The following is a 57,671-nucleotide window of genomic DNA, read 5'->3' on the forward strand; positions in this document are numbered from 1 at the left end:
TCACCGACCGCGGTGCTTGCCGAGGTCGACGCGCACGAGGTGCCCGTCGGGCGGCGTCGTCTCGTCAGCAGGCAGCGCGTTCGTCGTGGCGAGCAGGCCCCTGCCGTCCCACTCGAGCCCTGCGGGCAGCGGGACCTCGACGACCGTGCTCGGGCCGCGCTTGCCGACCTGCGAGATCCTGCCGCCGAAGAGCTCGGCCACGTAGACGGTGCCCTTGTCCGTCACGGCGAGGTTCGTCGCGCCCACGAACCCGGTCCCGACCTGGCGCACCTTCCCCTTCCACGGGTCCACCGTGTAGACGGCGCCGCGTGCGCCGAGGCTCGCGTCCTCGGGCCCGCCGGGGAGCGTCGTCACGTAGAGCACGCCGCGCGGGCCCACCTCGACGTCCGTGGGGACGGGCTCGAACCAGTAGGTCTCGCCGACGACGCAGTCGGGCCACCCGATGGCGGCCGCGGCCTCCGCGGTGACCACCGCGGGCTGGGCCGGCAGGACGGCCACGGTGCGGATCGTGCCGCGGTCGCTGATCGACAGGATCGCGTTCGCGCCCGCGTCGGCGACGTAGGTCGTGCCGCGCGACGTGGTCGTCGCGTACGGGTGGGAGTCGGCGATGCCCGTGTAGAGGCCCGGGACCGGCACCGGAGGTACCTGGGCGACGCACGCCGGGTCGGTCTCGCGCAGGCCGTACGTCACGCCTGCGTCGGGGTTCTTCGCCTGCTCGTACGCGAACGTGTCCGCGAGGACACGGGGCGTGCCCGTCGGGTTCCCCCAGCGGTCCGTGCGCAGCGTCGAGACCTCCGACGCGACCGGCCCCTCCTCGCCGAGCTGCGTCTCGGTGAACGTGATCCGACGGTCCGCGTAGGAGACGCCGCCCACCTCACCGCCGTCGGGCGACACGTAGAGCACGCTCGGCGTGCCGTCGCGCCCGACGGCCGTGAGCAGGCCGGGGAAGTTCTGGGTGACGTAGGTCGTGCCGCGCGGACCGACCGCGAGGCTGAGCGGGGTGACGAGCCCGGTCGCGACGTCGGTGACGGTGGGCGGGCGCGGGTCGTGCCTGCCGCCGTGCGCGACGGCGGGGCTCGCGACGAGGACGAGGGCGGCGGTCGCTGCGGCGACGCCTGCGGGCAGGGCGGTACGGAGTCTTCTCATGGGTGCTCCAGGTCCGGCGGTCCCGGGGCGCGGCGGGGGTGTCGTCGCCGTGCTGCGGGGCAGCACGCGTGCGCGTCGCGCCGGGGACGTGGGTGAGGTGGTCGTCGGGCCGGACGACGTGGCGCGCCACGGGTGTGCCGGGGGCGTGCCGTGCGACCGGCGAGGCGCCGGCCGGGAGTCTGCTGTGCGTCGGCGGTGAGCACAGACCTCCGAGTGTGCACCCGACGGCGTGCCGGGTCCAGGACCGTCGCCCCGGGCGACGAGCGCCCGGGGCGACGGCGGGACGGGGTCAGCCGCGGACGGCCAGGTCCACCCAGACGAGCCGGTGGTCGCTGCTCGGGAACGGGAAGACTCCGGTGAGGCGCGACAGCGGGTCCGCCTGGACCGGCCAGAACACCCCGGCGTCGCGCACGCGCAGGTCGCGCGACGGCAGCACGTAGTCCGCGCGCAGGTTGCCGGGCGCGGTGTCCGCGAAGTCGGCGGTGTCGAGCGCGGGGTCGCCCCGGTGGGTCGCGTTCGCGCCGCCCTGGAGCGCGGCGGCCTCGGTGCCGCCGGACGAGCGGGGTGCCGGGTCCTGGACGCGCCGGTGGTCGAGGAGCTGGTCGATCGCGGCGTCGACCGAGTCGCCGTCGAGCGGGTCGGCGTTCTGGTCGCCCAGGACGACGAAGCTCTCGCCGGGGTGCAGGCCGCCGCGGCGGCCGGCGTCGTCGTACACGTACCGCGACGCCTTGCCGGGCGTCACGTAGTCCGCCCAGAACCGGATCTCGTCGTGGTTGCGCCGCCCGTTGCGGTCCTCGGGGCCGTCGAACGTGGGCGGCGTGGGGTGGGACGCGAGCACGTGGACCGTCTGGCGACCGACCCGCACGGGAACGTCCCAGTGCGACTTGCTGGACAGCCGCACGACCTCGAGCTCCTCGGGCGTGAACCAGTCCGCGGGTGCGGCGGTCGCGGGGTCGTCGGGGAGCAGAGCGCCGGGCATGTCCTTCCACAGGAAGTGCTGGAACGTGCGGACGCCGCGCCTGTCGATCGGGTACCGCGACAGCACGACCATGCCGTACTGGCCCTCGAACACCCCGAAGCCGAACGCGTCGTCGCCCCCGCCGACCGTGCCGTCGTTGTTGAGGTCGAACCCGCTGGGCACGCCCGTGTTCGACGGCGCGACGTACGCGTAGCGGTACTCGATCGGCGTCGCGCCGCCCTGGGCGACCTCGAGGTAGTTGTCGCGGAACAGGTCGACGGCGCGCTGGTCGGGCACGTGGTCGAACTCGTTGAGCAGCACGACGTCGGGCCGGGTGCGCTGGAGCACCTCGGCGATCGTCGCCGCCTGCGGGTCGTCGAGGGTAGAGAGGTCGGCCTCGAGCTCTCCCGCCGCGGCGCGGTTGAGGCTCGCGTTGTACGTCGCGACGCGCAGCGTCCCGCGGTCGTGGCCGTTCCCGTGGCCGTGCCCGTGGCCGCCGTGCGCGACGGCGGGGCTCGCGGCAGCGCCGGCGACTCCCCCGCTGAGAGTGACGGCCAGCGCGACGGGTACGGCGAGGGCGGCGGCCAGGACGGTGCGTGCGGTGCGGGGCTCGGCCGGGTGAACAGGTCTCGTGGACACGGTGGCTCCTCGTCGTCGGGGACGGTGGTCGTCGAGAGGTTCCCCGCCACCGTACGCACGCCGGTCCCCGCGCGGAAGGGCGGCGAGGTGACCGGCGGATGAACGCCGGCCGGCCCTGCCGACGTGGGCGGCCGGTGGGACCCTGGAGCATGGACACCTCGCAGTCCCGACCCGTCCGCACCTACCCGCACGGCGTGCCGTGCTGGGTGGACACCGAGCAGCCCGACGTCGACGCCGCGCTCGCGTTCTACGGCGCCCTCTTCGGGTGGGAGTTCGAGGACAGGCTGCCGCCCGGCACGGGGGAGCGCTACGTCGTCGCCTCGCTCGGCGGGCTGGACGTCGCGGCGGTCGCGTCGGGGACCGGTGTGCCCGAGTGGATCACGTACGTCGCGGTCGACGACGTGGACGCGTCCTCCCGGGGCGTCCCCGACCTCGGCGGGGAGGTCCTCGACGGCCCGACGACGATCGGGCCGCCCGGTCGCATGACGTCCGTCCGCGACCCGCAGGGCGCGACGTTCCGGCTCTGGCAGCCCGGGACCCGGGTCGGCGCGCAGCGCGTCAACGAGCCCGGCACGTGGAACTTCAGCGTCCTGCACACGCCCGACGTCGCGCGGGCGCTGCACTTCTACGGCCCCCTCCTCGGGTGGGAGGTGGACCCGGAGCTCGGCGCGGGCATGGCGCGCGTCCAGGGCTACGGCGACCATCTCGCCCGGACCGTCTACCCGGAGATCGACGCGAACCAGGAGGGCGCGCCGCCCGGCTTCCGGGACGTCGTGGCCGGCGTGGTCGAGGACGGCGGGCCGGCCCACCACGCCGTGGTGTTCTCGGTCGCCGACCGGGACGCCGCCGCCGAGGCCGCCGAGCGCGCGGGGGCCACGGTCCTGTCCGCGGAGGTCGGGGAGTGGACCCGCGAGGTCACGGTCCGCGACCCGCAGGGTGCCGTCCTCACGCTGTCGCAGTTCACCCCGCCCGAGGGCTTCTGACGGCGGGGCCGCCGCCGGGTCGCGTGCGCGGCATGGTCGGGCTGCCCCTCCGGCCGCCCGCGTGCGGCATCATGACGCCGTGAACGTCGTCACCCGTGCCCCGCACGACCAGGTCGTCGCCCGTCTGCGCGCCGCGGACCTCGAGTACGGGCGCGTCGGCCCGACGGACGAGCGCGGCTGGACGTTCGCCGAGGTCGACACGGAGGTCGACGCCGCGGCCGGCCGCGAGCCCGGCGCGCCCGCGGCGGTCGCGGAGGCGCTCGCGCGGGTCGACGAGCTGGTCCCGGCGCCGTGGGTCGTGCAGCTCGACGCCGGGTCGGACCTGCTGCCCGACGGCGTGAGCGCGATCCTCGCGGCCCGCACCGACCCGGTGGCCCCGCCGGAGGTCGTCACGTGGGCGCCCCTCGACCCGTCCGGGACGAGCACCGACCACGCGATGCGCCTCGACGGCGACGCGGGCCCCGTGCTCGCCGCCGTCGCCGCGCTGGTCGGGCTGCGGGACGCGGCGACCGCGCCGGACCGCCTGCGCGATCTCGAGCACCCCGACGACCTGCTCGACGCGTTCACCGCGGTCGCCGACCTGCCGGCGACCGACTCGGCGGCGCCCGACGCCGTCGTCCAGCTCGTGCGCGCCGACGCCGCGTTCGTCCGCGCCGCGGTGCGCCGTGCGGGGGCGGCGTGGGTGCGCGCGACGGACGAGCGCACCGCCGTGTGGACGGTCGAGCGGCCCCCGTCCCCGGTCCCGGGTGCGCCCGACGACGACGTGCAGGAGGCGTTCACGGCGGCCCTCGCCGGGGAGTTCCGCGCACGGTCGACGATCGAGCGCGGCCTGCGTCCGGGCGAGGCGATGATCAGCCTCGAGCGCGCGGGGACCGGGGTGTCGTGGACGCTCACGACGCCCGGGCGGCCATGGGTCTTCGGGAGCTGGAACGACACGTGGACGGACCTGTCCACCTCCGGGACCGAGGGCGCGTACGACGCGCTCGTCGACACCTTCGGCGAGCCGCGCGACCCGAACCGGTTGCGCGCGCTGCTCGCCGCGTCGACGTGGCCCGGCGACCCGGTCGCCGACCTCGCCTACCTCCTCGGCCTGCCGTCGGCGGTCGTCGAGGCGGTCGGCGACCCGGCGCGGTTCCGGCACGGCGCCGAGCGGGTCCAGCCCCTCGGCCCGACGGCGCCGCTCACCCCGGCCGAGAAGGCGGCGCTCGAGGCACGCGCGCCCCGGCGCGGGACGGGGAAGACCGTGCGGGACGTCGTCCTGCTCGTTCTGGGCGTCGTGCTGCTCGGCCTCGGGGCGGCGATGCTCGCGACCGACGGCGCCGTCGTCGGGTCGGACGGCCCGCCCGGGTGGGACGTCGTCGTCTGGGTCGCGGGCGGTGTGCTCGCCCTCGCCGGATGGGCCGGCCTCGGCTCGGCCCGCTCCGACCGGCGCCGCTTCCTCGCCGACACGTGAGCGGGCCGTCCCCGGTCGCAGCACGACCGGGGACGGGCCGCTCCCGCGGCGCTCGGGAGAGCGGCCGTGTCAGCGGCCGGCGAGGTGGTCGAGCTCCTCGAGCAGGCGCTCGCGCGTCGCCGCGTCGTCGACGAACTTCTCGAGGGTCCGCCGCACCGACTCCCAGCGCCCCGCCTCGATCGCGGAGAGCGCGCCCACGAGCTGGCCGGGCGGGAGGTCGAGCACCGCGACGCGGGCGCGCAGACCCTCGGGCGTGACCGTGACGACGACGGTGCGCTCCGCCGTCGCCTCGCCGCCCGCGCCCCGGGCCGTCGCGGAGACGGTGTGCTCGCCGAGCGCGAGGTCGGCGGCGACGATCGCCGCGCCGTTCTCGACCGGCTCGTCGTCGAGCGAGACGACGACCTCGTCCGCGTCCGTGGCGCTCGCGGCGACGACGAGCGTGCCGCCGCGCTCGACACCCTCGGCCGGGCTCACGACCTCGATCGTCGGCGCGGCGGGGGCGGGCGCCTCCTGCTCGCGCGCCTGCTTCCAGCCGATGAACGCGCCCGCACGGTCGGTGATGACGCCGTCGACGCCGATCTCGGTGAGCCGGGCCCAGTCGGCCGCGGAGTTCACGGTGTACGGCATCACGGCGATGCCGGCCTCGTTGAGGTCGGCGACGACGCCCGGGCGTGCGAGCAGCGCGGTCGCGGACGGGTTGTACATGACGGCCCCGAGCTCCTGCGCCACGGCGACGGGGTCGGCGTCGAGGGAGCCGCGCAGGAGGCCGCGCGGGATCTGCGGTGCGTGCTCGCGCGCGGACCGCAGCGCGGCGACGTCGAACGACTGGAGGACCACGCGGTCCTCGAGCCCGGCCTCGACGACCATGTCCACGACACGCTCGACCTCGGCGGACGTCTCCGGGCCCTTGATCTCCAGCAGGAGGGTCGACGAGCCGGTCTCCAGCAGGTCCAGCACCTGCGCGAACGTCGGCAGGTGCTGGCCGGCGAACGCGGGGGAGAACCACGACCCGGCGTCGAGCGCGGCGACCTGCGCGCCGGGCAGCACGGCGACGTCGCCGGAGCCCTCCGTCGTGCGGTCCACGGTCTGGTCGTGGAGCACGACAGGGAGCCCGTCCGCCGTGGTGTGCACGTCGATCTCGACGTACTCGGCGCCCGTGCGCATGCCCGCCGTCACGGCGGCGAGCGTGTTCTCCGGCGCGACCGACGAGTACCCGCGGTGCGCGACCGTGACGGGGAGCTCGCCGTCGTCGCCGACGTAGGACGCGGGCTCGATCTCGGTGACCGTGACGTCGTCGACGCTCACGGTCGCCCCGGCGGTGACGAAGCCGAGCGCGCCGTCGCGCGACCGGTCGATCCGCCCCTCCAGGAGCGTCCTGCCGTCGAGCGCGTAGGTGACCGCGGCGCCCTGCACCTCGACCGACAGGCGCACGTCGCGGCCCGTCGCCGCGTCCGCCGGGGCCGACGCCGTGTAGGGGACGTTCCACGCGTTCGCGGGCGTCCGCTGCGCGATCTCGACGCCGTTGTGCGCGGTCGTCGAGCTGCGCAGGACCGCCTGCCACCACGGGGCCGCGCCCTCGGGCGCGACGTCGAGGATCGCGCCGGCCCAGCGCGAGGCGTTGTCCACGCTCTCGAAGCGCAGCGTCGCCTCGAGGCGGTAGTTCTCCGCCGACTGCCCGAAGACGATGCGCGCGGGCGACGACCCGTCCGGCGCGTCACCGACGAGCCGTCCGTCCCGCACCTGCCAGTCGCCGAGGACGGGCGTCCAGCCCTCGGGGAGGGCGTCGCCGTCGAACGACTCGGTGAGCAGCACGTCGCCGGGCTCGGCGGCGGCCGGGGCGGCGAACGGGACGGTCGCGGTCGTGGTCGCCGCCACGGCGAGCGTGCTCGCGAGCAGGGTGCCCGCCAGCGCGGCGGCGGTACCGCGCACGGCGCGGCGTCGGGTGGTCGTCATCGGGTCCTCCGAACGTCGGGACGGTTGCCCCGGCGACGCTACGAATGCCGCGTGACGGTGCGGTGGACGCCGGGCGACGCCGGAAGGGCGGCCAGGTGACGGGACACGAGTCCCCGGCGTCCACCCCCAGGCTCGCCCCCGAGCGTCACCCGGGCTTCACCCGGGCGGACCCGGCACGCGCGTCAGCAGTCGCGCGACGTCGTGCCCGGCCTCCAGCAGCGCGAGGGTGCGGCGCGCGATCGCGTGGAGCCGCGCGTCGAGTGCGGCGAGCGCGTCTGCGACGTCGGCCGGACCGGTGGCCCCGCGGAGCGCGTCGATCGCGTGCCGGACCTCCGGGACCCGGTACCCGGCCGCGCGCAGGGCCGCGACGACCCGGGCCTCGCGCACGGCCGCGGGCGGATAGCGGCGTGCCGACACCGTGCCCGAGCGCGACGCGACGCGCTCCGGCGCGAGCAGCCCCTCGTGCTCCCAGAACCGCAGCGTCGACGCCCGGACGCCCAGCGCGGCGGCGAGCCCCGTGATCGTGAGGACGGACCCGTCGGTCGCGGCCGCCTCCGGGGCCGGGTTGTCGGCAGAGCCGGCCACGCCGTCGCCCTCCGAGCGGATCGCGAGGAGCACCCGCCGCGCGACGACCGGCCCGACGGCGGACGCGACGCCGCGGTACGCGCGCAGGGCCAGGACGTGCTCGTCGCCGAACGCGCGGTACCCGTTCGCAGAACGGCCGGCGGGCGGCAGGACGCCCAGGGCCTCCAGGTCGCGCACCTGCTGGACCGAGCACCCGGCCGCGCGCGCGACGTCGGCCGTCCGCAGCGGCCGCGCCGTCCCGCCGGCTGTCGCCCCGCGCCCCGAGATCGTCACGCCAACCCTCCACAAGCACTTCAAGAGCACACTCGAACCATGAGTATGGAGCAGATCCTCGGAACGGTCCGGTCGCTCGACGGCGTCCTCGTGCTCTCTCCGGGACCCGGCAGCGAGTTCCCCGAGCTCGCGTGGGGCGACCACTTCTTCTACTTCGCCCCCGACGGCGAGATCCCGCACGGGCAGCCGTACGGCACGATCGTCACCAAGGACTACCCCGACGACGTGGCCTCGCGCCTCGACGAGGAGGGCCGCTGGAGGGTCAACGTGCACGTAGGGCGCGGCCGGTTCCGCGACCTGGTCGGCACCGATCCCCGCGACGGGGCGGCGTCGGAGGCGGTGGAGACCGACGTCGTCGTGCCGCACCCGGTCTACGGCGCGCTCGGCTGGGTGTGCGTCGTCAACCCGGGCGAGCGCACGACGGGGCTCGTCCTCGACCTGCTGCGCGCCGCCCACGACGACGCCCGCGCCCGCGCCGCCCGCCGCACCGCGCGGTAGCGACGGCGCGGGGAGCGGCCTCAGGCCGGGACCGCGGCGCTCGCGGGCGCGGGGCGCGCGGCGACGTGGCCGTGCCCGGCGACGTCGACGCCGACCGCGAGGACGCGCGGGACGCCGTCGGTCACCTCGACGGTGGAGACCGAGGCGTTCGGGAGGGCGACGAGCCCGGACGGGTCGAGCGTCGCGAGCCAGGCGCCGAGCGTGAGCCCGTGCCCGACGACGAGCACGTGGCGGTCGAGCACCGCACCGGGGCGGGAGGCGTCGTCGTGCGCCGCGACGACGCGTGTGAAGACGGCCCGCACGCGCGCCATGAAGTCCTTGCCGGCCTCGCCGCCGCCCACGCCGGGGTGGGCGCCGGCCAGCATGCGCGGCACGAGCTCGGCCCACGGCTCGATCGCGTCGAGGTGCGACTCCGGGCGCCGCTCGTACGAGCCGAACGAGAGCTCGCGCAGGTCGTGGTCGACCGTGAGCGGGAGGTCGGGGTGGTGGCGCAGGAGCTCCATCGCGGTGAGGACCGCGCGGCCCTGCGGGGAGGAGTACGCGGCCGCGAAGTCGTGCCGCGCGAGGTGCTGCGCGGTGACGCGCACGCCCGCGCGCCCCGTGCGGGTCAGGGGGGAGTCGCACGACCCCTGGAGGTGTCGTCGTGCGTTGAGGTAGGTCTGCCCGTGTCGTACGAGCGTGATCGTCAGGGTCATCGTCGCTGTGCCCTCTCCGGTCGTCCCGGTCTGCTGGTCACGGCCGACGCTAGGTGGTCCCGGTGTCGTGGCGACGACGTCCCGGTGACGAACGCGTGGCAACCAACGGAACGTCGTGGGCCGGACGCGCAGCGGCAGAGCGGCCCTGAGGGGCGGCGGCCCGAACGACCAGCGGTCTGCCGCCCGGGACCCGTCACACGGCCGCGCGGACCTCGTCGCGCTCGGCGCTCGCCGCCCGCTCACGGTCGGAGCGGTCCGAGCCGTCCGAGCCGTCCGAGCGCTGGGCCGCGTCTGCGGGCCGCGTCGTCGACCCGTCCGCCTCCGTCGGGGCACCCGGCTCGCCCTGGTCGACGGTCGTCTCCGCGGCGGGTGCGGGCCACGGGTCCTCGGCGTCCCCGGCGGCGTCCGGGACCGGTCCGGCCGCCCGGTGCACGACGACCGCCAGCGGCGCGACGAGGACCCCGCACACCAGGCCCCACGCGAGACCGGCCTGGAGCACCGGGAGCGCGCGTCCGACGTCGGGCAGGACGCCGCCGGCGGTGACGGTCGAGACGACGACGGGCACCGCCGCGGCGACGGCCGCGCCGGCGACGCACGCGAACCAGGTGGCGAGCAGGAGCGCCCAGCGGCCCTCCGCCGGGGGCAGCCGGCGCGCGGCGAGCGCGGTGAGCAGCCCTACGGCCAGCCCGACCCCGAGCGGCAGCGCGAGGTGCACCGGGTCGGCCAGGAGCGCGTCCCGGTCGACGGCGAGCCGTGCGGAGGGCAGCAGCACCACGTCCCGTGCGACGCCCCACGGCGACTGCGGGTCGACCGCACCGGGGAGCACGGTCCTCCCGACGCCCGCCGCCGCCCAGAGCGCGCCCGTCGCCGCGCCCGCCGCGAGGGCCGCCGGCCAGGCGCGCACCGTGGCGGGGGCGCGGGTGTGCCGCGTGCCCGCCGGGTCGTCGCGCCGGTCGGTCAGCGCGCGCGTCACGACGACGGCGAGCCCGACGAGCAGGCCGTTCACGAGCCCCCACCAGCCGCCGAGCGCGGTGGCGACGAGCTCGGTGATCGTGTCGGCGCGCCACGGCAGCGTGACCCCCGCGAACCACGCGGCCGTCGCGGCGGTCGCGGACGCCGCGACGGCCGAGAACCAGACGGCGAGGAACGTCGCCCACCGGCCGGTGCCGGCGGGCAGGCGCCGCACGGCGAGCTGGGTGCCGGCCGCGACCAGCGCCCCGGCGAGCGCGGCGGTGAGGAGCGTGCTGCCGGAGACGGGCGCCCCCGCCGCGACGGGCGCGGTCGGGTGGGGGAGCAGCGCGCGGACGACGGCACCCGGCACCGCGAGGGACATCCCGGACGACCAGTCCCCGAGGCGGCCCGTCACCATCCAGAGGACCGCGGTGAGCGTTCCGGCGACGACGACGGCGGGGACGGTCCTCGATGACGGCATCCTGCGAGGGTAGTGGCAGCCCCGCGCGGGTCGCGACGACGAGCGATGAGTTCCGGGGACGGTCGTCGTCAGAACGCTCGGGAGCCCCGGTGCACGACCGCGGGCACGACGACACGGAGGTTGCCATGAGCGAGCGCAAGACCTACACCCTGGACGTTCCCGGTGCGGTGATCGCCTACGACGTCTGGACGCCGGACGTGGCGGGGGACCGGCCGCCGGTCGTCGTCATGGGATCGCCCATGGCGGCGTCCGGGTTCGAGCAGCTCGTCGGGCTGCTCGACGACCGGGTGGTCGTCACGTACGACCCGCGCGGCACCGAGCGCAGCACGCTCGCGCCGGACGGCGAGGTCTCGGTCGAGGCGCACGCCGACGACCTGCACGCGGTCGTGACCGCGCTCGGGCTGGGCCCGGTGGACGTGTTCGGGTCGAGCGGGGGCGGCGTCGTCGGGCTGTCGTGGATCGAGCGCCACCCGGGCGACGTGCGGACCTTCGTGTCGCACGAGCCGCCGATCACGCCGCTGCTCGAGGACGCCGCGCTCGCGACGACCGTGCAGGCGGACATCGTCGACACGTACCGCCGCGAGGGCTTCGGCCCGGCCATGGCGAAGTTCGTCGCGCTCGTGAGCCACGTGGGCCCGCTGCCCGCGGACTACCTCGACCGCCCGGCCCCGGACCCCGCGATGTTCGGCTTCCCGACCGAGGACGACGGGTCGCGCGACGACCTCCTCCTCGGCAAGAACCTCGCGACGATGCCCGGCTGGGCCCCGGACGGCGCGGTGCTGCGGGCGTCGGGGACGCGGGTCGTGCCCGCGGTCAGCGCGCAGGGCGAGGGCACGCTCGCCTGGCGCGGCGGTGCGGCGCTCGCTGGGCTGCTCGGGGTGGAGGCGGTGACCTTCCCCGGCGACCACGGGGGTTTCATGGTCAACGAGTGGTCGCCGGACAACGACCCCGCGGCGTTCGCCGCGGCCCTGCGCGAGGTGCTGGACGCCTGACCGGAGCGCGTCGCACGCGCCGAACGACCCCGAGCACGGGGTGGTCGACCGCACCCCGCGGGGCTCGGTCGATCGCCTCGTGCTCGACGTGTCTCCGGCCGAGGAGAGAGAGAAGTGTCGGTTGACCGGGGACTTTTGCTTGTTGTCGACACAACTTTCGTCCAACGGTTGACATCGCCTCCTGACTGCGGTGTCATAAACCTCGTTGCCCCTGGAACCGACCAGGGGACCGGACGTCGGGCAGGGGAGCGCGGCGTCCGGACCGACAGCCGACGGCGCGCACCGACGCGTGCCCCGGCGGGACCACGGCGGTCCCGGACCTCGCCCCACGGTCGGTCTCCCACCGGTCGAGGGTCGAGCCCCGCACGACCGAGCACCTGTCTCGACCCTCTGCGACGCGGGACACCCCCGCACGACCCAGTCCTGCCCACAGTGCACCCCCACAGCACCACCCGGGGAACCTCCGCGCGCCCACGTGGCGCCGGTCAGCGTGACGGCGAGCGCCGGCGCGCCGGTCCGGCGCGCCCGCGGGCCGCCCGGACGACCCCGTACGCCCGGAAGGAGTCCCCATGCCCGACCCGACGACCGAGACCCAGACGCCCGCGAGGCCGCTCTCGCGACGGGCGCTTCTCGCGGGGGCAGGCGTCGTCGCCGCGAGCCCTGCGGCCGCTCTGCTGCTGGGCGCCGGCGGCAGCGTCGCCGCCGCACCCCCGGCCGCCGCCGCGACGACGACCGGTGCGGCCACCGGTGCCGTGGCCACCGCCGCGGGCGACGTCCGCAAGATCACGATGTACGCCGAACGGATCTCGGACACGCTCGTCGGCTACGGCCTCGAGCGCGGCAAGGCCACGGTTCCCGGCCCGATCCTCGAGATGTGGGAGGGCGAGACCCTCGAGATCACGCTCGTCAACACGACGGACAAGCGCCTGTCGATCCACCCGCACGGCGTGAACTACGACGTCAACAGCGACGGGAGCGCCTTCAACAACTCGTTCAACGAGCCGGGCGAGACGCGGACGTACACCTGGTCGACCGTGAAGATGGCGCGCGACCGCGGCATCTGGATGCCGGGCAGCGCGGGCTACTGGCACTACCACGACCACGCGTGGGGCGACCACGGCACGCAGGGCCTCGCCGCCGGGCTCTACGGCGCGCTCGTCGTGCGCCGGGTCGGGGACGTGCTGCCGCAGAAGCAGTTCACGATGGTCTTCAACGACATGACGATCAACAACAAGGTCGCCCCCGACACCCCGATGTTCGAGGCGAAGCTCGGCGAGCGCGTCGAGTTCATCTGCATCGGGCACGGGAACCAGCTCCACACCTTCCACCTGCACGCCCACCGCTGGGCGAACAACCGGACCGGCCTGCTCGCGGACCAGTACGACCCGAGCCAGGTCGTGGACAACCGGGACCTCAACCCGGGCGACGCGTTCGGGTTCCAGGTCGTCGCCGGTCTGGGCGTCGGGCCGGGGGCGTGGATGTACCACTGCCACGTCCAGTTCCACTCCGACGGGGGCATGGCCGGCATCTTCCTCGTGCGCAACGCCGACGGCTCCATGCCTCCGGGTGCGCAGGACTCCATCGACCGGTTCCAGGGTCACGCCAGCCACACCATGTCGGCGCCCTCCGGCGCGACCGGCGGCGCCGCGGCCACCACCGGTGGTGCCGCGGCCGGAGGGACCGGGCCGGCCGTCGTCGACCTCACGGGGCACGCCGGCCACTGAGCTGTCGGCTGATCCAGCACCGACGGGCCGCGGGCTCCGCCCCGCACCAGCACCACCCGCACCAGCACGAACCGCTCCCGGCCCGCCCGGGGGCGCCGCACCGATGACGAAGGAGTTGGAGAGTGCTGTCCAGACGATCGACATCCCCCACGAGGGGACGCTCCCGACCAGGAGCACTACTGGCCATGACCGTGGGCCTCACGAGCGCTGCGCTCGTCGCGAGCGCCGCCGTGATCCCGGCGTCGGCCCAGCCCGTCGACACGGCCGCGAGCAGCGCGGTCGCCTCGAGCGGGGCGCTCGCCACGGCTCCTGTCGCCACCGCCGCGGCCACGACGGCCGTGCGCGTGCTCGTGTTCCACGGCGCGCCCGGCGAGCAGGCCGACCCCGTCGTCGAGGCGACGGCGGCGCTCACCGAGCTCGGGTCCGCCAACGGCTTCGAGGTCGAGGCGACGTCCGACCCGGAGATGATCAGCGCGGCGACGCTCGGCGAGTACCGCGGCGTCGTCATGCTCTCCTCGGAGGGCATCGAGCTGAGCGGCGAGCAGGAGGCCGCGCTCCAGGCGTACATCAACGGCGGCGGCGGCTTCCTCGGCGTGCGCGACGCCGCGCGCTCGCAGGAGGCGTCGAAGTGGTTCGAGGGCCTCGTCGGCGCCCGGATCAAGGGCGCGACGATGACGGCGGAGAAGGTCGCCGAGGCGACCGGCACCGGCCGCAGCCCGGCCGCGGAGACCCCGGCCAAGGCCGTCGACGGCGACCCCGGCACCAAGTGGCTGACGTTCGCCCGCACGGGTCAGCTCACGCTGCGCATGGAGCAGCCCGTCGCGGTCGTGAAGTACGGCATCACGTCGGCGAACGACTCCGCGGGCCGCGACCCGAAGAACTGGAAGCTCCAGGGCTCGACCGACGGGCAGACATGGGTCGACCTCGACACGCGCACCGACGAGGACTTCCCGCAGCGCTTCCAGCCGCGCACGTTCGACGTCGCGAACGAGACCGAGTACGGCTGGTACCGGCTGGACGTCACCGCGAACTCCGGCGACGCCGAGGTCCAGCTCGCGGAGCTCTCGATCTTCGGCCCCGACTCCGTCGAGCAGCCCGACCCGGAGATCCCGCTCGAGGAGCGCACGGTCGACCTGGTCGACCGCCAGCACCCCGCGACGGCGGACCTCCCGCTCACGTGGGACCGCGAGGACCGGTGGCTCGACTGGGCCGACGACCCGACCGGTGACGTGCACACGGTCGCGACGCTCGAGCCCGGCCCCGACGCCGGCCCGACGACCAACCCGTTCCAGCCCCTCTCGTGGTGCCGCGACTACGACGGCGGCCGCTCGTTCTTCACCGGCATGGGCGGCACGCCCGAGAGCTGGGCGGACGAGACGTTCCGCGAGCACCTGCTCGGTGCGCTCCAGTGGACGACGGGCGTCGTGCGCGGCGACTGCCAGGCCACCATCGCGTCGAACTACAAGGCCGAGCGCCTGTCGAAGGTGAACACGGCCGGCACGCTCGACCAGAACGGCGAGCAGCACGGCCTGACGGTCGCGCCCGACGGCACGGTCTTCTACATCGGCCGCGGCGCCTGCGCGACCGGTCCGATCGTCCCGTGGAGCGACCCGAACGTGGGCCTCGGCTGCGGCACGATCCACCAGTGGGACCCGGAGACGGGTGAGGCGAAGCTCCTCACGACGCTCGACGTCATGGGCAACCGCGGAAGCGGCGACGAGCTCGTGAAGAACGAGGAGGGCCTGCTCGGCATCGTGCCCGACCCCGACTTCGCGACCAACCACTGGCTCTACGTGTACTGGATGCCGCACGAGAACATCGACCGTGAGCGTCGTGTCGGTTACCGCACGGTGTCGCGGTTCACCTACGACCCGGCGACCCCGACGATCGACCAGAGCACGCGGGTCGACCTGCTCGAGTGGGAGACGCAGATCCACAGCTGCTGCCACGCGGGCGGCGGCATGGCGTTCGACAGCGAGGGCAACCTCTACATCGGCTCGGGCGACAACAACTCGTCGGGCGGCTCGAACGGGTACTCCGGCAACAACTGGACGCAGGAGTACGCGGGGATCAGCTTCCAGGACGCGCGCCGCACGTCGGGCAACACGAACGACCTCAACGGCAAGATCCTGCGGATCCACCCTGAGGACGACGGCACGTACACGATCCCGGACGACAACCTGTTCCCGGTGGGCGAGTACCCCGCGGACAAGACGCGTCCCGAGATCTACGTCATGGGCGTGCGCAACATCTCGCGCCTGCAGATCGACCCTGACACGGACTGGCTGACCGCGGCCTGGGTGGGCCCGGACGCCGGCAGCCCGAACCCCGAGCTCGGCCCGGCCAAGTACGAGACCGCGACGATCATCACGTCCGCGGGCAACCAGGGCTGGCCGTACTGCATGGGCAACAAGCAGCCGTACCGTGACCGGAGCAACGAGGACGCGAGCGTCCTCACCGGCTGGTACGACTGCGACAACCCGAAGAACACGTCGCCGCGCAACACGGGTCTCGTCGACCTCCCGCCGGTGCGCGACAACATGATCTGGTACTCGCCCTCGGGCGGCGGGCCGGTGTTCCCGGACCGCGGCAACGGCATCCCGACGTACGAGGACGACGAGGCGACCTACACCATCCCGTGGCTGCGGGGTGGCGGCCAGGCCGTCATGTCCGGTCCGACCTACCGCCAGTCGCAGGTCGACCCCGAGTCCGACGTCGCATGGCCGTCGTACTGGGAGGGCAAGTGGTTCATCGGCGACCAGTCGAACTCGAACAACCGCGTCGCGGTGACGGTCGACCCGGAGAACCTGGACGCGCCCGTGTTCATGGAGGACCTCCGCCAGATCATCCCGGGCGGCCGCGGTGACGGGCTGCTCCAGAGCTGGATGGACGCGAAGTTCGGTCCGGACGGCGCGCTGTACATGGTCGACTACGCGGGCGGCTTCTTCAGCCTCGACCCGAACCAGAAGCTCATGCGGATCACGTACCAGGGCGGGGCTCCGACCCCGGCCCCGGCGGCGTCCGCGACGAGCATCCAGGGCGACCCGCTGACCGTGCAGTTCACCGGTGCGCGTTCCGGTGGCGTCTCCTACCTCTGGGAGTTCGGCGACGGCTCGACCTCGCGTCAGGCCAACCCGAAGCACAAGTACCCGCGCGTCAAGAACTACGAGGCCAAGCTCACCGTCACGTACGCCGACGGCTCGAAGGCCACGGTCACGACCGACGGCTCGCCGTCGTGCACCCTGCCCGACGAGCGCGAGACCGTGTTCTTCGGCGACGTGGACTCCACGGTCGAGAACCGCGACCTGGGCGCCTGCAACATCGCCGACCTGTTCCAGGACGAGAAGGAGTGGCGCACCCACGCCCGGTTCCTGGCGCACGTGGAGTCGGTCGCGAAGGGCCTGTACGACGACAGCCGCATCAGCGACCGCGAGCGTGCTCGCCTCGTCGACGCGGCGGCCCGGTCCCAGATCGGCGCGTACCCCGGTGGGTACCGCACGATCTTCGACGGCACCGAGGCGTCGCTGTACGACTGGTTCCAGGCGCCGAGCGGGAAGTTCACGCTCGAGCCGGGCGGGTCGATCCGCTCGCAGGGCGGGCTGGGGATGCTCTGGTACGCGGGCGAGGAGCTCGGAGACTTCTCCGTCAAGCTGCTCTACCGCGACGTCTCGGCGGGTGACCACCACGCGAACGCGGGCGTGTTCACCCGGTTCCCGAACCCGGACGAGCCCGGCGACGTCGAGTGCGCCGAGGGTCAGTCCCCGGCGTGGGTCGCGATCTCGTGCGGTCACGAGATCCAGATCTACGACGGTCCGACGGGCGAGCCCCAGAAGACCGGCTCGGTCTACAACTTCGACCCGCTCGGCCTGAACACCGGCGGCGAGAAGCCCAAGGGCGAGTGGAACGAGTACGAGATCCGGGTGGTCGGCCAGCAGTACACGATCATCCGCAACGGCGTCGTCATCAACGAGTGGGAGAACTCGCCGGGACAGCAGTCGTCCCGGGCCGGCGACCCGCCCACGGACCTGCGCCAGTTCGACAGCGGGTTCATCGGGCTGCAGAACCACGGGAACGCGGACCTCATCGAGTTCCGTGACATCCGGGTGGCGGACCTGTAGCACCGCCGGGCGGGGGCGGCCGAGCCGGCCGTCCCCGCCGAGCCCGGGGCCGCCGTCGTGCAGCACGACGGCGGCCCCGGGGGCGGGCCGCACCGCCGGCCCGTCCAGCCCCACCAGCCCGACAGAACCCCCAGACACCCCCGGAGGAGTGCACCCTCATGGAACGACGTACCAGTCCCGGCGGCTCCCGCCACCGCGGCGCACGGCGGTTCCTCGCCGCCACGGTCGCCGGACTCACCGCGACGACGGTCCTCACCGTCGCCCCGGCCTCGGCGACCCCCACCGCACCGGCGACGGCGTCGTCCGCCGTCGTGTCCGCCGCCGACGCCACCGTCGCCGCCGAGCAGGTCCTCACCTGGACCGCGGACAACAGCGTGACCGACTACAAGACGTTCCCGGCGACGGCCGAGGCCGGCCCCGCGACGATCGTCTTCGAGAACAGCATGGCGACCGGCAGCACGTTCGGCATGAGCCACACGCTCACGTTCGACACGTCGTCGCCGGGCTACAACCACGACGTGAACCTCAACATCCTCGCGAGCCCGTTCGATGCCAACGGCGGGCGGCACGAGGCCCAGGTGACCCTCACGCCCGGGAAGTACCGCTACTTCTGCGCGATCCCCGGGCACGGCGAGATGTGGGGCGAGCTCGTCGTCACCGACGGCGGCGGGGGCGAGGACACCACGGCACCGTCCGTGACCGCTCTGGTCACCGGCGAGCAGGACGGCGACGGCGCCTACGTGGGCGGCGCGACCGTGACGCTCGACGCGACGGACGACGACTCCGGCGTGGCCGGGGTCGAGTTCGACCTCGACGGCGCGGGCTGGCAGGCGTACACCGAGCCGTTCGTCGTCGACGCGGTCGGTGCGCACACGCTCCAGTTCCGCGCGACCGACGCGGCGGGCAACACGTCCGAGGCGCAGACCGCGACGTTCACCGTCGTCGAGGGCGACGTCGAGGAGGACACGACCGCCCCGACCGTCGAGCCCATGGTCATGGGCCAGCAGGACGAGAACGGTGCGTACATCGGCACGGCGGCCTTCATGCTCCACGCCGCGGACGAGGGTTCGGGCGTCGCGTCGGTCGAGTACCAGGTCGACGGCGGCGCGTGGCTGCCGTACACGACGACCGTGCCCTTCACCGACCTCGGCGAGCACACCGTCTCCTACCGCGCGACCGACGTCGCGGGCAACGTGTCCGAGGTCGGCTCGGTGACCTTCACGGTCGTCGAGGGCGGCGAGCAGGACACGACCGCCCCGACCGTGACCGCCGAGGTCACGGGCGAGCAGGACGACAACGGCGCGTTCGTGGGGTCGGCCACCGCGACGCTCACCGCGACGGACGACGCGTCCGGCGTGGAGAGCGTCGAGTACGACCTCGACGGCGCCGGCTGGGCCCCGTACACCGAGCCCCTCGTGATCGACGAGCCCGGCGAGCACACGCTCGTCTACCGGGCCACCGACGCCGCGGGCAACGTGTCCGAGGACACCGTCACGGAGTTCGTCGTCGTGGCGGACGCCGAGGAGGACACCACGGCCCCGGTCGTCGCGAACGAGCTCAGCGGCACGCAGGACGAGAACGGCGCCTACGTGGGCTCCGCGTCCGTGCTCCTCACCGCGACCGACGAGGGCTCGGGCGTCGCGTCCGTCGAGTACGACCTCGACGGCGCGGGCTGGACCGAGTACACCGAGGCCGTGGTCGTCGACGAGCCCGGCAGGCACACGCTCGCCTACCGCGCGACCGACGCCGCGGGCAACGTCAGCGAGCCCGCGACCGTCACGTTCGACGTCGTGGCGGGCCAGGGTGGCGACACCGTCGCACCGACGGTCGACCACCGCGTGATGGGTGGCGCGAAGAACGAGGAGGGCGAGTACCTGTCCACCGTGTTCGTCCGCCTCCTCGCCAAGGACGCCGACTCGGGCGTCGCGTCGGTCGAGTACCAGGTCGACGGCGGCGCGTGGACCGCGTACTCCGGCCAGATCTCGGTGCGGACCCCCGGTGCGCACACCGTGACCTACCGCGCCACGGACGTCGCGGGCAACGTCTCCGCCCCGAAGACGGTCACGTTCGTCATCGCGGGCGGCGAGGAGCCGGGCGACACCGACGGCCCCGTCGTCACGGCGGGCGTCAGCGGCAGCCGTACCCGAGACGGCGACTTCGTCGCGAGCGCGCGCGTCACGCTCACGGCGGTGGACGAGGAGTCGGGCGTCGACCGCATCGAGTTCCAGGCCAACGACGGCGCGTGGCAGCGCTACGCGGCCCCGGTCGCGTTCGCGGCCGACGGCCAGCACCTGGTTCGCTACCGCGCGGTCGACGGCGTCGGCAACGTCACGACGGGCGAGGTGACCTTCACGGTCCTGAAGCTCGTCCGCGACCGTTGCGTCGGGTCGGACATCCGCCCGACGGTGATCATCGACGGTCACGACAGCACGGTGCAGAACTACGACGACGGCACCGGCTGCACGGTCAACGACCACGTGGCCGAGACCGACGAGTACTCCACGCACCGCGAGTTCGTGGAGCACGTGAGCCTCGTGACCGAGGACCTCGTCCTCGACGGCGTCCTCGACGACGCCGAGCGCGAGCTCGTCATCGCCGCGGCCGAGCTGTCCGACATCGGTCGCCGCTGACCGACACCTGACGGTCCGACCTGACCAGTCCGATCGACGACGGCCCGGACCCGCACCCCCCAGGTGCGGGCCCGGGCCGTCGTCGTGCTCGGGCCCCCGGGGGCGGAACGCCCGCCGCACGCCCCGCGCCCCCTCCCGCGCCGAGCACGACATGAGGGTCGTTCTGGGCGGCTTGACGACGCTCATGTCGTGCTCGAGGGCGGGTGAGGTCGTGTTCGGGGGGCTGGCGTCACGCAGGTGGCGGGTGGGCCGACGTCGGCGCGCGGGTCAGGCGGGCGCGTCGCCGTAGACCGGGCGCGCGAAGGCGAGGACGATCCCCACCCCGCCGCGCTGCGCGAGGCGCGCGCGATCCTCGGGATGGTCGAGCAAATGCCGCAGCACCCGGGCGACCGCCTCGGCGTCCGTGACGTCGACCGTCTCCGGGTCCGGCCCGTGCGCCGGTCGGCCCTGCAGCAGGTCCTCGCCGTCGGCGTGGCGGGCCCGCGCGCCGTCGTGCAGCTCGACCCGGAGCGTCGGGCGCCGCTCGCCTTCCAACACCCGCACGCGCGCGACGTCGTCCCACCGCACGACGACGCGCGTCACCTCCTCGCGACCGACGGGCAGCTCGATCTCGTGCGGACGCAGGACCACCGACTGCCTCGACGGCGCGCGCAGGTAGATCACCAGCCCGCTGCCGAAGCCCAGGACCATGAAGCCGGCGAGGAACGCCGCGAGCCCCTCCTCCTGGAGCATCATCCACACGGCGAACCACACCGACCCGCCGAACAGCACGAGCAGGATGAGCAGGACGGCGAGGTAGTCGACGACCGGCGTCAGGCGCTCGCGCCCGCGCACCCCACCCCGCACCGCGGTCCACACCATGCTCGGCCGGTGCGGGGGACGGGGCGGACGGCTGCTCACGGGGACAGTCTGCCGGGCCACCTGGCCCCCGTGCCCGCGCCGAACACGACATCGAGGTCGTTCTGGGGCTCAGAACGACACGGATGTCGTGGTCGACGGCGCGCAGCGTCGTGCTCGACGGCGCGGCAGGGGCCCAGTGACGCGCGCCCGGTCGGCCGGGTGCGCCGCCGTCGCTGCGTCGTCCGATCGGTCAGGATCCGCCGAGCAGCATCCGCTTCGCCGCGGCGAACTCGTCATCGGTCAGGGCGCCCGAGGCGTGCAGGTTCGCGAGCTCCGAGAGCGCCGCTGCGATGCCGTGCTGCACGGTGACCTCGGGAGCGCCCCCGCCGCGGGTCGTCCTCGTCGTGGTGGTCGTGGTCGTCGACGACGAAGAGGACGCCGCGCCCGGCGTGGGTGAGCCCCAGGCCGGCGCGTCCTCCGGGGTGGTCGGGGTCCCCGTGCTCGCGGGGTCGGCGACCGGGGAGTCGGTGACGGGCGCGTCGGTGACGGTGGCGGACGCGGCGGACCGGGCGGCGTCGTGCAGGGCGCGCGTGCGGTCGCGGCGCGCCTGCACCACGACGCGTTCCGCAGGAAGGCGCCACACCACGACCGGGTCGCCGGGCTGCGGGACCTCCGACGGGAGCAGGTTGGTCATCGGCGCGAGGCGCGTGACCGTTGTCGTGAGCGCCCCGTGCCGCACGCGGACCACGCACTGAGCGACCCCACCCGAGTCCGTGCGGTCGGTGACCGACGCCGTCACGACCCCCGTCTCGCGGACCGCGGCCTTGCGGTCGCGGTGGTACTGGGCGTAGAGCGGGGCGTCGTCGCGCGACCGCCGCAGCGAGCGTGCGTACCCGGCCCACAGGGGGCCGAGGAACACCCACGGGAAGATCGTCCACACGACGTTCCAGAACCACGGGAAGAAGCCGTCGTGGTCCCACGCGTTGACCGTGACGAGCCAGACGAGGCCCCCGGACAGCAGCACGAGCAGCACGCCGTTGCGGATCTTCCTGCCGACGCTCGACGGCGCGTCCAGGAGGCCGTCGGGCGTGCGGGGCAGGTCGTCGACGGACTCGTCGTTGCCCACCAACCGCAGGATGGCCCTGGGGTCGGCGGCCTTGCGCGCGAGAGCGGCGGACGGCGGGAGGGGCGGTTTGTCGTGCCGAGGGTCCGGGAAGGACGCCCCCGTGGTGTGGTCAGACATCACCCCGATCCTACGAGCGCCCGCTGTTCAGCCTCCCGCCGACCAGTGGCTTGCCGACCGTCCGGCGCCGAACTCGGTCGACAGCGCCATGATCGACGGTCGATGACCGCATGCTCGACCAAGAGTGTCCCCGGAAGGCGTGGCAGGGTGGGCGGCATGACGACGCTCGCCCAGGTCCGCGCGGCCGCGCTCGCGCTGCCCGAGGTGGCGGAAGACGTGGCCGGCGGGACCGTCACGTTCAGCGTGCGCGGGCGACGGTCCGTCGCGGTGACACGGGACGCCGTCGTGCATCTCCGCCTCGCGGAGAACGACGTCGCGCGCGTGCTCGCCGAGCAACCGACCGCGCGCCGGTGGACGCGCGGCGACCACCTGCTCGGGGTGAGCGTGCCGCTCGCCGACCTCGACGGTCAGCGGGCCAACCACTGGGTGCGGCGCGCGTGGTTCGCCCAGGCGCCGAGGCGGCTCGCCGAGTCCCTCGTCGCGGCCGACGCCGCCGAGCCCGGCACCGTCGGCGACCTCCCCGCCGCCATCGGTCGCCCGGCGACGCGCGCGCTCGCCGGCGCGGGCATCGTCACGCTGTCCGACGTCGCGCGGGTCGGCGACGCGGACCTGCTCGCCCTGCACGGGGTCGGGCCGCGGGCCGTGCGGATCCTGCGCGAGGCGCTCGCGGCCGGCTGACCGCCGCGGTATCCGCGAGAGGACTCGCGCGTCGCCCTCGGCTGTTCGGAGCGCGGGCTCAGCGACCGGTCGTCACGGTGGTGCCTGCCTCGCGCGCTGCCGCGAGCAGCGCGTCAAGGCCGAACGCCTGCACCGGGCCGAGCGCTCCAGTGCCTCGGGTCTCTCCCGCGGCGGCGCGGGCGGCGCCCCACGCGAGGAGGTGCGCGGTGAGGTCGTAGGCATCGGGCCCGTCGAGCCGGACGCGGCGCAGGACCTTGCCGGACGCGCTGCGCGCGACCGCGAGGACGTGCGTGCGCGACGCAGCCCGGGCCGCCGCGTCCGGGCCGCCGCTCGAGCCGCCGCGCGACCGGGCGAACCGGCGCAGCGCGCCGCCCAGTCCGGGGACGCGCAGCGCGCCGGTCGCGATCGCCGTGGCTGCGGGCGCGAGGCGCACCGCGGAACCGGATACGCCCAGCGCGACCTCGACGTCGCGCAGGCCAGGCGCGGAAGGTGGCAGCGTGAACGGCTCGGTGCCGCCCGCCGTGATGCCCCGCACGCGGCGCCCCGCGCCGAGGTCGAACGTGACGACGCGTGCCGCGACGCGCTCGGCCCGCAGGCGTCCGCCGCGCCAGGCGTACGACGGTTCCAGCACGATCTCGAGCGCGCTCGCCCGGGTCCCGCCGCTCACGCCGCCACCGGTGGGGAAGTAGCCGATCTCCAGGCGAGCGGCGTCCGCACCCTCGTCCTGGAGCGCGAGCGCTCCGGCCAGGTTGCCCGGCACCCAGTCGTGGCCGAACGCCGTCAGCAGTGCTGCGCCGGCGCGTCCGGCGCGCGGGCCGAGCTCCTCGAACACGCGCCGGATGAACACCGGCTCGCCCGTCGAGTCGAGGTAGACGGCGCGCGCGTCGATCGCGGCCTCGACCGCCGGGCCGCCGTGCCGGACGAACGGGCCCACCGTCGAGACGAGCACGTCGCCCGGTTCGATGAGCGCCCGCACGGTCCGCGCGTCGTCGATGTCCGTGACCGCGGTCTCGAGCGGCGGTCGGGCGGGGGAGCCCGACGTCGAGCGCCCTGCCTCGGGAGTGTCCGTGGGCTCGGCGCGGTGGCGGGATGCCGCCGACGATGCGGTGGTGGCGAGGTCGGCGGCGAGCGCGTCCAGTCGGTCCTGGGACCGCCCCGCGAGGACCGGCTGCGCCCCGCGCGCCACGAGCTCGTGCGCGACGAGCGTGCCCGTGTAGCCGGTCGCGCCGAGGAGCACGACGCGGCCCGTCGAGGTCGGGGAGGTCGGGGCGTCGGTCATGGGGTCACCTTTCGCCGGAACCAGGGATCTCGCGAGACTACGGAGCGGCATGGTGGCTCGCGCGTCGGCGGCGGCGATGCCCGTTCCGTACCCGTGCTCGCCGGGGCGCGGCGTGGTGTCCTGGCGACATGGACGCAGAGCCCGACGACGGACAGCGACCCGCGGGCGGGCTGCCTGAGGGTGGCGAGGCGCCCCAGGGTGACGGGCGGTCAGACGGCGGTGGGCCGTCCGACGGCGGCGGGCCGTCCGACGGTCGCGGGCGGCGCGACGGCGGTGAACCATCCAGCGGCGGCGGACAGGCCGACGGGCCCCGGCCAGGGCTGGTGGGCGTGCTGTGGTGCGTCGTCGCGATCGTGGCGGTGCTCGTGGTCGGTGTCGCGATGGGCATGCTCGACGGCCGCTGACCCGCACGGGGCGACGGTGTGCAGGAAGCGAGCGCGTGAGGGTATTGCGTATGTGCAGTTACTGCACGTAATCTGAACGCATGACCTCCGACCCGCAGCGACCCTCGCGGCCCCGCCTCGACGCCGCCCGCGCAGCGCTCGACGAGGCGTCCGACGCTGACCAGGGCACCGCCGTCGAGCCGCTCGCCCGCGCCCGGGCCCTGCTCGACGGCGCGCTCGACGAGGCGATGGCCGAGGCCCTGCTCGCTGGGTCGTCCATGCGGTCCGTCGCGGAGGCGGCGGGCGTCGCGCCGAACACCGTGCCGCCGCGCCTCGCCCGCACTCCGGCGCTCGCGGGCTACTCCGGCCCCGACGGCCGCGTCTCCGCAGAGGGCGTCACGCGCGCCCGCTACGACCGCGAACGAGGCACCCCGCCGCCCGAGCCGACGACCGCCGTCGAACCCTTGAGGTTCCGCCGCCGCACCTGACCTGCCACGCCGTCCAGCAGCACGACGAAGGGAACCGCCATGCCCGACCAGACCCTCACGCACCTCGCCATGCTGCTCGACCGCTCCGGGTCCATGCAGACCATCAAGCAGGCCACCGAGCAGGGCTTCGACCTGTTCCTCGCCGAGCAGCGCGACGCGCCCGGCCGCTGCACGGTCACGCTCGCGCAGTTCGACAACGAGTACGAGGAGGTCTACACCGACCTCGACGTGCGCGAGGTCCCGCCGCTCGACCTGCGCCCGCGGGGCATGACGGCGCTGCTCGACTCCATCGGGCGCCTCGTGCAGACGACCGCGCTGCGCATCGCCCAGCTTCCCGAGGACCAGCGGCCGGGAGCGGTGATCGTCGGGATCATGACCGACGGCCTCGAGAACGCGTCGAAGGAGTACACGCACGCCGCGATCAAGGCGCTCGTCACCGAGCGCGAGGAGCAGTTCGGCTGGACGTTCCTCTACATGGGCGCCAACCAGGACGCGATCGAGGTCGGCACGTCGCTCGGCGTGAAGCGCGAGCGGTCGCTCACGTACGACGCGGCGAACGTCGACCAGGCGTACGCCGCGACGTCACGCAGCATGGCGGGCATGCGTACGGCCATGGCCGCAGGCGCGCCGCCCGCTGCGGCGCGCGACCAGCACGCGGTGTACACGGAGGCGGACCGCGCCGCGGCCGGTCGCCGCGCCACGGACCGTCCGCGGTCGGCCCGCCCCGCGCCGCAGCCGCCCGTCGCCGCGCCGACCGGGACGAAGGACGACCCGTTCGACGAGTACCACTTGCTCCAGCACCTGCGATCTGTCGTCGTGTCGGGCTCGGCGACGCTCGCCGACATCGGCACCTACGGCGGTCGACCCGTCGTGTGGGCGACGCTCCGCGGCGTCCCGGTCTCCCTCAACGCCGACACGTCGCGAGCAGCGCTGGTCCAGCTCGTCGAGACGTCGGCGCACGGCCCGCTGCCGTGGGGCGTCATCGCCAATCGCGCGGGCCGGCTCGACAAAGTGACGTTCCGGCCTGGCGAGCGCGTGCGCGGGTTCTACTGCTACACGAGTGACGTGCAGGCTGCGGCTGGCCCGCTGGGAAGCGTGGCCGTCGCGCGGTGAGTCCCCCGACGGCGTGGGGCGGGATTCGACGGGCGGGCCGCCCGCGATGCTCTCCCGAGCAACGATGCCGATATCGAAGTCACATGGGGTGACTTCGATATCGGACTCACCTATGATGACTTCACTATCGACGTCATCGGAGGCGAAATGGCTGTCCGGATCGAGATCACGAGTCCCGAGCTGTTGGGCTTCGCCCTGCAGCAGGGCCGCCTCGTGCGGGGAACGAGCCAGCGGCAGCTGGCCGACCAGCTCGGCATCGGGCAGAAGTGGGTCTGGGAGATGGAGAACGGCAAGCCCGGTCTCCTCATGGAACGACTCTTCGCCATGCTCGACGCGACAGGCGTTCGGCTGTGGGCGGAGATCGACGAGTCGGTGCTCGACGACCCGGACGTGTCGACCACGCACCAGCACGACGCGGAGAGCCGCGATGGGTGACCTGCACGTCGAGCTGTACGGGCGGCTCGTCGGCCGTCTGGTGGGGACGAGCTCGAGAACGTTCGACTTCCGGACGGACCGGTCCGTGCTCGAGCACTGGCCGCCGGGCAGCACCGTGCTGTCGGAGTCGGTACCGCTGAGCCTCGTGGAGAACCGGGCCCGCGCCGCCCGGCGACGCAACTACTTCGCCGAGCTCCTCCCGGAAGGCCGCGTCCTGAACGACCTCGCCGCGCGGGCGCGGATCGGGGAGTCCGATGTCGTCGGACTCCTGGCGCGCTTCGGGCGCGACGTCGCGGGCGCCGTCGAGCTCTACGATCCCGACGCGCCCGGCGAGCCACGAACGCCGCGCGCCACCCCGCTCACCGACGAGCAGGTCGGCGCGCTCCTCCGTGATACCCGTGGCATGCCGCTCGGCAACTCCCCGTACTCGGGGAAGTCGTCACTCGCCGGAGTGCAGGACAAGATCGTGCTCGCCCTCGTCGACGACGTGTGGCACCAGGTTCACGACGGCTACCCGTCCACCCACATCCTCAAGCCGGACTCAGCGGCCAACCCGACGATCATCTACGACGAGGAGTACACGTCCCGGATCGCCGCGCACCTGGGCGTCACGCACGGTATGCCGCGGCTGCACGAGTTCGACGGCCGGACTGCGCTCGTCATCGAGCGCTACGACCGATCGCCCCACGCCCCGCGCGGGCGCCTCCACCAGGAGGACATGAACCAGGCGCTCGGTGCGCGAGGCGACGAGAAGTACCAGGAGATCGGCGGCAGGGTGAGCCTCGTCCGGATCGCGCAGGTCCTGCGGCGTGCCGCGGGACCGTCGGCGGTCGAGCAGCTCCTGCGTTACGTCACCCTGTCCGTCGCCGTCGGTAACCTCGACATGCATGCGAAGAACGTTTCGATGCTCCATCTTCCGGACGGGACCGCGCGGATCGCGCCGATGTACGACGTCGTGCCGCTACGGCACCAGCCGACGGACGGGCGCCTTGCCATGGCCGTGAACGGTGCCTACGTCCACAGCACAGTCACGGCCGGGGACCTCGTCGCCGAGGGAGAGGCCTGGGGATCGAGAACAGCAGCCGACGTCGTCCGCTCGACGCTCGTCGAGGTCGCCTCGGCGGTCGGGCGCGAGACGCCGGACGCACGGGCGCAGCCCGGCCTCCAGGACGAGATCGCGGGCTTCACGCGGAATCTCCTGGCCGGGCGACCGACGGGATAGGCGGCGGAACGCGACAGCGAGGAGATCGCGCGCTCGACCGCGAGGAGTCTGGCCCCCTGCTGTCGTGATCTGGGCGACTAAGCTCTGGACGCACCCAAGGAGGCGAGGCCTGTGGAGCGATCCGTCTGGAGCTGCTACTCCCATGTGTTTGCCGTCAGCGAGGACGCTTTGTACGGGGACCGCTACGGAGAGCGATATGAGTACGACTCAAACGTCGTGAACAGCTCCCGGATCCGGGAAGGGGACATCCTCCTGATCCGAGACGCGCAGTTGATCTTCGGGTTCGGAGTCGTGGAGCGGATCGACGCTGCCGAGGGGGCGAAGCTGATGCAGCGATGTCGCGTCTGCCGCCGCGCGGCGTTGTCCCGGCGCAAGTCAGCCACACCGGAGTATCGCTGTCTCAAGTGCAAGGCTGAGTTTGACGAACCCCTCGTCGAGCCGCTCGTCGTGACGAAGTTCGTCGCGCACTATGGACAGTTGTGGATTCCGCTGCCGTCGCCGGCACCGGTGCGTCAGTTGCTCGGCGTCTACGCTCAGCGGGACCGGCAGAACGCGATACGCCGGCTCGATGCGACTGCTGCGGAGCGCCTGATCGGGCAGCTCGCTGGCATCGACGGGCTGTTCTTCGTGCAGATCTCGCATGCAGTTGGACCGCCCGGGGGCTTCATCGAGTCGGTCGCCAGGGCGCGTCGAGGGCAGGCGCAGTTCAGACAAGGTCTGGTAGACCGCTTCGGTGCGGTGTGCGCAGTCACGGGTCCGCAGCCCGAACAGGTCTTGGATGCCGCGCACCTGTACTCCTATGCCAAGGCGCCACATCATGACCCGCACGGTGGACTCCTGCTCCGTGCGGACATCCATCGACTCTTCGACCGACTCGTGCTGACGATCGACCCCAAGACGTGGCGAGCCCGTGTCGATCCCGGCTTGGCTGATCGCTTCGCGCTCTTGCGTGAGCTGGCCGATCGCGAGGTGGTGCTCGACGAGGCGAAGCGGCCCCGAACTGATCTTGTCAACGGCCACTTCGAGCTCGCGACGCGCGCATGGAAAGACCGCCGGGGAACGTGATCGGATCCAGTTCACCTGTTCGGTGAGGCTGCTGTGGCCTTGACTCGGGCTCGCTCCGAGGCTGCGTCTCTCCGCTGCCACGGCCGTGGACTGCGACACCAGCACCGCGAGCCGTGCCCGGGCGCATCGGCTCTGGCGCTGTCGTCCCTGCTCCCGGACCGCGCAGCACAGGGTCACGACCCTCGGTGCGGCGTACGCGGGGCCGCACGTCGCCGCGAGACTCCCGAACCGCTGTCGGGCGTGAGTGCAGCCCCTGGGCCCTCCGGAGCGCCGTCCAGCCCGTGAGGATTGTTGTTGACTCTTGCGAGAAGTTGTTGACTTGTGTGAAAACGCCCGGGACACTCGAAACCCCGAGGTCGATGCCGTCCCGGGTTCTTGCCCCCTCACCGTCGAGAGGACACCCCATGAAGTTCCCCTTGTCCCGTGCGCGCTCGCGTGCCACCGCTGTCACGAGTGCGCTGGTCGCGCTCGGGCTGGCGGTGTCGGGCGCGGCCGCCGCCACGGCGGCACCGGCCCCGGCGAGCGTGCCGGCCGCGGCAACCGCCGTGGCCGAGCCGACGATCTCCCCGGTCGTCGACGCCAACTTCCCCGACCCCGACATCCTCCTCGTCGACGGCGTCTACCACGCCTACGCGACGAACCATCAGGGTCAGAACGTGCAGCACCGCACGTCGACGGACCTGGTCACGTGGAGTGCGCCGTCCGACGTCGCGCCCGACCTCGGGGCCTGGGTCAGCGAGTCGTGCACGTTCGCGCCGGGCGGCGCGACCGACCGCTGCGTGTGGGCGCCGGAGGTCTCGGCGGTCGAGGGCGGCTACGCCCTGTACTACACGGCGCGCGACGCGACGTCGCCGCGCCAGTGCCTCGGCGTCGCGCTGTCCGACACCCCGGACGGCCCGTTCGTCCCCGTCGGCGACGACCCGATCGTCTGCCCCAACGGCGAGGCCGGCACGGAGGACCTCGGCGGCGCGATCGACGCCGCGACGTTCGTCGACGGCGACCAGCTCTACCTGCTGTGGAAGGCCGACGGGAACTGCTGCACGGGCAAGACGGCGATCATCTTCGCGCAGCCGCTCTCGCCCGACGGCGCGACGCTCACCGGCCCGCCCGTCGAGCTCATCCGCGTGGACAAGCCCTACGAGGGCCGCGTCGTCGAGGGCCCGACGCTCCTGGAGCGCGACGGCACGTACTACCTGTTCTACTCGGCGAACGACTTCGGCGGGGGCGGCTACCGCACGTCGTACGCGACGGCGTCGAGCCTCGCGGGCCCGTGGACCAAGGCCACGACCGAGCTGCTCACGAGCGACCGCTTCCAGGGCGACGTGCGCGGCCCGGGCGGGCAGGACATCGTGACCGCGCCGGACGGCTCGGACGCGATCCTCTTCCACGGCTGGAACGAGGCGTTCACCTACCGCGCGATGTACGTCGCGGACCTCGAGTGGACCGCCGACGGCGTCCCGTTCGTCCCGCAGGCCTCCGACCGCTACCAGGCCGAGGACGGCGTCGTCACGAACGCGCGCGTCGTGGCCGACGGCGCGGCGTCGGGCGGCGCGAAGGTCGGCGGCCTGGACTTCGCGGACTCGTCCGTGACGGTCGAGGTGCACGCCGAGGCGGCGGGCCCGGCGCTCCTGGGCATCCGGTTCGCCAACGGGTCGTTCGACGGCTCGACGCGCGTGCCGTCGACGAGCACGCTGGCCGTCAACGGCGAGGTCACGGAGACCGTCGTCTTCCCGCACACCACGTGGGGCAACTGGCAGACGTCCGAGCACCTCGTGGACCTCGTCGCGGGGACCAACACGATCACCCTCACGCGCGGGACGTTCTACACCGAGCTCGACGCGTTCGACGTCTACCCCGCGACGCGCGACCCGCGTCCGTCGGCCCCGCCCGTCATCCCGTCCGACGCGACGCGGTACGAGTTCGAGGACGGCGTCATCACCCGCGGCTCGGTCGGGAGCGCGGCGGGCGCGTCCGGCGGCCAGAAGGTCGGCGGGCTCGACTTCCTCGACAGCTCCGTCGCGCTCCAGGTCCACGCCGACGAGGCGGGTCCGTACACGCTCGGGGTCCGGTTCGCGAACGGCTCCGAGCGGGGCGGCTACACGCTGGCCTCGACGAGCACCGTCACGGTGAACGGCGCGGACGCCGGCGTCGTCACGTTCCCGCACACGACGTGGGGCAACTGGCAGTCGGTCACGCACCAGGTCGACCTTCAGCAGGGCTGGAACACCGTCGCCCTGACCAAGCTCACCTGGTACACCGAGCTCGACGCGCTCGACGTCTTCCCGGCCGAGGTGCCGCCCGTCGACCCGCAGGTCACCGTCACCGCGCAGCCCCGCTGCCTCGGCGGCACCCCGTACCTCGCCGTCCGCGCGACGAACGGCGGCGACGAGACCGTCGCGATCGCGCTCCGGACGGAGCACGGCGAGCGGTCCTTCGCCCAGGTCGACCCGGGCAAGAACGCCTACCAGTCGTTCAAGGCCCGCGGCGATCTTGACGCGGGCGAGGCGCTCGTGGTCGTCACCGACGTCTCGGGCACGACGACGGAGGTGACCGCCGCGTACGACGCGCTCACCTGCGCGTAGCCTCGAAAGGCCCGCGGTACCGCTCGGCCGATGAGCGGTACCGCGGGCCTGTCCGACGAGATCGACCCCAGCGTCGCGAGATCGGCCTCCTGAGGGTCGATCTCGGACGCTGGGGTCGATCTCGCGGTGGGGTGGGTTGGGGTGAGGTACACGACGACGCTCGTGTCTCTGCTGCGGACGCCACGATGGCAAGGGTGGCCGACAGCGGCCGTGCGGCCGTGCGGGTGGGGTGTCCGACGGCGGTCGTGGAGTGCGGGGGCGGGTGTCAGTCGGGCAGGTCGTCGGTGACGAGGCGGGAGCGGGCCTCGTAGACGCGCAGCGGTTCGGCGGTGCTGATGGTCGTGGCGGTGCCGGTGACGTCGGTCCAGGCGGGGGTGCCGGTGATGCGGAACTGTCCCGACCACGTCGTGGTGAGGGTGATCTGGACCCGGTCGGCGGGCTGGTCGTAGGTGTGGTGCACGGTGTGGTCGGGGTAGGCGGCGCCGGGGTCGGTCGTCGCGAGCGGCGTGGTGCCGTCGCCGTAGTCCCACGTGTAGGTGCGGGGGGTGGCGCGGATCTGGACGGGGATGCCGAGCAGGGTGGTGTCGAGCACCTGTTCTGCGGGTCGGGTGTAGGTGATGGTGGGGACGTTGACCAGGGTCCAGCCGTCCGGGGGCTGCACGATCACGGGAGACGGGGCGATGGTCAGGGTCGCCAGGGCGCGTGCTGCTTCGTCGGCGAGGTCGGCCGGGGTGATGCAGGAGTGTTCGGCCACGGGGTCCCCGGCCGCGGACCACTCGCCCGGTGTGCCGTCGGTCCCGATCTCGCGGGTCTCGCGGTAGAGGGCGCCGAGGTAGTACGAGCTCTCGTCGCACTCGAGCCCTTCAGCGACCAGCCGTTCCCAGTCCGCGCACCGACCGGACAGGTCCGATGTCGGGTCGTCCAGGCCGTCGAAGACCGAGCACGTGGTCTGCGCCGCCCGGTAGTACCGCTCCGTCGCCGGCCCGCCATTCCCGCCACCAGCCTCGTAGGTTCCACCACCGGGGGTAGCGGACTCTGCTTCCGCGATGAAGTTGCTGCCCGCCGACGCGCCCCTCACGCTCGTGTAGTCCGGAGCGGGATCAGTGGGTACCGAAGTGATGCCCGCGAAGGGCAGTAGTGCGAGCGCGACGTGCCCTGAGACGCGAGCCAGGCGAGGGGCTCGTCTCGTCATGACGGCATCTCGCCGATCGTGACGACGATCCACTCACTCTCGAGTGTTCCCATCTCTACACGTCTGGTGTCCGACTCTGCGGACGTCGAGAAGACTTCCGTTCCGTCTTTGTCCACGATCAAGATGGGATCTTGCTCGAACGTGAGGTCAAGCGGTTGGAGCCCTGTCGCCTCGTCTCGCAGGTAGCGCCTGGGCTCGTCGACGGTAGCCGAGACGGTGCCCCCGCTGAAGAGGTCATGACGCAGGGAGATCGCGCGAGCTTGCTCGATAAAGTCCGAGCACGTTCCGCATTGCGAATGCGACATCGCTTCCCACTCGGCCGTGTCGCCCGTGGCCATGACGTAGGGGTAGAGCTCGATGTAGTACTCCGCCGCCGCAGCAGCGCCCTCTGCGTCGTCGCGGTCCATCGCGGCGGGTCGTTCCGGCTTGACGGGGCCGGTCTCGGTCGGCGACGGCTCGGGCGGTTCCGTCGGTGACGGTTCCTCCGACGTCTCGACCGACCGCGTCGGGTCGGGCTCGGTGCTGCCGGAGCACGCGGCGGCCATGCACCCCACGACGAGCGCGACGCCGAGGGTGAGCGCCCGCCGTCGGGCGGACGGCCGGGCATGTGGCGGGTTGGTCGCTCTCACGGGCGCGACGGCGCGGGACGGCACACGGACGGACGGACTCACGAAGACCCCCTGCTGGTCGGCGTCGAGCGGCGGCTGCGCGACTGGCTGGGCAGTACCGCGCGAACCTCCCAGAACCTAGCGAAACCGCGCGCCGGGCGGAACCGTCCGTCCCGCCCTGTGGACGACGGCCGCGCAGGTGTCGGTGACGTTGCCTCTCCACAGGGGTACGTGGCGCGTCGGGCACGGGTGCGTGAACGTTGCCCGAACCCTGCCCCCGTACCCGGACATCACAGGGCGAAGCGGTCACCGAGGTTTCCTAGGCTCGCCGTGGCCGCCCACCCGCAGGACGGGTGCCGTGCCGGCCGTGACCTCACCCCTCGTACGAGCGGACCTGTGCTGTGACCTCCGTCCTCACCCCGGATTCCCCGGGTTCCTCCGGCGTGCCCCGCGGGACGAGCCCCGGGGAACCACCCCCGACCTCGGGCGCCGCCGTCGCCTCGACCGCCGCCGTGCTGCCGCCCGCGGACCGACCGACCGCGGACCGACCGACCGCGGACCGACCGGCCGTGACCGGCGCGCCCGCCGGCCGACCGCGGTCCGCCCCTTCCGGTCGCCCGTCGTCCGACCACGCCGACCGCGAGGTCCAGGCGCTGCACCGCAGTCGCCTGGGTGCGCGCCGCCGTCGGCGGAACCTGCTGTGGGCGCTGCTGCTCGCGGGCCCGAACCTCGTGCTCCTGCTGGTGTTCGTCTACCGCCCGCTGCTGCAGAGCCTCTACCTCTCGACGCTCCAGTGGAACCTCGGGTCGCCGGTCGCGCGGCCGGTGGGGCTGGGCAACTACGTCGAGTGGTTCACCGCCCCGACGACGGGCCGCATCGTCACGACGACGCTCGTCTTCACGCTCGCCACGGTCGGCGGCGCGATGGTCCTCGGCCTGGGGCTGGCGCTGCTGCTCAACCGGAAGCTGCGCGGCCGCGGCGTCGCCCGGACCGTCGCGTTCGCGCCGTACGTGCTGTCGGGCTTCGCGGTCGGGATCCTGTGGCTGTTCATGTTCGACCCGCGCTACGGGCTGGTCCAGGAGCTGCTCGGCTGGATCGGCGTCGCGTCGCCCCAGTGGTACACGCAGCGCCCGTGGCCGCTCGTGATGATCGTCGTGGTCTACCTGTGGAAGAACCTCGGGTACGTCGCGCTCATCTATCTGGCGGGCCTCCAGTCGATCCCGCAGGACCTGCAGGACGCGGCCGCGCTCGACGGCGCGTCGTCGGCGCGGACGCTGCGCTCGATCGTCCTGCCGCTGCTCACCCCGACGACGTTCTTCCTCGTCGTGACGATGCTCCTCGCGTCGCTCCAGTCCTTCGACATCATCAAGGCGATGACGCAGGGCGGCCCGCTCGGCTCGACGACGACGCTCATGTACTCGATCTACGAGGAGAGCTTCGTCAACGGGCGCGCCGGGTACGCGTCGGCGGTCGCCACGGTCCTATTCCTCGTGCTGCTCGCGGTGACCGCGGTGCAGATGCGGTTCGTCCAGCGGAAGGTCCACTACGCATGAGCGCCGTCGCGCCCACCACGACCGGGCGGCCCGAGGCCGCGCCCGCCACACCCGCCGCGCTCGCACCCCGCACCCCGCGTGCCCGACGCCGCAGCCTCCAGCCCGGCGGGTACCTCGCCCTGGTCCTCGCGACAGTCGTGCTCGGCGCGCCGCTGGTGTGGATGGTGCTCGCGAGCATGAAGACGCCCGCCGAGCTGTACACCGTCCCGCTCCAGTGGCTGCCGGGCAGCCTCAACCTCGACAACTACGCGCAGGCGGCGGACTCGATCCCGCTCGGGCGGCTGCTCGCCAACAGCGTCGGGATCACGGTCGTGGGCGCGGGGCTCAAGGTCGCCCTCGGCCTCACGTGCGCGTACGCGCTCGTGTTCCTCGACTTCCCGTTCAAGAAGGTCGTGTTCGGGCTCGTCATCGCGACGCTCATGATCCCGCCGCAGATCACGATCATCCCCAACTACACGCTCGTCGCGAGCCTCGGGTGGCTCAACACCTACCAGGGCATCCTCGTGCCGGGCCTGGCGAGCGCGTTCGGGACGTTCCTGTTCCGCCAGCACTTCCTCACCCTCCCGCGGTCGATCCTCGAGGCCGCCGAGCTCGACGGCGCGGGTCACTGGCGCAAGCTCTGGCGGTTCGTCGTGCCGATGAGCACGCCGACGCTCGCGGCCGTCGCGCTCGTGTCCGTCGTGACGGAGTGGAACGACTACCTGTGGCCGTTCCTCGTCATCGACCGCCCGGACAAGATGACCCTCCCCGTGGGCCTCACGCTGCTCCAGAACACCGACGGCATGACGAACTGGGGCGTGCTGCTCGCCGCGACCGTCGTCGTGACGCTGCCGATCCTCGTCGTCTTCCTCGTCCTCCAGCGCCGGCTCGTCGCGGGCCTCACGGCCGGCGCGGTCACCGGCTGACCCGCCCCGCGCCGTCGTGCCCGACGACGGCGCCCACCCCGGGCGGGCCGCGCACCCGCGCGCCCGCCACCACCACCGAGCTCCCCGGTCCGCGTGCAGCGGTCCGGGTTCCCCGAAGCGCACCGAGACCCGGTGCACGACCTGAAGGAGCACCTGTGTCCCACCGCACCGCACCCGGCGCGCGCCGCCGTCGAGCCCGCGCCGCCGCCACCGCCGTCACGGCGGTCACCGCCCTCGCGCTCACCGCGTGCGCCGGCCCGAGCGTGGCCGGGGCCGACGGCGCCGGCACCGCGGGCGACGAGGCGACGGCCGAGGCCGTCGACTGGTCCGCCGTCGAGCCCGCGTCCGAGATCACGTGGTGGAGCAACCACCCCGGCACGTCGCAGGAGATCGAGCAGGAGCTCATCGACCGGTTCGAGGAGGAGTCCGGCATCACGGTCAACCTCGTCACGGCCGGCGCCAACTACGACGAGGTGGCCCAGCGCTTCCAGGCCGCGTCGCAGACCGACGAGCTGCCCGACGTCGTCATCGCGTCCGACGTCTGGTGGTTCCGCTACCACCTCAACGACCAGATCCTGCCGCTCGACGACGTGCTCGAGTTCGTCGAGGCCGATGCCGCCGACTTCCAGCCCGCGCTCTACGCGGACTACGAGTACGACGACCAGCACTGGGCCGTGCCCTACGCGCGCTCGACGCCGCTGTTCTACTACAACAAGGACCTGTGGACGGCGGCCGGCCTGCCCGACCGCGGCCCCGAGACGTGGGCCGAGCTCGAGCAGTGGGACGCGTCCCTCAAGCCGCTCGTGCCCGCCGACGGTTCGACGTTCGGCCTGTCCACGGGCCCGTCGTGGGGCGCGTGGTGGTTCGAGAACATGATCTGGGGCCAGGGCGGCGCGTACTCCGACGGGTTCGACCTCACGCTCGACTCGGAGGAGTCGGTCGCGGGCGGCCAGTTCCTGCACGAGCTGTTCCACGAGAAGGGCGTCGCGACGCTCTCCGCGGACGACGCGATGGTCGACTTCTCGTCGGGCCTCATCGCCTCGACCATCGGCTCGACGGGCTCGCTCAAGGGCGCGCTCGACGCGGCGTCGTTCGAGGTCGGCACGGCCTACCTGCCCGACGGCCCGGCGGGCGGCGGCACCCCGACGGGCGGCACCGGCCTCGCGATCCCGTCGTCGAAGTCGCCCGAGCAGCAGCTCGCCGCGGCGATGTTCCTCGCGTTCCTCACGAACACCGAGAACACCGCCTACTTCTCGCAGAACACGGGCTACATGCCGGTGCGCACGTCGGCCGTCGAGTCCGACGCCATGAAGGCCGTCTACGAGACGACGCCGCAGTTCCGCACCGCCGTCGACCAGCTCGCCGACAAGGCGCGCATCCAGGACGACGTCCGCGTGTTCGTGCCCGGCGCCGACGCGCTGCTCAACGAGGCGATCGAGCAGATCGTCATCGAGGGCGTCGACCCGGCGACCGCGTTCGAGTCGGTCACGCCGCGCATCGAGACGGCGTACACCGAGAACGTGGAGCCGTACCTGTGACGGCGACCGCCCTCGCGCCCACGGGCGCCGCGCCGGAGCGGGCCGCGCGCCCGCGCGTGATCGCGCACCGCGGCAACAGCTCGGTCGCGCCGCAGAACACGCTCGCCGCGTTCGAGGCGGCGTGGCGGGCCGGGGCGCACAGCATCGAGATCGACGTGCAGCTCACGGCCGACGGCGAGCCCGTCGTCATCCACGACGACACCGTGGACGCGACGACGTCGGGCAGCGGCACGGTCGCGCGGCTGGACCGCGCGGCGATCCGGGCGCTCGACGCCGGGTCGTGGTTCTCCCCGGCGTTCGGGGGCCAGCGCGTGCCGACGTTCGCCGAGGTGGTGGACCTCCTCGTGCGCCGCCCGGGCACGGACCTGCTGCTCGAGCTCAAGGGTGCGTGGACGCCCGAGCAGGTGCGGCGCGTCACCGGGCCGATCCGGTTCGCGGGCATCGCCGACCGGGTCGTCGCGCAGAGCTTCTGGCCCGAGACCGTCGCGGCGCTGCGCGAGGCGGACCCGGGCCTGCGCCGCGGGCTGCTCGTCGCGTCGCTCGACGACGACGTGCTCGCGCGGTGCGCCGAGCTCGACGTCGTGGCGTGCAACCCGATGGGCCTGCTCCTCCTCGAGGACCCGGGCCTGGTGCAGCGCCTGCACGACGCCGGCCTCGACGTCGCGGTGTGGACGCTCAACGAGCCCGCGCACTGGGCGGCGGCAGCCGACCTCGGGGTCGACGCGATCATCACGGACCGCCCGGACCGCCTCGCGGGCTGGCTCTCGGCCCGCCCCGTCTGAGCGGATCCGTCTCGCTGCCGAACCCGGGGTTGCGCGCCACGACGGTCGTCGTGCGCCGCGCAACCCCGGGTTCGGCGTCTCGTACGGTGCCGCGTCAGCGGACGACGATCGTCGTGACGACGTCGGTCACGCTCGGTCGGCGCGGGGTCGAGCCGAAGCCGAAGCGCACGGGCGGGTCGACGTCTCGCAGGTCGCCGAGCGGTTCGCCGTCCCACGTCGTCCCCGCCGCGACGAGCGCGTGGACGTCGGTCGCGCCGTAGTGCTCGGCGCGCCCCGGCCCGGCGCTGCCGCGCGTCCGGACGCCGCGCAGCAGCACGCGCGCGACCGGGTCGGTGAGAGCGGTCAGGTGTCGCGACGTCATGACGCGGCGGGGCACCGCGCGCAGCACGTGCCCCAGCGACGTCCGCGGCCCGACGACGAGCCGCGCCTCGAGCGGACCGGCCACCACGTGCCAGTCCGGCCGGAAGACCCGGCTCGCCGCTGCGCCCGTCGCGCTCTCCCCACCGGCGGCGGGCGGGACGCCGGTCGCGCCGGCCGTCTCGTCCGTCACGGCGACCGGCGTCAGGACGACCCGGTCGAAGCGGTACGTCGACGCGACGAGGTCCGCGACCCGCGGCGACGGCGCGAGCAGGAGGCGCTCGCCGTCGGGGTGCTCGACCATGACGTCGGCGAACGCGCCGAACGGCGACGCGTCCCAGCGCCCGACGACGACGCGCGTCCCCGACTCCGTGCCCCACCCCGCGATGCGGCCACGGAACCGCAGGACGCTCGACATCCCGGCAGCGTAGGTCCGGCACCTCGGGCACGCTCCCGCTCCGTGGTCGGCCACGCCCCACGCGCCCGCCGCACCGTTCTCGCCCGCCGCGCCCCTCTCGCCGGCGGCACCCCGCTCGGCGCGCGAACCCCAGCGCGCGGCGCGAGGCTCGGAGGAGGCGGCGACCGCCGTCGGGCAGCAGGAGGTGACCCCGTGCCGAAGACCACGCGCGACGGCGACGCGAAGCAGTCCGAGATCCCGAGCACGCTGCAGCGCTCCGACGAGAAGGCGCAGCGCACGTTCGCCAAGGCCTACGACGCCGCGAGGGAGCAGTACGGCTCCGAGGAGCGCGCGCGACGCGTCGCGTTCGCCGCGCTCAAGCACACGCACGAGAAGATCGGCGACCACTGGGAGCCCAAGGACGAGCCCGGCCCGTCCGACGAGCGGGCCGAGGAGGGCGGCCTCGACTCGACCACGGACACCGCCGGGGGCGTGGACGCCAACGCGACCACGGCGCACCTGCTCGACGTCGCGCGCCGCCTGGACGTCGACGGACGGTCGACGATGACCAAGGACGAGCTCGTGGAGGCGATCCAGCGCGCCAACGACCGCGCGACCCGCCGCGCCCGCGGCGACTGACCGCAGCCCTCCCGCGACCACACCTCTACCTCGCGCGACCATGCCTCTACCTCGGCCTACCACGCCTCTACCTCGCCGAGGTAGAGCCCTGGTCCCGCGAGGTAGAGCTCTGGTTCCGCGAGGTAGAGCCCTGGTTGCGCGAGGTAGAGCCGTGGTCCTCGGACGGGCCCGCTCGTCGGCGTCAGGCGGGGCGGCGGCGGTGGGGGACGCGGACGCGGTCGAGGTCCTGCGCGACGGTGAGCTCGCCGTCGAACACCTCGCGCGCCTCGCGCCAGAACTCCGTGGGGTCGGGGTAGCGCTGGGAGAAGTGCGTGAGCACGAGCGACCGGACTCCGGCCTCGGCCGCGACCGTCGCGGCCTGCCGGGCCGTGAGGTGTCCCCAGCGCTCGGCCTGGTCCCGGTCGCGGTCGAGGAAGGTCGACTCGATGACGAGCAGGTCGACGCCGTCCGCGAGCCGGTGCACCGCGTCGCACAGGCGCGTGTCCATGACGAACGCGAACGACTGGCCGGGGCGCGGCGCGCTCACCTCGTCGAGGGTGACGGTCCGGCCGTCGGGCGCGACCGCGGCGCCCGTGCGCTGCAGCTCGCCCACCGCCGGGCCGACCAGGCCGTGCCGCGCGAGGAGCGCTGGGTCGAGCGACCGGCCGTCGGGCTCGTCGAGGCGGTAGCCCATGGCCTCCAGCGTGTGGTCGAGGCGTTCCGCGCGCAGCGTGAACCCCGGTTCGGGGCGCCCGGCCACGGGCGGCACGACGCCGTCCGTCGTGAGGGGCTGGAGCTCCAGGTGCCCGCGGCGGACGTGGGCGCTCTCGTCGAGCAGGTGGTCGACCCACCGCTGGCCCGACGCCGGGTAGGTCACCCCGATCGTGTGCCGCACGCCGTCGCCGCTGATGCGCTGGGAGACGCCAGCGAGGCCGAGGCTGTGGTCGCCGTGCAGGTGCGTGATCGCGATGCGCGTGAGGTCGGTCGCGGAGACGCCCGCGAACGACATCTGCCGCTGCGTCCCCTCTCCGGGGTCGAAGAGGATCGCCTCGTCGTCCCAGAGCAGGACGTAGCCGTTGTGGTTGCGCGTGCGGGTCGGGACCATGCTGGCCGTCCCGAGGACGACGAGCTCGCGGCGGGACATGGCCCCAGCCTGCCACGGCGCCTCTGCTCGGCGGGTGGCTCGTAGGGTGGCAGGAGACCACCCCCGAGATCCGGAGAACCATGCGCCTGCTCCTCGTCCGTCACGGACAGACCCCGTCCAACGTCGCCGGCCTGCTCGACACCGCCCTGCCCGGCCCGGGCCTCACCGCGCTCGGTGCGCGGCAGGCCGCGGCGATCCCGGACGCGCTCGCGGACCGCGTGGTCGACGGCGTCGCGGTCTCGACGCTCGTGCGCACGCACCTCACGGCCACGCCGCTGGCCGAGCGACACGCTTACGACCTGCTCGAGCTCGACGGGTTCCGCGAGGTCGACGCGGGCGACCTGGAGATGTCGGGCGAGCACGACGACCACGCCACCTACCTCGAGACGGTGTTCGCGTGGGGCCGCGGCGAGCCCGACCGCCGGATGCCCGGCGGACCCGACGGCGCCGAGTTCCTCGCTCGCTACGACGACGCCGTCGCGAGCGTCGCGCGCACCGGGTGGCGCACCGCCGTCGTCGTGTCGCACGGCGCCGCGATCCGTGCGTGGGCGTGCGCGCGGGCCGCGGGTGTCGACGTCGACCGGCTCGCGTGGACGCCGCTCGCGAACACCGGGCTCGTCGAGGTCGAGGGGGACCCGGTGTCGGGCTGGCGCTTGGTCGGGGTGAGCGACGGGCCGCTGGGCGGGGCGTTCCTCGACGACCTCGTCGCGGAGGACCCGACGGGCGAGTCCGTCGCCGAGGAGGAGCGCCGCGCCGCGGCGGACGACTGACCCCTTCCGGAGCATCGCACGGATCTGGCGGTCGTCACGTTCGTGACATACGCTCGGTGGATGGCCGACGCACCGCTGCCCGCGCCGAACGAGCGCGCGCTCGAGTCCGACATCGTCACGGACCTGCGCGAGCAGATGACGTACGGGTCGTACCTGCACCTCGACACGCTGCTCGCGGCGCAGGAGCCCGTGAGCGACCCCGAGCACCACGACGAGATGCTGTTCATCGTGCAGCACCAGACGACCGAGCTCTGGCTCAAGCTCGTGCTGCACGAGCTGCTCTCCGCGCGCGACCTCCTCGCCGCCGACGAGCTGGGTGCCGCGCTCAAGCGCATCGCGCGCGTCAAGCACGTGCAGCGCACGCTCACCGAGCAGTGGTCGGTCCTCGCGACGCTCACGCCGAGCGAGTACGCGCAGTTCCGCGGGTTCCTCGGGCACGCGTCGGGCTTCCAGTCGTGGCAGTACCGCGCGGTCGAGTTCCTGCTGGGGAACAAGAACGCGCGCATGCTCGACGTGTTCGACGCGGAGCCCGACGCGCGCGCCGAGCTCGCCCGGCTGCTCGCCGAGCCGAGCGTCTACGACGAGTTCCTGCGCCACCTCGCGCGGCACGGCCACGACGTCCCGCAGCGGGTCCTGGACCGCGACGTCAGCGTCGCGCACACGCTCGACGACGACCTCGTCGAGGTCTTCCGACGCATCTACGACGACCCGGGGACGCACTGGTCCGCGTACGAGACGTGCGAGGAGCTCGTGGACCTGGAGGACAACTTCCAGCTCTGGCGGTTCCGCCACATGAAGACGGTGCTCCGCATCATCGGCACCAAGCGCGGGACGGGCGGGTCGAGCGGCGTCGGGTTCCTCCAGAAAGCGCTCGACCTCACGTTCTTCCCCGAGCTGTTCGCGGTCCGCACCGAGATCGGGCGCTCGTGAGCGGCGAGCGCCTCGGCCGGGCGGGCGACGGCGGCACGTGGCTCCCGCCGTTCGTCGACGCGCACGTGCACCTCGGCCTCGTCGACCCCGTCGCGGTGCGGCGCGGCGGGATCGCCGTCGTGCACGACCTGGGATGGGTGCCCGACGTCGCGCGCACGTGGCCCGGTCGGCCCGGCTTCCCGGAGGTCGCGTTCGCGGGCGCGTTCCTCACCGCGCCGGGCGGCTACCCGTCGGACCGGTCGTGGGCGCCGCCGGGGTCGGTCGAGGCGGTCGGCTCGCCCGAGGCGGCCGTCGCCGCCGTCGACCGCCAGGTCGCCGTCGGCGCGTCGTTCGTCAAGGTCGCCCTGCACGCCGACGCCGGCCCGGTGCCCGACGACGCCACGCTCGCCGCGCTCGTCGACCGCGCCCACGCGCGGGGCCGGGACGTCGTCGCGCACGTCGAGGGGCGAGGCATGGCGGCCCGCGCGTTCGAGGCGGGCGTCGACCGGCTCGCGCACGCCCCGTTCTCCGAGCGCCTGCCCGACGACCTCCTCGCCAAGATGGCCCGCCCCCACCCCCACCCCGAAAACGACCCTGCCCGCCGTCGAACACGACCTGACGGTCGAAAAGGGCCGGATAACGACCCTCAGGTCGTTCTCGGCGGGTCGCGGGTGAGCTGGGTGAGCACGCTCGACGTGCACGGGTGGGGCAGCCCGACTGTCGAGCAGGACGTCGCGATCGACAACGTGCGGCGGTTCGCCGCGCTCGGCGGGACGGTCGTCTACGGCACCGACCTCGGCAACGGGCCCCTGCCGCCCGGAGTGAACGCGCGCGAGCTGCGGGCGCTCGCGGCGGCGGGCCTCGACGCGGACGCGCTGCTCGCGGCCCTCACGCACGACGCGGCCGAGCGCTGCGTTCCGGGCCGAGCGCTGCGTCCCGGGACGCAGCACTCGAGCGCGGACGCATCGCTCGCGACCTGGGTACCCGGCGACCCGCCCGACCTCGACGACCCCGACGCCGTCGCCACGTGGCTCGCACGCGCCGTCGTCGTCGAGCGCGACGCCACCCACCCCGCCCCTCCCGAAGGACGACCATGACCGAGGACCACGCCGCCCGCTCCGCCGCGCTCGACGCCGCCGACCCGCTCGCGCGGTTCCGCGACGCGTTCGTCGACTCCGAGGAGGTCACGGCCTATCTCGACGGGAACTCGCTCGGCCGGCCCACGCGCGCGTCGGCCGAGCGGCTCGCGCGGTTCGCGACGGAGCGCTGGGGTGCGCGGCTCATCCGCGGCTGGGACGAGGAGTGGTACGACCTCCCGCTCACGCTCGGCGACCGGATCGGCGCGGTGACGCTCGGCGCGGCGGCGGGCCAGACGTTCGTCGGCGACTCGACGACGGTGATCCTCTACAAGCTCGTGCGGGCCGCGCTCTCGGCGCCGCAGGTCGCGGGCCGCGACGAGATCGTGCTCGACGCCGGGAACTTCCCGACGGACCGCTACGTGCTGGAGGGCGTCGCGCGCGAGCACGGCGCGACGCTGCGCTGGATCGCGCCGGACCACGACGCCGGCGTCACGCCCGAGCAGGTCGCCGCGGTGCTCTCCGACCGCACCGCGCTCGTGCTGCTCAGCCATGTCGCGTACCGGTCGGGGTACGTGAGCGACGCCGCCGCGATCACGGCGCTCGCGCACGACGCCGGGGCGCTCGTGCTGTGGGACCTGTGCCACTCGGTCGGGGCGCTGCCCGTCGAGCTCGACGCGTGGGGCGTCGACCTCGCGGCGGGCTGCACGTACAAGTACCTGAACGGCGGTCCGGGCGCGCCCGCGTTCGGCTACGTGCGGACGGGCCTCCAGGACGCGCTGACCCAGCCGATCCAGGGCTGGATGGGCAGCGCCGCGCCGTTCGAGATGGGTCCGGCCTACGCGCCGCACGACGGTGTCCGGCGGTTCCTCTCGGGGACGCCCGCGATCGTCGGGATGCTCGCGATGCAGGACATGCTCGACCTCGTCGACGCGGCCGGGATGCCGGCCGTCCGCGCGAAGTCCGTCGCGCTCACCGAGCACGCGACCGCGCTCGTGGACGACCTGCTGCTCCCGCTCGGCGCGCGGTACGCGTCGCCGCGCGACCCGGACCGCCGGGGGAGCCACGTCACGGTCGACCACGACGCGTTCGAGGCGACGCTCCCGCTCCTGTGGGAGCGCGGCGTGATCCCTGACTTCCGCCGCCCGGACGGCCTGCGCCTCGGCCTGTCCCCGCTCTCCACGAGCTTCGAGGAGGTGCGGTTCGGCGTCGAGGCGGTCCGCGACGCGCTGCTCGAGGTGCTCGGCGCCCGGACGTCTGCGGAGGCCGCCGGGGCAGTGTCGACGGGCGCGGACGGCGCCGCGTGATCCTCGACGACCTCGACTCCCGGCCCGGGAGCACGACGTCGTTGCTGCGCACCGTCGTCGGGCTGTACCTGCGCGACCTCGGTGGCGCGGTCGCGGTGGCGGACCTGGTCGAGCTGCTCGGCGCGCTCGGTGTCGCGCCCGGGGGAGCGCGGAGCGCGATCTCGCGCGTCAAGGCCAAGGGGCTGCTCGTGCCCGAGACGGTCGAGGGACGAGCCGCCTACCGGCTCGCGTCCGACGCCGGGCCGATGCTCGACCGCGGCGACCGGCGCATCTTCGCCTACCGGCAGCAGGGCGACGACGACCCGTGGTGCCTCGTGTCGTACTCGCTGCCGGAGGAGCGGCGCGACGTGCGCCACCAGCTCCGGCGACACCTCGCGTGGATCGGGGCCGGGAGCGTCGCGGACGGGCTGTGGATCGCGCCGGGCCACCTCGTGGACGAGGTCGAGGAGATCCTCGGCGCGCTCGAGGTCCGCGACGCGGCGACGGTGTTCGTCGCCGGGCGCCCGCGCGTGGCGGGCGCGTTCGCCGACGTCGCCGCGCGGTGGTGGGACCTCGACCGGGTCGCGGCGCTGCACCGCGCGTTCCTCGGGCGCCACGGAGGCTCCCGGTCGGGGCGAGGCACGGTTCCCGACGGCGCCCCGGCGGCCGCGGAGGACGGCTCGCCGCGCGACGCGTTCGCCCGGTGGGTGCGCGCCGTCGACGACTGGCGGCCGATCCCGTACGCAGACCCGGGGCTGCCACCCTCGGCCCTGCCCGCCGACTGGCCCGGTGCCGCGAGCGTGGCCCTGTTCGACCGCCTCCGCACGTCGCTCGCGACGGTCGCGTCGCGGCACGTCCAGGTCGTCGTCGGGCGCTGACGGGGGCACAGTGGGCACATGAGCGACCCCACGCCCGACCTGCCGCCCGCGCTGCGGACCCTCGTCGACGCCACGAACGCGGGTGATCCCGCGCGCTTCCTCACCGCGTTCACCGACGACGGGTTCCTCGACGACTGGGGTCGTCGGTTCCGCGGGCACGACGAGCTCGCGAGCTGGGACCGCACGGACAACATCGGCAGACGGTCGCGCTTCGACGTGACGGGGCTGCGCGACGGCGCGACCCCGGACGAGGTCCTGCTCGACCTCACGGTGTCCGGCGAGGGGTACAACGGTCCCGCGACGTTCACGATCCTCCTGCGAGACGGACTGATCGCGCGTCTCGTCATCTCCTGAGCCCGGTGCCCGCGTTCCGGACATGACCGACACATGCGGATCCTTGCGCCGGCGGTGCTGGTGGGGTTGATCACACCGGGGTGACTTCACCCGGCACCCAGACCTGGACGACCGTCCAAGTCTGCCTACGGTGGTCGGGACGGGTCGTCCGACCCCGTCGTCCGCGACACCGAGACCCAGGTAGTGATGACCCGCTCGACCGTGACACCTGAACAGCAGATCCCCTCGACCCCCCGCCGCGCCGGCCGACGCCCGGCCGCCGCGATCCTCGCCGCCGGCCTCCTCGCGGGTGCCGGCCTCGTCGTCCCCGCGACGAGCGCCGCGGCCGCCGACGCGGTCAACCCGTTCGACCTGGCCGGCGGCTTCAGCGTCTACGCCCGCGAGGACGCCCGCCTCGACAACCACGAGACGGAGGGGTCCGTCGCCGTCGGCGGCGAGCTGACCGTCCGGGCCGAGGGCGGCACGTACCCGATCGTCCACCATGTGGCCGGGACCGCGGACTACACGATCCCGACCGTCGACGGCGACCCGACCCGTCTGCTCGTCGGGTCGTACGCGCCGACGTCCGGCCTCGTGGAGATCACCAACGCCGGGGTCCCGGCGGGCAGCGGCGCCGAGCTCGAGGGCTACCTCAAGGTCGTCGGTGCCGACCCCGCGTTCGACACGTACCAGCGCGGCGACTGGGTGCGGTACCGCACCGCTGTCGACGAGGCCCCGTCGATCGACGCGACCAACCAGAAGTGGCCCGACGGCGCCGCGACCGTGGCGACCGAGCGCGACTCGGTCGCCGCGTACGTCGAGACGGGTGCCGCAGAGCCGGCCGAGGTGCGCCAGTGCCTCGCGGACCTCGTGCCGAGCGGCGTGGCCCACGTGCTCACGGTGGCCGAGGACGTCGGCGACCGCGTCGTCCTCTCGGCGCTCGAGCCGGGACGGCCGAACGTCGTGGACTACGCCGACATCGCGGACGCGTACACCGTGCAGTTCGCGGACGGGGTGCTTCCCTCGGCCGACGCCCCGCTGATCATCTCCGTCCCCGCCGGGTCGACCGAGCTGCGCGGCTCGGTGTTCGGCGCCGAGGGCGCGGCGGCCCGCCACGTCCTGTGGGACCTCTCGCAGCTCGACGGCGCGGTCACCCTCGGCACCGGCGGGACGCGCCTCGACGGGTCGGTCTACGCCCCGACCGCGGACCTCACGCTCGAGGCGGCCCCGCTCGACGGCCAGGTCGTCGCGCGGAACCTCACGCTGCTCGGCGGCGAGGCGCACGCCTACCTCTTCGCCGGCTCCATCCCGTGCGCCACCGAGCCCGTCGTGGAGACGGGCAGCCTCACCGTCACCAAGCGCGTCGCGGGGGACGCGGCCTCCACCGTGCCCGACGGGACGACCTTCACCGTCGCCTACGAGGCCGCCGGGACGACGGGCGAGCTGACCGTGCCCGTCGACGGCTCCGCGACCGTCGAGGACCTCCCGCTCGGCACGGAGGTCGTGCTGTCCGAGCCGGGCTTCCCCGCCGTGGACGGGGTCGAGTGGGGCGAGCCGACGTGGCAGGTGGACGGTGCCGCCGTCGAGCCGGGAGGCGACGGGACCGTGCGCGTCGAGATCGGCACGACCGACGTCGCCGTGGTGCTGACCAACACGGCGGACGCGCCGGTCGAGCCGACGCCCACGCCGGTGACCCCCACCCCGACCGAGCCCACGACCCCGACGACGCCGACCACGCCGACCACGCCCGGCGTGCCCGACCAGCCGACGTCCCCCGCCGACGGCGGAACCGGCGGCCTGGCCACGACGGGCGTCCAGGCCGGGGGCGTCGCGCTCGCGGCCCTCGTGCTGGTCGCGCTCGGTGTCACGGTCCTCGTCCTGCGGCGCCGCCAGGACGCCTGACCCCGTTCCTCCCGCGCGTCCGACGCCGCGTCCCCGACCTCGGGGGCGCGGCGTCGTCGCGTTCCCGGGGCGTGTCCGGGACGGCCACCTGCCCGCCGTCGGGAGTTCACCGGGCGGACGGGCGCGCGCCACCCCGGCTCCGTACGGTGACAGCGCTTCCCACCACGGGTCCGACGCCGCCACGGTGGTCCGACGGTCGTCGCGCGCGGACCCCTGACCTGCGAAGGAACCCATGAACCCGCACGCCTCCCGACTGCCCGGCGCGCTGACGCGCGTGGCGGCGTCGGCGCTCGCCGTCTCGCTCGTCGGCACGGTGCTCGTCGCCGCGACCGCGACCTCGACGGCCGCCGCCGACGAGTCCCTGCTCTCGACGTCCGGCACGACCTGGCGCTACCTCGACGACAACACGAACCCGGCTGGGTCCGCCGCGGACCAGCGCGCGTGGACGACCACCGCGTTCGACGACTCCGCGTGGAAGTCCGGGACGGGCGCGTTCGGCGCGAAGCGCGGCGCGGCGACGGGGATCGGCGCCGCGTTCCCGATCACCACGCTCCTCAGCCAGTACATCGAGGGCACGACGACGGACGTCCCCACGTTCTTCTTCCGCACCGACGTGGAGCTCACCGCGGCGGACCTCGACGGCGTCCCCGCGTTCGAGGGCGAGATCGTCTACGACGACGCCGCGATCGTCTACGTGAACGGCGAGGAGGTCGTGCGCCTGGGCGACGACTCCCGCGAGATCACGGAGAACCTCCAGTACCACGGCAACGGCCGCACGGACCCGGTGACGGGCACGTTCGTCATCCCCTCCGACGCGTTCGCGCCGGGCGAGAACACGATCTCCGTCGCGCTCTACCAGGACGCGCCGACCAGCTCGGACATCTACCTCGACGTGCGCTCGCTCGTCCCGACGCACGGCGAGGTGCGCGACGTGACGCTCGGCGTCGGGTCCGACGAGTCCGAGGCCACCGTGGCCTGGTTCTCGAACCTCCCGGGCTCCGGCGAGGTCCAGTGGGTGCGTGCCGACCGCTCCGTCGACGGAGGGTTCCCCACGGACGCGGAGGCCGCGACGGCGGTCTCCGGGCCGTCCGCCGACGGCGCCACGTACCACCACGCGGCGCTGACCGGGCTCGAGGAGGACGCGGAGTACGTCTATCGCGTGGGGTCGCCCGAGACCGGGTGGTCCGAGCCCGCGACCTTCGACACCGGCACGTTCGGCGACGAGTACTCGTTCCTCTTCCTCGGCGACATCCAGATCGGCGCGAGCGGCAGCACGGAGCGCGACTCCGCGAGCTGGCTCCAGAACGCGGGCACGATCGACGAGCGCCACCCCGACGCCGCGTTCGTCGTCTCGGCCGGCGACCAGGTCGACTCCTCCGGGAACACCCAGCAGTACACCGGCCTGTTCGCCCCGCGCTCGATGCGCACGCTGCGCTTCGCCCCGGACGTCGGCAACCACGACGCCGGCAGCGCGCTCTACGACCAGCACTACGCCCGGCCCAACGCGACCGAGGGCCAGCGGGACTACTGGTACACGTACGGTGGCGTCCTCTTCGTCTCGCTCGACTCGAACGAGTCGTCGACGGCGGGCATCGCGGAGCGCGAGGCGTACCTGCGCCAGGTCGTCGCCGAGCAGGGCGACGAGGCCGAGTGGGTCGTCGTGACGTTCCACCACTCCCTGTACAGCCAGGCGTTCCACACCCGTGACGCGGACGTGGTCCGGCTGCGCGAGGCGCTCTCCCCGGTGTTCTCCGAGCTGGGCGTCGACGTCGTCCTCGCCGGTCACGACCACATCTACACGCGCTCCCACCTCATGGACGGGACGACGCCGGTCGTGCCGTCGGCGACGCCCGCGAGCGGTGACGTGCTCCGCCCGGAGGACGGTCAGGTCCTGTACGTGACCGGCAACTCGTCCACGGGCAGCAAGTACTACGACTACGACGGCGCGAAGCCGTGGACCGCGCGCTGGGAGCAGTCCCGCGAGCCCAGCTACTCCGAGGTCGACGTCACCCCGACGACGTTCACCGTGACGACCTACGTGACGAGCACCGAGCGCGTGATCGACCAGGTGACCGTCGAGCACCCGGGCGCCACCGGTCCGGCGCTCGACGTCGAGACGAGCGCGCGCTGCCTCGCCGGCACCGCGTACGTCGCGGTCCGCGCGACGAACACCGGGGACGTCCCGGCGGACGTCACGCTCGCGACGCCGTTCGGCACGCGCACGGTCGCGGCGGTCGCGCCGGGCAAGGCGGCGTACCAGTCCTTCTCGACGCGGTCGGCCACGGCCGAGGCGGGCTCCGTCACGGTGACGGGCACCCTGCCCGACGCCGGCGCCACCTCCGCGCACGACGCCGCCTACCCGGCGGTCACCTGCGGCTGAGCCTCCCCGCCGAACCGGGGTCGTTCCCCAGCGCACGCTCGCGCGGGGGAACGACCCCGGGTTCGTCGCGTCAGGACGGTCGAGGCGCGGCGTCGTCGTCGAGCGGCTCGACGACGATGCCGCCGAAGCGCGCGTCGCGCGCCTGGTGCTCGACGCCGCCGATCCAGACACGCCCGCCCCGCACCGCGTCGGACGCGGGGGAGCGGTCGAGGTAGTGGGCCTGGTAGCCACCGCCGAAGTCCACGTTCGTCAGCGAGACGGCGCGACCGGCCTCGTCTGTGACGTCCGACGAGCACCACGCGCACACGTGCCGCGGATAGCGCGGGTTCTCGCGGAGCAGCGTGCCGCACAGCGGGCAGAACTGCGTGCGCACCGGCTCGGCGCCCGACGGCGCGAGCGCCCCCGCGCGGACGAGGCCGCCCTGTGCGGTGCGCCGGGCGAGCGCGGTGAGCTGGCGCCGCGCGATCCCGGGCCAGCCGTGGACGGCGGTGGCCCACTCGTCCGGCACGGCCCGTGCGCCGTAGGCGGCGCCGAGGAGCGCGCCGGCGATGGCCGCGACCGTGTCCGTGTCGCCGCCGATCGCGACCGCGGCCTGGAGCGCGGCCGCGAGGTGGTCGCGGCCGGCGAACGTCGAGCCCTGCGGCGCGGAGGTCGTCGCGATCGCGTGCCACGCGGCCTGGAGGGCGGTGACGGTGAAGCCGTTCTGCCGCAGGTCGGCCGAGGGCCGCCCGACCTCGGCGTCCGCGATCCACGCGGACCAGCGCGCCGCCGCGTCCGGGTCGAGGAGGTCCAGTCCCGCACGCGCGTCGAGCCGCTGCCGGGTCACCGCGACGCGCACCGCCTCCGACCAGAGCACGCACGACTCGGCGGCGAGCGGGTCGGTGTGCGTGAGCTCCGCGACGGCGCGGGCCGCGCGTGCGGTCGCGTCGCGGTCGTCCAGGGCGACGAGCCCGACGACGCCCGTGCGCATGAGCGCGCCGTTCCCCGCCGTGCGACCGGTCGCCACGTGGAGCGCGGCGGACGCGCCGCGCAGCCGGGTCGCGGCGGGCCCGCGTCGTGCGGCGGCGGCGCTCAGCACGGACGCGGTCTGCGTCCCGACGTCGGTCGCGCCCTCGGTGCGCCACCCCTCGAACGCGGCCGCGACCTCGTCGAGCGGCGTCGCGCCGAACGCGTCCGGGACGGGGGAGAGCACGTCGTGGGCGGCCGTGACCCGGGCGACGCACACCGACATCTGGGTGTCGTCGCTCCACTCGCCGGGCGCGTACGGGCCGAGACCGCCGCCCCGCATGACCGCGGCCGCCTCCGGCCGCCCGGGGCCGGGCGGCTGCGCGAACTCGTACGGCACCCCGAGCGCGTCGCCCGCCGCCTGGGCGAGCAGCACGCCCGACGCGCGGTCGAGCAGTCCGTGGTCGAGCGGGTCGAGCGGTTCGCGGGCGGGCGGAGGCGGCGTCGTCGTCACGGCGCGATCGTGCCACGATGAGCGCCATGACCACGACGCCCGCCGACCTCGCCGCCCTCATCGCCTCCGTCGAGGCGGACGAGCGCGACCTCGTGCTCCGCACCTTCACGCACGACGACGCGTGGCGGCTCGGCTGCCTGCTCGTCGAGCTCGCCGACGAGCGTGACCTGCCCGTGACGATCGACGTCCGCAAGGGCCCGCAGCAGGTGTTCCACGCCGCGCGCGAGGGCACGACCCCGGACAACGACTCCTGGGTCGAGCGCAAGGTGCGGGTCGTCGAGCGGTTCGGTGCGTCGTCGTACCTCGTGGGCCTGCGCGCCCGCGCGAAGGGGACGACGTTCGCCGACCAGCACCAGCTCCCGCTCCAGGAGTACGCCGCCCACGGCGGCGCGTTCCCCGTCCGGGTCGACGGCGTCGGGATCGTCGGCGTCGTGACGGTGTCCGGGCTCGCCCAGGGAGACGACCACGCGCTGGTCACCGAGGCCCTGCGGTCCTTCCTGGGCCGCGGCGCGTAGCGGTCAGTCCCAGACGAGCGGGATGTCCTCGAACGTGGGCCACGTCGGCGCGACGTTCACGTACAGCGACGCCAGCGAGTCGTCGAGAGGCCGCGGCAGGTAGACCTCGTACCGGGCCGTCCGCCCGACGGCAGCTCGCACGAAGAGCGGGTCGCTCTCCAGCTCGCGCGCGCCGCTGCCGCGGACCGGCTCGTACGAGACGAGCGCGTAGGGGTCGACGGCGGACGGGTGCAGCTCGCCCCGACCCGTGAGGTCGTACACGGAGATCCGGTCCGTCGCCCCGTCGACCGGGTCGAGCGGCGTGAGCTGGACGCGGAGGCGCATGACCGGGCCGCGCACGACGATCGGCTCGATCGCGACGCGCACGCGCTCCTCACGGCCCTCGTCGTTCGGCACGACGACGGTCTTCTCCACGACGGTCTCGCCGTCCTCGACGAGATCGACCCGCGGGCCGTCGGCGGGCACGTGGTCGGCGTCGACGGGGGCGAGCTCGTGCTCCTCGATCTCGATTCCCCGCTCGCCGGGCGTCGTGCCGGAGTAGCGCAGCTCGACCCGCCGGTTCTGGGCGCGGTCGTCGGCGACGTCGTCGCCACCCTCCTCCACCTTGAGCTGCGACTCCCCGTGACCCTGCGCGTCGAACGTGACGTCGGGGCGCACCGCCGCGGCGGCCGCGACGACCGCCTGCGCGCGACGCTGCGAGAGGTCGAGGTTGTCCGCGTCCTCCCCGACCGAGTCGGTGTGGCCCGCGACGGTCGCGGTCACGCCGTCGGGCAGGTCCTCGGCGACCTCCTGGACGCGCTGCACCGCCGCGTCGGACAGCTCGGCCGAGCCGACGTCGAACAGCACGTCCGTCTCGAGCGTGACGACGACCTCGTCCTCCTCCACCTCGACGTACTCGAAGGACGTGACGGCGCCCTCGGTCTCGAAGGTCGTGGCGACGCCGGGGTCGAAGTGCCGCACGGCCTTGTCGAGCGACTCCCGGCTGGGAGGCCCGCCGAGGTCGTCGAGGGTGAGCGCGTCGATCCCGGGGACGTCGGGCGTCGGGTCGGCGCCAGGCTCGTCGTCCGCGGACGCCGGGGTCGTGGCGGCCGCGAGCAGGGTCGTCGTGACGACGACCGTGGCGAGCGACGCGACGGCGGCGCGGCGCGCGCGGCTCACTCCTCCACCTCGTAGGTCACCGGGACGTCCTCGAACGGGGGCCACGACTCGTGGAGCCGCACGTCGACGGCCGTCGGGTCGCCCGCGGGGCGCGGGAACCAGGCCTGGTACAGGAGCGGACGGCCGTTCACGGTCGTCGCGGACACCACGTCGGTCGCGAGGTCGGTCCCCCCGGAGGAGATGAGGTCGTACTCGGTGAGCGCGTCCACGTCGACGATCGTCGGGTTGTGGTCGTGCCCGAGCATGTCGTACGCCGAGTGCTCCTCGGGCTTCTCCGCGTCCGCGTCGACGAAGCGCGGCGTCATGAGGACGCGCAGCTCGACGGTCGAGCCGTCGGCGACGAGCGACACCAGCCCGAGCGAGACCTCGTCCTCGGCGGACCCGGGGACGGGCAGCCGTGTCTCGAGGACCGGCTGGTACTCCTCCACCCCGACGGTGACCGGGGTCGGCTCGTCGGTGGCCGCGTCGCCGGAGCAGGCGCCGAGGGTGAGCGTGAGGGCGACCACGGTGGCGGCGCCCAGGAGCGCGCGGGGGCCAGGGACGGGCGAGGGTGCAGGCGAGGGCACGGGCGGGCCCGGGGGCGTGGTGCTCGGCATGGCCGGAAGGCTAGCGGACCGGTACGTCCCTGATCCGGCCCATCCGTGGGGAGATGTCCCCATCGGGGGCAGACGGACGGGGCCGGTACCGTGAGGCGCCGGCCCCGTCCGTGGTCCGGTCGCGCGGGGGGCGGGCGCGACCGGGGTCAGGGTGCCGGCGCGACGACATGCGTCGCGCCGGCGGTGCGCTGCGTCAGGCCGCGCGCGTGACCTCGATGCGCTGGGGAGCGCGGCCGGCGAACACGCCGGCGACGGTCACGGTGAGCACGCCCGCGTCGTAGGACGCGCGGACGGCGTCGGCGTCCGCCGACTTCGGCAGGGTGACGGTGCGGCGGAACTCGCCGAACCGCACCTCGCGGACGCGGCGCCCGGCCGGGGCGACCTCGGCCGCCTCGTCGGTGTCGGCCTCGTCCGTCGCCGCCTCGGGCTGCTCGCCCTCGGCGGTCTCGGACGTCTCGGCCGCGGGGGCCTCGACGACGCGCTGGTCGCGACGCTCACCGCGGACGACGAGACGACGGCCCTCGAGCTCGACGGTCACGTCGCGCTCCGGGTCGACGCCCGGCAGGTCGAAGCGCGCGACGAGGTCGTCGCCCTCGCGGTAGACGTCCGCGGCGGGCGCGTAGCCGGACCGCGCGGCGGGCGCGCTCACCGGGCGGGTCCAGAGCTGGCGCACGATGCGCTCGGTCGGCAGCGGGCGGAACGGTGCCACGGTGTAGGTGCTGATCATGGTGGTCCTCCAGGTCTCTCGCGCCACGGTCGGCCCGTGGCGTCCTGACCTCTCCAACCTTGAGCGTGCTCGGCTCAGTCCCGCGTTCGCGGACGACGAACGCCGCCGGAACGCTCAACCGCGGCGTGCGGTGCGCCGGGTCTTGCGGGCGGCCGCGGCGCGTTCCTCGGCGGCGTCGAGCCGTGCGTCGACGCCGTCGAGCGACTCCTGGGCCGCGGTCGCGGCGTCGCGTGCCTCGGCGAGCCGCGCGCGCAGGTCCTCGCGCTCGTCGGCGAGCCGGGCCAGCTCGTCCTCGACGCGCCCGAGCTCCTCCTCCACCTGCCCGACGGCGTCGCTCGCCGCGCGCACGCGCGTGTCCGCCTCGTCGCGCTCGGCCTCGAGGCGGTCGACCTCTGCCGCGGTCGCCTCGACCTCGCGCTCGGCGGCCGCCACGGCGTCCTCCTCGGGAGGCTCACCGTCGCCCGGGCCGGAGTCGGCCCGCGCGGACCGGGCGCCGCGCCCGCTGCGTGTCGTGCTCGTCTCCGGGTCCGCGGTCCCCGGCCCGCCCGTGCCCGCCGTGCCGCCGGTCCGCGCCCGCAGCTCGACGACGTCGGCCGGCTCGCCGCCCTCGTCGACGATGCCGAACCCGACGTGCTGGAGGGCCTGCGACAGCCGACCGGCGCGGACGAGCGCACCCGCGTCCGGGTCCATGACGGCGGCGGTGAGCGTCTCGGCGAGCCGGTCGAGCGCCGTCGCGGACACGGCCCGGCCCGCCACCTCGCCCGCGTCGCGCAGCTCGCCGACGACGCGCTCCACGCGCTCGCGCCGCAGCCGGTCGAGGGTGCGGATGCGCGCACGGTCACGGTCGGTCGTCGCGTCACGCAGCTCGTCCCCCAGGCTGACGAGCGCGGCGACGTCGTCGGGCCGTTCGCGCGCGACCTGGTTGACGACCCACGCCGCCACCGTCGGCTTCGCGAGCCGTGCCACGCGCTCCGCGCCGACCGCGTCCCCCGACGCCTTGATCTCCTTCGCCGCCGCGGTACGGGCGACGACGAACTGCTCGAGCGGCAGCGCGAAGAGCCCGTCGACGAGCGCGTCGGCATCGGTGCCGGCGTCCGCCGGGCCGCCGGCACCGCGCGTTCCCTCCGGGCTCATGACGCCCAGCGTCGCACCCCGGTGCCGGACGTGCGCCCGCTCGCCGGGTCCCGGGCGGCGAGCAGCGCCGCGAAGGCCGCCTCGGTGACGACGGGGATGCCGTAGCGGCGCGCGGTGCGGGCCTTCGTCGAGAGCGAGTCCGGGTCGGCGGCGACGAGGAGCCGCGTGCGGCGCGTCACGTAGGGCCAGGGGGAGAGTCCGGCGGCGCGCACGTCGCGCTCCCAGGCCTCGCGGGTGCGCGACATCGACCCGGTGAGCACGACCTCGTCGCCGTCCGCGAGCACGAACGCCGGGCGCGGTGCGACGGCCGGCTCCGCGGCGAGGCGCGCTCCGAGCGCCGCCTCGACGGCTCCCGCGACGTCGTCGGCGTCGAGGCCGAGCTGGCCCGCGACCTCGTGCAGGGCGGGGTCGTCGCGGACGGAGCCGCCGTCGTCGCGGTCGCCCGCGGCGGTCGCGCCGTCGAGGGCGTCGATCTCCGCCCGGGCGAGGGCGGTCAGGTAGTCGCGGTGCACGCTCTCGACCGCGGCCCGGTCCAGCCCGGCCCGCCGCGCCTCGGCGAGGAGCGCCGCACGCTCCGAGTGCGAGACGTAGCGGTCGAGGAGCGCGGCGTCGAGCAGGCGCAGGTAGGTCCCGGTGTCGACGTCCGGGCGCTCGGTCGACGCGCGCGGCGCACCCGTGCGGGCGCCCGGCGCCTCGTCGAGCCCGGCGAGCCAGTGCCCGTGGGCGCGGCTCGCGCCGCGCAGGACCGGTTCCACGCCGGGGAGCGAGGCGGGCAGCGACCACCGCACCCCGTCGGCCGCGGCGCGCGCCACGTCCCAGCACGCGTCGTCGGCCGCCACGTCGAGGTAGTACCCGAGCAGGCCCGCGGTGGCGCGCGCGTCGCCCAGGGCCGAGTGGACGTCGTCGTGCACGACCCCCACCGCCGCGCAGCACGCGGCCAGGGCGCGCGAGCCCGTGAGGTACCGGCCCGCGAGCTGCTGCGTGCACAGGCACGCGACGGGGTCGATCGCGGCCGCGATGCCCGCGCGCCCGATCTCCGCGCGCAGGAACCGCGTGTCGAACGCCGCGTTGTGCGCCACGAGGACGCGACCGGAGAGCAGGCGCAGGAGCGCGGGGGCGACGCGGTCGAACGTCGGGGCGAGCGCGACGTCCGCCGCCGCGATGCCGTGCACGTGCTGCGGCCCCAGGTCGCGCTCGGGGTTGACGAGGGTGGACCACTCGTCCTCGACGCGGCCCGCGTCGTCGACCAGGACCACCGCGACCTCGGCGACCCGGTCGCCGAGGCGAGGGGAGAACCCCGTGGTCTCGAGGTCGACGACGGCGAATCCGGGCACGGGCACAGTCTGCCCGACGCCGCCCACGGCCCGTGCCGCCCGCGACGCTGCGTCGCGCGCGTCATCGCCGCGTCAACTCGTGCGGCGAAGCGGGCCCAGGGGTTTCGCGCCCGCGCGCGGGGGCCTACGCTCGCGAGCACACGAGCCTTCGCAGCGTCGCGCGTCTCGTGTGCGACTCGGCCGGACCCCGACACGACCGGGGTCGGTCGGCGGGGGCCACTGTCGAGGAGGATGCGTGAGACCACGAACGATCGTCCCGTCTGCCGCCGCCGCGAGCCTCGTGCTCGCGGCTCTGACCGCAGCACCCGTCGGTGCTGCCCCCGGAGGCGGCCTCCGGGCCGCCGACGGACCGCCGCCGCTCGAGGACCTCGTCACCGGCGACGCGGTCATGCAGCGGCTCCAGGACTTCCAGGACATCGCGGACGCCAACGACGGCAACCGCGCGATGGAGACGCCCGGCTACGAGGCGAGCGCCGTCTACGTCGAGGACACCCTGCGGGACGCCGGCTACGAGCCCGAGCGCCAGTACTTCACCTTCGAGGACCTGGTCATCGACGACCTGTCCCTCACCGCGGCCGGCGTCGAGGTGACGTCGGACGTCTACCCGGCCGAGTTCGCCCCCGACACCCCGGACGACGGCGTCACGGGCCCGATCGTCCAGCCTGCCGACGAGCTCGTCCAGGGCTGCACGGCCGAGACCTGGGACGGGGTCG

General features: G+C 74.3%; 49 protein-coding genes (1 of these 49 only partly in view). 30 read left to right on the forward strand and 19 right to left on the reverse strand.

The genetic code is table 11. The annotated features are described in order from the left end of the window. Window positions 1–1,146 carry a ScyD/ScyE family protein gene (locus CCE02nite_RS06665; RefSeq protein WP_141388884.1) on the reverse strand — a complete coding sequence of 382 codons (1,146 nt, stop codon included), beginning with the start codon at window positions 1,144–1,146 and terminating at the stop codon, window positions 1–3. Between the two features lie 289 nt (window positions 1,147–1,435). Next, window positions 1,436–2,743 carry an endonuclease/exonuclease/phosphatase family protein gene (locus CCE02nite_RS06670; protein WP_255318686.1) on the reverse strand — a complete coding sequence of 436 codons (1,308 nt, stop codon included), beginning with the start codon at window positions 2,741–2,743 and terminating at the stop codon, window positions 1,436–1,438. A 149-nt stretch (window positions 2,744–2,892) separates the two neighbouring features. Here CCE02nite_RS06670 and CCE02nite_RS06675 point away from each other — a divergent pair, with 149 nt between their 5' ends. Beyond that, window positions 2,893–3,726, forward strand: coding sequence for a VOC family protein (locus CCE02nite_RS06675; protein WP_141388885.1), 834 nt, complete (start codon window positions 2,893–2,895; stop codon window positions 3,724–3,726). A gap of 79 nt (window positions 3,727–3,805) precedes the next feature. After that, the gene (locus CCE02nite_RS06680) at window positions 3,806–5,179 is read left to right on the forward strand and encodes a hypothetical protein (protein ID WP_141388886.1); all 1,374 of its coding nucleotides are present in this window, start codon (window positions 3,806–3,808) and stop codon (window positions 5,177–5,179) included. Window positions 5,180–5,248: 69 nt separating this feature from the next. Here the strand turns inward: CCE02nite_RS06680 and CCE02nite_RS06685 are convergent, their stop codons facing one another. Beyond that, entirely contained in the window at window positions 5,249–7,132 is a 1,884-nt protein-coding gene (locus CCE02nite_RS06685; RefSeq protein WP_176599507.1) for a glycerophosphodiester phosphodiesterase, read from the reverse strand. 156 nt (window positions 7,133–7,288) lie between these two features. Beyond that, window positions 7,289–7,990 carry a MerR family transcriptional regulator gene (locus CCE02nite_RS06690; RefSeq protein WP_255318687.1) on the reverse strand — a complete coding sequence of 234 codons (702 nt, stop codon included), beginning with the start codon at window positions 7,988–7,990 and terminating at the stop codon, window positions 7,289–7,291. Window positions 7,991–8,029: 39 nt separating this feature from the next. On the opposite strand from CCE02nite_RS06690, the gene CCE02nite_RS06695 reads away from it, so the two are divergent. Next, on the forward strand, window positions 8,030–8,488 hold the full coding sequence (locus CCE02nite_RS06695; protein WP_141388887.1) for a DUF6194 family protein: 459 nt from the start codon (window positions 8,030–8,032) through the stop codon (window positions 8,486–8,488). 20 nt (window positions 8,489–8,508) lie between these two features. On the opposite strand, the gene CCE02nite_RS06700 is transcribed toward CCE02nite_RS06695, so the two are convergent. Beyond that, window positions 8,509–9,183, reverse strand: coding sequence for a histidine phosphatase family protein (locus CCE02nite_RS06700; RefSeq protein WP_141388888.1), 675 nt, complete (start codon window positions 9,181–9,183; stop codon window positions 8,509–8,511). A 193-nt stretch (window positions 9,184–9,376) separates the two neighbouring features. After that, window positions 9,377–10,615, reverse strand: a complete 1,239-nt coding sequence (locus CCE02nite_RS06705; RefSeq protein ID WP_141388889.1) for a hypothetical protein — start codon at window positions 10,613–10,615, stop codon at window positions 9,377–9,379. A gap of 125 nt (window positions 10,616–10,740) precedes the next feature. Here CCE02nite_RS06705 and CCE02nite_RS06710 point away from each other — a divergent pair, with 125 nt between their 5' ends. The 4 genes from CCE02nite_RS06710 (at window position 10,741) to CCE02nite_RS06725 (ending at window position 20,079) form a co-directional block, all read left to right on the forward strand. Further along, entirely contained in the window at window positions 10,741–11,607 is an 867-nt protein-coding gene (locus CCE02nite_RS06710; RefSeq protein WP_141388890.1) for an alpha/beta fold hydrolase, read from the forward strand. 569 nt (window positions 11,608–12,176) lie between these two features. After that, window positions 12,177–13,331 (forward strand): multicopper oxidase domain-containing protein, encoded by a 1,155-nt coding sequence (locus tag CCE02nite_RS06715; RefSeq protein WP_141388891.1) that lies wholly within the window; start codon window positions 12,177–12,179, stop codon window positions 13,329–13,331. A 185-nt stretch (window positions 13,332–13,516) separates the two neighbouring features. Further along, window positions 13,517–17,449, forward strand: a complete 3,933-nt coding sequence (locus CCE02nite_RS06720) for a ThuA domain-containing protein (RefSeq protein ID WP_141388892.1) — start codon at window positions 13,517–13,519, stop codon at window positions 17,447–17,449. 158 nt (window positions 17,450–17,607) lie between these two features. Continuing rightward, window positions 17,608–20,079 (forward strand): OmpL47-type beta-barrel domain-containing protein, encoded by a 2,472-nt coding sequence (locus tag CCE02nite_RS06725; protein WP_141388893.1) that lies wholly within the window; start codon window positions 17,608–17,610, stop codon window positions 20,077–20,079. A 267-nt stretch (window positions 20,080–20,346) separates the two neighbouring features. Here the strand turns inward: CCE02nite_RS06725 and CCE02nite_RS06730 are convergent, their stop codons facing one another. Then, window positions 20,347–20,979, reverse strand: coding sequence for a glycosyltransferase (locus tag CCE02nite_RS06730; RefSeq protein ID WP_141388894.1), 633 nt, complete (start codon window positions 20,977–20,979; stop codon window positions 20,347–20,349). A 190-nt stretch (window positions 20,980–21,169) separates the two neighbouring features. Continuing rightward, entirely contained in the window at window positions 21,170–22,162 is a 993-nt protein-coding gene (locus CCE02nite_RS06735) for an SHOCT domain-containing protein (protein ID WP_141388895.1), read from the reverse strand. Window positions 22,163–22,318: 156 nt separating this feature from the next. Here CCE02nite_RS06735 and CCE02nite_RS20920 point away from each other — a divergent pair, with 156 nt between their 5' ends. After that, a complete protein-coding gene (locus tag CCE02nite_RS20920) occupies window positions 22,319–22,840 on the forward strand; it encodes a helix-hairpin-helix domain-containing protein (RefSeq protein ID WP_141388896.1) in 522 nt (173 codons plus the stop codon). A 58-nt stretch (window positions 22,841–22,898) separates the two neighbouring features. Here the strand turns inward: CCE02nite_RS20920 and CCE02nite_RS06745 are convergent, their stop codons facing one another. After that, window positions 22,899–24,119, reverse strand: coding sequence for a saccharopine dehydrogenase family protein (locus CCE02nite_RS06745; RefSeq protein ID WP_141388897.1), 1,221 nt, complete (start codon window positions 24,117–24,119; stop codon window positions 22,899–22,901). Between the two features lie 128 nt (window positions 24,120–24,247). On the opposite strand from CCE02nite_RS06745, the gene CCE02nite_RS06750 reads away from it, so the two are divergent. The 7 genes from CCE02nite_RS06750 to CCE02nite_RS06780 all read left to right on the forward strand — a co-directional run bounded on the left by CCE02nite_RS06750 (window position 24,248) and on the right by CCE02nite_RS06780 (window position 31,407). Then, window positions 24,248–24,523 carry a hypothetical protein gene (locus CCE02nite_RS06750; RefSeq protein WP_141388898.1) on the forward strand — a complete coding sequence of 92 codons (276 nt, stop codon included), beginning with the start codon at window positions 24,248–24,250 and terminating at the stop codon, window positions 24,521–24,523. An 80-nt stretch (window positions 24,524–24,603) separates the two neighbouring features. Next, complete coding sequence (locus CCE02nite_RS06755) at window positions 24,604–24,990, forward strand: hypothetical protein (protein ID WP_141388899.1); 387 nt, start codon at window positions 24,604–24,606, stop codon at window positions 24,988–24,990. Between the two features lie 39 nt (window positions 24,991–25,029). Continuing rightward, on the forward strand, window positions 25,030–26,103 hold the full coding sequence (locus CCE02nite_RS20640; protein ID WP_174774895.1) for a vWA domain-containing protein: 1,074 nt from the start codon (window positions 25,030–25,032) through the stop codon (window positions 26,101–26,103). Between the two features lie 147 nt (window positions 26,104–26,250). Further along, entirely contained in the window at window positions 26,251–26,538 is a 288-nt protein-coding gene (locus CCE02nite_RS06765) for a helix-turn-helix domain-containing protein (protein WP_174774896.1), read from the forward strand. Continuing rightward, complete coding sequence (locus CCE02nite_RS06770) at window positions 26,531–27,760, forward strand: type II toxin-antitoxin system HipA family toxin (RefSeq protein ID WP_141388900.1); 1,230 nt, start codon at window positions 26,531–26,533, stop codon at window positions 27,758–27,760. The genes CCE02nite_RS06765 and CCE02nite_RS06770 overlap by 8 nt, the downstream gene beginning before the upstream one ends. Before the next feature lie 111 nt (window positions 27,761–27,871). Continuing rightward, window positions 27,872–28,825: an HNH endonuclease signature motif containing protein gene (locus tag CCE02nite_RS06775; RefSeq protein ID WP_141388901.1), complete on the forward strand. Its 954-nt coding sequence runs from the start codon at window positions 27,872–27,874 to the stop codon at window positions 28,823–28,825. Between the two features lie 404 nt (window positions 28,826–29,229). Continuing rightward, window positions 29,230–31,407, forward strand: a complete 2,178-nt coding sequence (locus CCE02nite_RS06780; RefSeq protein WP_141388902.1) for a family 43 glycosylhydrolase — start codon at window positions 29,230–29,232, stop codon at window positions 31,405–31,407. A gap of 265 nt (window positions 31,408–31,672) precedes the next feature. Here the strand turns inward: CCE02nite_RS06780 and CCE02nite_RS21160 are convergent, their stop codons facing one another. Together CCE02nite_RS21160 and CCE02nite_RS06790 are read right to left on the reverse strand one after the other, a co-directional pair. After that, complete coding sequence (locus CCE02nite_RS21160; protein ID WP_141388903.1) at window positions 31,673–32,485, reverse strand: hypothetical protein; 813 nt, start codon at window positions 32,483–32,485, stop codon at window positions 31,673–31,675. Between the two features lie 110 nt (window positions 32,486–32,595). Then, a complete protein-coding gene (locus tag CCE02nite_RS06790; protein WP_141388904.1) occupies window positions 32,596–33,228 on the reverse strand; it encodes a DUF6318 family protein in 633 nt (210 codons plus the stop codon). 548 nt (window positions 33,229–33,776) lie between these two features. Here CCE02nite_RS06790 and CCE02nite_RS06795 point away from each other — a divergent pair. The 4 genes from CCE02nite_RS06795 to CCE02nite_RS06810 all read left to right on the forward strand — a co-directional run bounded on the left by CCE02nite_RS06795 (window position 33,777) and on the right by CCE02nite_RS06810 (window position 37,985). Beyond that, the gene (locus tag CCE02nite_RS06795) at window positions 33,777–34,760 is read left to right on the forward strand and encodes a carbohydrate ABC transporter permease (RefSeq protein WP_141388905.1); all 984 of its coding nucleotides are present in this window, start codon (window positions 33,777–33,779) and stop codon (window positions 34,758–34,760) included. Continuing rightward, a complete protein-coding gene (locus CCE02nite_RS06800) occupies window positions 34,757–35,665 on the forward strand; it encodes a carbohydrate ABC transporter permease (protein WP_141388906.1) in 909 nt (302 codons plus the stop codon). The genes CCE02nite_RS06795 and CCE02nite_RS06800 overlap by 4 nt, the downstream gene beginning before the upstream one ends. A gap of 155 nt (window positions 35,666–35,820) precedes the next feature. Beyond that, complete coding sequence (locus CCE02nite_RS06805) at window positions 35,821–37,203, forward strand: ABC transporter substrate-binding protein (RefSeq protein WP_141388907.1); 1,383 nt, start codon at window positions 35,821–35,823, stop codon at window positions 37,201–37,203. After that, complete coding sequence (locus CCE02nite_RS06810) at window positions 37,200–37,985, forward strand: glycerophosphodiester phosphodiesterase (protein ID WP_141388908.1); 786 nt, start codon at window positions 37,200–37,202, stop codon at window positions 37,983–37,985. Before CCE02nite_RS06805 ends, CCE02nite_RS06810 begins: the two co-directional genes overlap by 4 nt. A gap of 94 nt (window positions 37,986–38,079) precedes the next feature. On the opposite strand, the gene CCE02nite_RS06815 is transcribed toward CCE02nite_RS06810, so the two are convergent. Further along, window positions 38,080–38,760, reverse strand: a complete 681-nt coding sequence (locus tag CCE02nite_RS06815) for a hypothetical protein (protein ID WP_141388909.1) — start codon at window positions 38,758–38,760, stop codon at window positions 38,080–38,082. Between the two features lie 192 nt (window positions 38,761–38,952). Between CCE02nite_RS06815 and CCE02nite_RS06820 the strand changes: the two genes are divergently transcribed. Continuing rightward, window positions 38,953–39,378, forward strand: a complete 426-nt coding sequence (locus CCE02nite_RS06820) for a ChaB family protein (RefSeq protein ID WP_141388910.1) — start codon at window positions 38,953–38,955, stop codon at window positions 39,376–39,378. Window positions 39,379–39,559: 181 nt separating this feature from the next. Here CCE02nite_RS06820 and CCE02nite_RS06825 read toward each other — a convergent pair whose 3' ends face one another. Then, a complete protein-coding gene (locus tag CCE02nite_RS06825) occupies window positions 39,560–40,501 on the reverse strand; it encodes a ribonuclease Z (protein WP_141388911.1) in 942 nt (313 codons plus the stop codon). Window positions 40,502–40,581: 80 nt separating this feature from the next. Between CCE02nite_RS06825 and CCE02nite_RS06830 the strand changes: the two genes are divergently transcribed. The 8 genes from CCE02nite_RS06830 to CCE02nite_RS06865 all read left to right on the forward strand — a co-directional run bounded on the left by CCE02nite_RS06830 (window position 40,582) and on the right by CCE02nite_RS06865 (window position 50,035). After that, entirely contained in the window at window positions 40,582–41,271 is a 690-nt protein-coding gene (locus CCE02nite_RS06830; protein ID WP_141388912.1) for a histidine phosphatase family protein, read from the forward strand. A gap of 60 nt (window positions 41,272–41,331) precedes the next feature. Further along, window positions 41,332–42,201, forward strand: a complete 870-nt coding sequence (locus CCE02nite_RS06835; RefSeq protein ID WP_141388913.1) for a tryptophan 2,3-dioxygenase — start codon at window positions 41,332–41,334, stop codon at window positions 42,199–42,201. Next, complete coding sequence (locus tag CCE02nite_RS06840) at window positions 42,198–43,277, forward strand: amidohydrolase family protein (protein ID WP_174774897.1); 1,080 nt, start codon at window positions 42,198–42,200, stop codon at window positions 43,275–43,277. The genes CCE02nite_RS06835 and CCE02nite_RS06840 overlap by 4 nt, the downstream gene beginning before the upstream one ends. After that, complete coding sequence (locus CCE02nite_RS06845; protein WP_141388914.1) at window positions 43,274–44,563, forward strand: kynureninase; 1,290 nt, start codon at window positions 43,274–43,276, stop codon at window positions 44,561–44,563. The genes CCE02nite_RS06840 and CCE02nite_RS06845 overlap by 4 nt, the downstream gene beginning before the upstream one ends. After that, the gene (locus CCE02nite_RS06850) at window positions 44,560–45,420 is read left to right on the forward strand and encodes a PaaX family transcriptional regulator (RefSeq protein WP_141388915.1); all 861 of its coding nucleotides are present in this window, start codon (window positions 44,560–44,562) and stop codon (window positions 45,418–45,420) included. The genes CCE02nite_RS06845 and CCE02nite_RS06850 overlap by 4 nt, the downstream gene beginning before the upstream one ends. An 18-nt stretch (window positions 45,421–45,438) precedes the next feature. Beyond that, the gene (locus CCE02nite_RS06855; protein WP_141388916.1) at window positions 45,439–45,774 is read left to right on the forward strand and encodes a nuclear transport factor 2 family protein; all 336 of its coding nucleotides are present in this window, start codon (window positions 45,439–45,441) and stop codon (window positions 45,772–45,774) included. A 186-nt stretch (window positions 45,775–45,960) separates the two neighbouring features. After that, complete coding sequence (locus tag CCE02nite_RS06860) at window positions 45,961–47,655, forward strand: collagen-binding domain-containing protein (RefSeq protein WP_141388917.1); 1,695 nt, start codon at window positions 45,961–45,963, stop codon at window positions 47,653–47,655. Window positions 47,656–47,887: 232 nt separating this feature from the next. Further along, a complete protein-coding gene (locus CCE02nite_RS06865) occupies window positions 47,888–50,035 on the forward strand; it encodes a purple acid phosphatase family protein (RefSeq protein ID WP_141388918.1) in 2,148 nt (715 codons plus the stop codon). Between the two features lie 70 nt (window positions 50,036–50,105). Here the strand turns inward: CCE02nite_RS06865 and CCE02nite_RS06870 are convergent, their stop codons facing one another. After that, window positions 50,106–51,494, reverse strand: coding sequence for an ADP-ribosylglycohydrolase family protein (locus CCE02nite_RS06870; protein WP_141388919.1), 1,389 nt, complete (start codon window positions 51,492–51,494; stop codon window positions 50,106–50,108). 26 nt (window positions 51,495–51,520) lie between these two features. Between CCE02nite_RS06870 and CCE02nite_RS06875 the strand changes: the two genes are divergently transcribed. Continuing rightward, on the forward strand, window positions 51,521–52,009 hold the full coding sequence (locus CCE02nite_RS06875) for a heme-degrading domain-containing protein (protein ID WP_141388920.1): 489 nt from the start codon (window positions 51,521–51,523) through the stop codon (window positions 52,007–52,009). 3 nt (window positions 52,010–52,012) lie between these two features. Here CCE02nite_RS06875 and CCE02nite_RS06880 read toward each other — a convergent pair whose 3' ends face one another. The 5 genes from CCE02nite_RS06880 to CCE02nite_RS06900 form a co-directional block, all read right to left on the reverse strand. Continuing rightward, entirely contained in the window at window positions 52,013–53,167 is a 1,155-nt protein-coding gene (locus CCE02nite_RS06880) for an OmpA family protein (protein WP_170227244.1), read from the reverse strand. Beyond that, entirely contained in the window at window positions 53,164–53,763 is a 600-nt protein-coding gene (locus CCE02nite_RS06885; protein ID WP_141388922.1) for a hypothetical protein, read from the reverse strand. The genes CCE02nite_RS06880 and CCE02nite_RS06885 overlap by 4 nt, the downstream gene beginning before the upstream one ends. Before the next feature lie 193 nt (window positions 53,764–53,956). Further along, entirely contained in the window at window positions 53,957–54,490 is a 534-nt protein-coding gene (locus CCE02nite_RS06890) for an Hsp20/alpha crystallin family protein (RefSeq protein ID WP_141388923.1), read from the reverse strand. Window positions 54,491–54,604: 114 nt separating this feature from the next. Next, on the reverse strand, window positions 54,605–55,624 hold the full coding sequence (locus CCE02nite_RS06895) for a hypothetical protein (RefSeq protein ID WP_141388924.1): 1,020 nt from the start codon (window positions 55,622–55,624) through the stop codon (window positions 54,605–54,607). Further along, the gene (locus CCE02nite_RS06900) at window positions 55,621–56,958 is read right to left on the reverse strand and encodes an exonuclease domain-containing protein (RefSeq protein ID WP_170227245.1); all 1,338 of its coding nucleotides are present in this window, start codon (window positions 56,956–56,958) and stop codon (window positions 55,621–55,623) included. Before CCE02nite_RS06900 ends, CCE02nite_RS06895 begins: the two co-directional genes overlap by 4 nt. A 235-nt stretch (window positions 56,959–57,193) precedes the next feature. Here CCE02nite_RS06900 and CCE02nite_RS06905 point away from each other — a divergent pair, with 235 nt between their 5' ends. Beyond that, on the forward strand, window positions 57,194–57,671 hold the start of the coding sequence (locus CCE02nite_RS06905) for a M28 family peptidase (RefSeq protein WP_141388926.1). The gene runs 1,289 nt beyond the window's last position; the window shows 478 of its 1,767 coding nt (coding positions 1–478); its start codon is at window positions 57,194–57,196; its stop codon lies beyond the right edge, outside the window.

The organism is Cellulosimicrobium cellulans (assembly GCF_006539945.1).
Classification (GTDB): Bacteria; Actinomycetota; Actinomycetes; order Actinomycetales; family Cellulomonadaceae; genus Cellulosimicrobium; species Cellulosimicrobium cellulans.

Bases quoted from the DNA above. Each gene is read 5' to 3' on its own strand.
- CCE02nite_RS06665 (WP_141388884.1), bottom strand. From the start codon at position 1,146: ATGAGAAGACTCCGTACCGCCCTGCCCGCAGGCGTCGCCGCAGCGACC.
- CCE02nite_RS06675 (WP_141388885.1), top strand. From the start codon at position 2,893: ATGGACACCTCGCAGTCCCGACCCGTCCGCACCTACCCGCACGGCGTG.
- CCE02nite_RS06685 (WP_176599507.1), bottom strand. From the start codon at position 7,132: ATGACGACCACCCGACGCCGCGCCGTGCGCGGTACCGCCGCCGCGCTG.
- CCE02nite_RS06695 (WP_141388887.1), top strand. From the start codon at position 8,030: ATGAGTATGGAGCAGATCCTCGGAACGGTCCGGTCGCTCGACGGCGTC.
- CCE02nite_RS06700 (WP_141388888.1), bottom strand. From the start codon at position 9,183: ATGACCCTGACGATCACGCTCGTACGACACGGGCAGACCTACCTCAAC.
- CCE02nite_RS06705 (WP_141388889.1), bottom strand. From the start codon at position 10,615: ATGCCGTCATCGAGGACCGTCCCCGCCGTCGTCGTCGCCGGAACGCTC.
- CCE02nite_RS06710 (WP_141388890.1), top strand. From the start codon at position 10,741: ATGAGCGAGCGCAAGACCTACACCCTGGACGTTCCCGGTGCGGTGATC.
- CCE02nite_RS06715 (WP_141388891.1), top strand. From the start codon at position 12,177: ATGCCCGACCCGACGACCGAGACCCAGACGCCCGCGAGGCCGCTCTCG.
- CCE02nite_RS06720 (WP_141388892.1), top strand. From the start codon at position 13,517: ATGACCGTGGGCCTCACGAGCGCTGCGCTCGTCGCGAGCGCCGCCGTG.
- CCE02nite_RS06725 (WP_141388893.1), top strand. From the start codon at position 17,608: ATGGAACGACGTACCAGTCCCGGCGGCTCCCGCCACCGCGGCGCACGG.
- CCE02nite_RS06735 (WP_141388895.1), bottom strand. From the start codon at position 22,162: ATGTCTGACCACACCACGGGGGCGTCCTTCCCGGACCCTCGGCACGAC.
- CCE02nite_RS20920 (WP_141388896.1), top strand. From the start codon at position 22,319: ATGACGACGCTCGCCCAGGTCCGCGCGGCCGCGCTCGCGCTGCCCGAG.
- CCE02nite_RS06745 (WP_141388897.1), bottom strand. From the start codon at position 24,119: ATGACCGACGCCCCGACCTCCCCGACCTCGACGGGCCGCGTCGTGCTC.
- CCE02nite_RS06750 (WP_141388898.1), top strand. From the start codon at position 24,248: ATGGACGCAGAGCCCGACGACGGACAGCGACCCGCGGGCGGGCTGCCT.
- CCE02nite_RS06755 (WP_141388899.1), top strand. From the start codon at position 24,604: ATGACCTCCGACCCGCAGCGACCCTCGCGGCCCCGCCTCGACGCCGCC.
- CCE02nite_RS20640 (WP_174774895.1), top strand. From the start codon at position 25,030: ATGCCCGACCAGACCCTCACGCACCTCGCCATGCTGCTCGACCGCTCC.
- CCE02nite_RS06765 (WP_174774896.1), top strand. From the start codon at position 26,251: ATGGCTGTCCGGATCGAGATCACGAGTCCCGAGCTGTTGGGCTTCGCC.
- CCE02nite_RS06770 (WP_141388900.1), top strand. From the start codon at position 26,531: ATGGGTGACCTGCACGTCGAGCTGTACGGGCGGCTCGTCGGCCGTCTG.
- CCE02nite_RS06780 (WP_141388902.1), top strand. From the start codon at position 29,230: ATGAAGTTCCCCTTGTCCCGTGCGCGCTCGCGTGCCACCGCTGTCACG.
- CCE02nite_RS06800 (WP_141388906.1), top strand. From the start codon at position 34,757: ATGAGCGCCGTCGCGCCCACCACGACCGGGCGGCCCGAGGCCGCGCCC.
- CCE02nite_RS06815 (WP_141388909.1), bottom strand. From the start codon at position 38,760: ATGTCGAGCGTCCTGCGGTTCCGTGGCCGCATCGCGGGGTGGGGCACG.
- CCE02nite_RS06825 (WP_141388911.1), bottom strand. From the start codon at position 40,501: ATGTCCCGCCGCGAGCTCGTCGTCCTCGGGACGGCCAGCATGGTCCCG.
- CCE02nite_RS06830 (WP_141388912.1), top strand. From the start codon at position 40,582: ATGCGCCTGCTCCTCGTCCGTCACGGACAGACCCCGTCCAACGTCGCC.
- CCE02nite_RS06835 (WP_141388913.1), top strand. From the start codon at position 41,332: ATGGCCGACGCACCGCTGCCCGCGCCGAACGAGCGCGCGCTCGAGTCC.
- CCE02nite_RS06845 (WP_141388914.1), top strand. From the start codon at position 43,274: ATGACCGAGGACCACGCCGCCCGCTCCGCCGCGCTCGACGCCGCCGAC.
- CCE02nite_RS06855 (WP_141388916.1), top strand. From the start codon at position 45,439: ATGAGCGACCCCACGCCCGACCTGCCGCCCGCGCTGCGGACCCTCGTC.
- CCE02nite_RS06860 (WP_141388917.1), top strand. From the start codon at position 45,961: ATGACCCGCTCGACCGTGACACCTGAACAGCAGATCCCCTCGACCCCC.
- CCE02nite_RS06865 (WP_141388918.1), top strand. From the start codon at position 47,888: ATGAACCCGCACGCCTCCCGACTGCCCGGCGCGCTGACGCGCGTGGCG.
- CCE02nite_RS06875 (WP_141388920.1), top strand. From the start codon at position 51,521: ATGACCACGACGCCCGCCGACCTCGCCGCCCTCATCGCCTCCGTCGAG.
- CCE02nite_RS06885 (WP_141388922.1), bottom strand. From the start codon at position 53,763: ATGCCGAGCACCACGCCCCCGGGCCCGCCCGTGCCCTCGCCTGCACCC.
- CCE02nite_RS06890 (WP_141388923.1), bottom strand. From the start codon at position 54,490: ATGATCAGCACCTACACCGTGGCACCGTTCCGCCCGCTGCCGACCGAG.
- CCE02nite_RS06895 (WP_141388924.1), bottom strand. From the start codon at position 55,624: ATGAGCCCGGAGGGAACGCGCGGTGCCGGCGGCCCGGCGGACGCCGGC.